General features: G+C 32.1%; 54 protein-coding genes and 2 other annotated features. Of the genes, 34 read left to right on the top strand and 20 right to left on the bottom strand.

The features are described from left to right. Window positions 1–48 precede the first annotated feature (48 nt). Both CLORY_RS07675 and gltS read right to left on the bottom strand, forming a co-directional pair. A complete protein-coding gene (locus tag CLORY_RS07675) occupies window positions 49–882 on the bottom strand; it encodes a methyl-accepting chemotaxis protein (protein ID WP_079422933.1) in 834 nt (277 codons plus the stop codon). Window positions 883–1,228: 346 nt separating this feature from the next. After that, window positions 1,229–2,416 carry a sodium/glutamate symporter gene (gene gltS / locus CLORY_RS07670; protein WP_079422932.1) on the bottom strand — a complete coding sequence of 396 codons (1,188 nt, stop codon included), beginning with the start codon at window positions 2,414–2,416 and terminating at the stop codon, window positions 1,229–1,231. A gap of 190 nt (window positions 2,417–2,606) precedes the next feature. Between gltS and CLORY_RS07665 the strand changes: the two genes are divergently transcribed. From CLORY_RS07665 to CLORY_RS07655, 3 genes are all read left to right on the top strand, one after another. Further along, window positions 2,607–4,706, top strand: a complete 2,100-nt coding sequence (locus tag CLORY_RS07665) for a thioredoxin domain-containing protein (RefSeq protein WP_079422931.1) — start codon at window positions 2,607–2,609, stop codon at window positions 4,704–4,706. 179 nt (window positions 4,707–4,885) lie between these two features. Next, a complete protein-coding gene (gene alr / locus CLORY_RS07660) occupies window positions 4,886–6,058 on the top strand; it encodes an alanine racemase (protein ID WP_079422930.1) in 1,173 nt (390 codons plus the stop codon). 82 nt (window positions 6,059–6,140) lie between these two features. Then, window positions 6,141–6,394, top strand: a binding site (T-box leader). A gap of 74 nt (window positions 6,395–6,468) precedes the next feature. Next, a complete protein-coding gene (locus CLORY_RS07655; RefSeq protein ID WP_079422929.1) occupies window positions 6,469–8,865 on the top strand; it encodes a valine--tRNA ligase in 2,397 nt (798 codons plus the stop codon). A gap of 131 nt (window positions 8,866–8,996) precedes the next feature. Here the strand turns inward: CLORY_RS07655 and CLORY_RS07650 are convergent, their stop codons facing one another. Further along, window positions 8,997–9,653 carry an NAD(P)H-dependent oxidoreductase gene (locus CLORY_RS07650; protein ID WP_169911560.1) on the bottom strand — a complete coding sequence of 219 codons (657 nt, stop codon included), beginning with the start codon at window positions 9,651–9,653 and terminating at the stop codon, window positions 8,997–8,999. A gap of 217 nt (window positions 9,654–9,870) precedes the next feature. Here CLORY_RS07650 and CLORY_RS23220 point away from each other — a divergent pair, with 217 nt between their 5' ends. The 5 genes from CLORY_RS23220 to pheT all read left to right on the top strand — a co-directional run bounded on the left by CLORY_RS23220 (window position 9,871) and on the right by pheT (window position 15,089). Then, window positions 9,871–10,017 (top strand): hypothetical protein, encoded by a 147-nt coding sequence (locus CLORY_RS23220; protein ID WP_169911559.1) that lies wholly within the window; start codon window positions 9,871–9,873, stop codon window positions 10,015–10,017. Window positions 10,018–10,045: 28 nt separating this feature from the next. Further along, entirely contained in the window at window positions 10,046–10,495 is a 450-nt protein-coding gene (locus CLORY_RS07645) for a hypothetical protein (protein WP_079422927.1), read from the top strand. Between the two features lie 126 nt (window positions 10,496–10,621). After that, window positions 10,622–11,296, top strand: coding sequence for a 4Fe-4S binding protein (locus tag CLORY_RS07640; protein ID WP_079422926.1), 675 nt, complete (start codon window positions 10,622–10,624; stop codon window positions 11,294–11,296). A gap of 368 nt (window positions 11,297–11,664) precedes the next feature. Next, window positions 11,665–11,960 (top strand) — a binding site (T-box leader). An 81-nt stretch (window positions 11,961–12,041) separates the two neighbouring features. Beyond that, window positions 12,042–13,049 carry a phenylalanine--tRNA ligase subunit alpha gene (gene pheS / locus CLORY_RS07635; RefSeq protein WP_079422925.1) on the top strand — a complete coding sequence of 336 codons (1,008 nt, stop codon included), beginning with the start codon at window positions 12,042–12,044 and terminating at the stop codon, window positions 13,047–13,049. A gap of 15 nt (window positions 13,050–13,064) precedes the next feature. Then, window positions 13,065–15,089 (top strand): phenylalanine--tRNA ligase subunit beta, encoded by a 2,025-nt coding sequence (gene pheT, locus CLORY_RS07630; RefSeq protein WP_079422924.1) that lies wholly within the window; start codon window positions 13,065–13,067, stop codon window positions 15,087–15,089. 205 nt (window positions 15,090–15,294) lie between these two features. Here the strand turns inward: pheT and CLORY_RS07625 are convergent, their stop codons facing one another. The 4 genes from CLORY_RS07625 to CLORY_RS07610 all read right to left on the bottom strand — a co-directional run bounded on the left by CLORY_RS07625 (window position 15,295) and on the right by CLORY_RS07610 (window position 18,433). Continuing rightward, entirely contained in the window at window positions 15,295–15,945 is a 651-nt protein-coding gene (locus CLORY_RS07625) for a hypothetical protein (RefSeq protein WP_079422923.1), read from the bottom strand. Window positions 15,946–16,003: 58 nt separating this feature from the next. Continuing rightward, window positions 16,004–16,354: a hypothetical protein gene (locus CLORY_RS07620; protein WP_079422922.1), complete on the bottom strand. Its 351-nt coding sequence runs from the start codon at window positions 16,352–16,354 to the stop codon at window positions 16,004–16,006. Between the two features lie 140 nt (window positions 16,355–16,494). After that, entirely contained in the window at window positions 16,495–18,036 is a 1,542-nt protein-coding gene (locus CLORY_RS07615; RefSeq protein ID WP_079422921.1) for a M56 family metallopeptidase, read from the bottom strand. Then, window positions 18,029–18,433, bottom strand: coding sequence for a BlaI/MecI/CopY family transcriptional regulator (locus CLORY_RS07610; RefSeq protein WP_079422920.1), 405 nt, complete (start codon window positions 18,431–18,433; stop codon window positions 18,029–18,031). Before CLORY_RS07610 ends, CLORY_RS07615 begins: the two co-directional genes overlap by 8 nt. A gap of 150 nt (window positions 18,434–18,583) precedes the next feature. On the opposite strand from CLORY_RS07610, the gene CLORY_RS07605 reads away from it, so the two are divergent. The 3 genes from CLORY_RS07605 to CLORY_RS07595 all read left to right on the top strand — a co-directional run bounded on the left by CLORY_RS07605 (window position 18,584) and on the right by CLORY_RS07595 (window position 21,062). Beyond that, window positions 18,584–19,060, top strand: a complete 477-nt coding sequence (locus CLORY_RS07605) for a helix-turn-helix domain-containing protein (RefSeq protein WP_079422919.1) — start codon at window positions 18,584–18,586, stop codon at window positions 19,058–19,060. 347 nt (window positions 19,061–19,407) lie between these two features. Next, on the top strand, window positions 19,408–20,289 hold the full coding sequence (locus CLORY_RS07600; RefSeq protein ID WP_169911558.1) for an alpha/beta fold hydrolase: 882 nt from the start codon (window positions 19,408–19,410) through the stop codon (window positions 20,287–20,289). 110 nt (window positions 20,290–20,399) lie between these two features. Further along, the gene (locus tag CLORY_RS07595; protein WP_079422917.1) at window positions 20,400–21,062 is read left to right on the top strand and encodes a class I SAM-dependent methyltransferase; all 663 of its coding nucleotides are present in this window, start codon (window positions 20,400–20,402) and stop codon (window positions 21,060–21,062) included. Between the two features lie 38 nt (window positions 21,063–21,100). On the opposite strand, the gene CLORY_RS07590 is transcribed toward CLORY_RS07595, so the two are convergent. Next, a complete protein-coding gene (locus CLORY_RS07590; protein WP_079422916.1) occupies window positions 21,101–22,288 on the bottom strand; it encodes an SH3 domain-containing protein in 1,188 nt (395 codons plus the stop codon). Between the two features lie 350 nt (window positions 22,289–22,638). Here CLORY_RS07590 and CLORY_RS07585 point away from each other — a divergent pair, with 350 nt between their 5' ends. Further along, complete coding sequence (locus CLORY_RS07585) at window positions 22,639–23,961, top strand: S41 family peptidase (protein WP_169911557.1); 1,323 nt, start codon at window positions 22,639–22,641, stop codon at window positions 23,959–23,961. 104 nt (window positions 23,962–24,065) lie between these two features. Here CLORY_RS07585 and CLORY_RS07580 read toward each other — a convergent pair whose 3' ends face one another. Beyond that, the gene (locus CLORY_RS07580) at window positions 24,066–25,214 is read right to left on the bottom strand and encodes an SH3 domain-containing protein (RefSeq protein WP_079422914.1); all 1,149 of its coding nucleotides are present in this window, start codon (window positions 25,212–25,214) and stop codon (window positions 24,066–24,068) included. Between the two features lie 14 nt (window positions 25,215–25,228). Next, window positions 25,229–25,465, bottom strand: coding sequence for a DUF2164 domain-containing protein (locus tag CLORY_RS07575; protein ID WP_079422913.1), 237 nt, complete (start codon window positions 25,463–25,465; stop codon window positions 25,229–25,231). Between the two features lie 151 nt (window positions 25,466–25,616). On the opposite strand from CLORY_RS07575, the gene CLORY_RS07570 reads away from it, so the two are divergent. Continuing rightward, the gene (locus CLORY_RS07570) at window positions 25,617–27,020 is read left to right on the top strand and encodes a Na+/H+ antiporter NhaC family protein (protein ID WP_079422912.1); all 1,404 of its coding nucleotides are present in this window, start codon (window positions 25,617–25,619) and stop codon (window positions 27,018–27,020) included. A gap of 99 nt (window positions 27,021–27,119) precedes the next feature. On the opposite strand, the gene CLORY_RS07565 is transcribed toward CLORY_RS07570, so the two are convergent. Together CLORY_RS07565 and CLORY_RS07560 are read right to left on the bottom strand one after the other, a co-directional pair. After that, window positions 27,120–27,584: a MerR family transcriptional regulator gene (locus CLORY_RS07565; protein WP_079422911.1), complete on the bottom strand. Its 465-nt coding sequence runs from the start codon at window positions 27,582–27,584 to the stop codon at window positions 27,120–27,122. Between the two features lie 34 nt (window positions 27,585–27,618). Further along, entirely contained in the window at window positions 27,619–29,334 is a 1,716-nt protein-coding gene (locus CLORY_RS07560) for a MutS-related protein (protein ID WP_079422910.1), read from the bottom strand. 141 nt (window positions 29,335–29,475) lie between these two features. Here CLORY_RS07560 and CLORY_RS07555 point away from each other — a divergent pair, with 141 nt between their 5' ends. The 4 genes from CLORY_RS07555 to CLORY_RS07540 all read left to right on the top strand — a co-directional run bounded on the left by CLORY_RS07555 (window position 29,476) and on the right by CLORY_RS07540 (window position 34,386). Further along, window positions 29,476–29,865 (top strand): GNAT family N-acetyltransferase, encoded by a 390-nt coding sequence (locus CLORY_RS07555; protein WP_079422909.1) that lies wholly within the window; start codon window positions 29,476–29,478, stop codon window positions 29,863–29,865. Between the two features lie 239 nt (window positions 29,866–30,104). After that, complete coding sequence (locus tag CLORY_RS07550; RefSeq protein ID WP_079422908.1) at window positions 30,105–31,931, top strand: DUF6323 family protein; 1,827 nt, start codon at window positions 30,105–30,107, stop codon at window positions 31,929–31,931. Window positions 31,932–32,028: 97 nt separating this feature from the next. Further along, a complete protein-coding gene (locus CLORY_RS07545) occupies window positions 32,029–32,910 on the top strand; it encodes a LysR family transcriptional regulator (RefSeq protein WP_079422907.1) in 882 nt (293 codons plus the stop codon). Between the two features lie 201 nt (window positions 32,911–33,111). Beyond that, on the top strand, window positions 33,112–34,386 hold the full coding sequence (locus tag CLORY_RS07540; protein ID WP_079422906.1) for an adenylosuccinate synthase: 1,275 nt from the start codon (window positions 33,112–33,114) through the stop codon (window positions 34,384–34,386). Window positions 34,387–34,502: 116 nt separating this feature from the next. On the opposite strand, the gene CLORY_RS07535 is transcribed toward CLORY_RS07540, so the two are convergent. Further along, window positions 34,503–35,414: an aminoglycoside phosphotransferase family protein gene (locus tag CLORY_RS07535; protein ID WP_079422905.1), complete on the bottom strand. Its 912-nt coding sequence runs from the start codon at window positions 35,412–35,414 to the stop codon at window positions 34,503–34,505. Between the two features lie 27 nt (window positions 35,415–35,441). Further along, on the bottom strand, window positions 35,442–35,678 hold the full coding sequence (locus CLORY_RS07530) for a DUF6199 family natural product biosynthesis protein (RefSeq protein WP_079422904.1): 237 nt from the start codon (window positions 35,676–35,678) through the stop codon (window positions 35,442–35,444). Between the two features lie 270 nt (window positions 35,679–35,948). Between CLORY_RS07530 and CLORY_RS07525 the strand changes: the two genes are divergently transcribed. Further along, entirely contained in the window at window positions 35,949–36,221 is a 273-nt protein-coding gene (locus tag CLORY_RS07525; protein WP_242954367.1) for a cupin, read from the top strand. A 594-nt stretch (window positions 36,222–36,815) separates the two neighbouring features. On the opposite strand, the gene CLORY_RS07515 is transcribed toward CLORY_RS07525, so the two are convergent. After that, window positions 36,816–37,673 carry an AraC family transcriptional regulator gene (locus CLORY_RS07515; protein WP_079422902.1) on the bottom strand — a complete coding sequence of 286 codons (858 nt, stop codon included), beginning with the start codon at window positions 37,671–37,673 and terminating at the stop codon, window positions 36,816–36,818. Window positions 37,674–37,825: 152 nt separating this feature from the next. Between CLORY_RS07515 and CLORY_RS07510 the strand changes: the two genes are divergently transcribed. The 3 genes from CLORY_RS07510 (at window position 37,826) to CLORY_RS07500 (ending at window position 39,999) form a co-directional block, all read left to right on the top strand. Beyond that, window positions 37,826–38,614 carry a gluconate 5-dehydrogenase gene (locus CLORY_RS07510; RefSeq protein ID WP_079422901.1) on the top strand — a complete coding sequence of 263 codons (789 nt, stop codon included), beginning with the start codon at window positions 37,826–37,828 and terminating at the stop codon, window positions 38,612–38,614. 15 nt (window positions 38,615–38,629) lie between these two features. After that, a complete protein-coding gene (locus tag CLORY_RS07505) occupies window positions 38,630–39,268 on the top strand; it encodes an RpiB/LacA/LacB family sugar-phosphate isomerase (protein ID WP_079422900.1) in 639 nt (212 codons plus the stop codon). Window positions 39,269–39,360: 92 nt separating this feature from the next. Next, window positions 39,361–39,999: a lactate utilization protein gene (locus CLORY_RS07500; RefSeq protein ID WP_079422899.1), complete on the top strand. Its 639-nt coding sequence runs from the start codon at window positions 39,361–39,363 to the stop codon at window positions 39,997–39,999. A 45-nt stretch (window positions 40,000–40,044) separates the two neighbouring features. Here the strand turns inward: CLORY_RS07500 and CLORY_RS23215 are convergent, their stop codons facing one another. Then, window positions 40,045–40,209 (bottom strand): hypothetical protein, encoded by a 165-nt coding sequence (locus CLORY_RS23215; RefSeq protein ID WP_169911556.1) that lies wholly within the window; start codon window positions 40,207–40,209, stop codon window positions 40,045–40,047. Window positions 40,210–40,403: 194 nt separating this feature from the next. On the opposite strand from CLORY_RS23215, the gene CLORY_RS07495 reads away from it, so the two are divergent. Next, window positions 40,404–41,096: an HAD family hydrolase gene (locus CLORY_RS07495; protein WP_079422898.1), complete on the top strand. Its 693-nt coding sequence runs from the start codon at window positions 40,404–40,406 to the stop codon at window positions 41,094–41,096. A 44-nt stretch (window positions 41,097–41,140) separates the two neighbouring features. Then, a complete protein-coding gene (locus tag CLORY_RS23735) occupies window positions 41,141–41,776 on the top strand; it encodes a hypothetical protein (RefSeq protein WP_079422897.1) in 636 nt (211 codons plus the stop codon). 424 nt (window positions 41,777–42,200) lie between these two features. Here the strand turns inward: CLORY_RS23735 and CLORY_RS07485 are convergent, their stop codons facing one another. Beyond that, on the bottom strand, window positions 42,201–43,544 hold the full coding sequence (locus tag CLORY_RS07485; RefSeq protein ID WP_242954369.1) for a glycosyl hydrolase family 18 protein: 1,344 nt from the start codon (window positions 43,542–43,544) through the stop codon (window positions 42,201–42,203). Window positions 43,545–43,673: 129 nt separating this feature from the next. Between CLORY_RS07485 and CLORY_RS07480 the strand changes: the two genes are divergently transcribed. The 3 genes from CLORY_RS07480 (at window position 43,674) to CLORY_RS07470 (ending at window position 46,766) form a co-directional block, all read left to right on the top strand. Then, complete coding sequence (locus tag CLORY_RS07480) at window positions 43,674–44,165, top strand: GNAT family N-acetyltransferase (RefSeq protein ID WP_079422895.1); 492 nt, start codon at window positions 43,674–43,676, stop codon at window positions 44,163–44,165. A gap of 1,063 nt (window positions 44,166–45,228) precedes the next feature. Continuing rightward, window positions 45,229–45,909: a class I SAM-dependent DNA methyltransferase gene (locus CLORY_RS07475; protein ID WP_242954366.1), complete on the top strand. Its 681-nt coding sequence runs from the start codon at window positions 45,229–45,231 to the stop codon at window positions 45,907–45,909. Between the two features lie 125 nt (window positions 45,910–46,034). After that, a complete protein-coding gene (locus CLORY_RS07470) occupies window positions 46,035–46,766 on the top strand; it encodes a sulfite exporter TauE/SafE family protein (RefSeq protein WP_079422894.1) in 732 nt (243 codons plus the stop codon). Window positions 46,767–46,818: 52 nt separating this feature from the next. Here CLORY_RS07470 and CLORY_RS07465 read toward each other — a convergent pair whose 3' ends face one another. Further along, complete coding sequence (locus CLORY_RS07465; RefSeq protein ID WP_079422893.1) at window positions 46,819–47,757, bottom strand: Gfo/Idh/MocA family protein; 939 nt, start codon at window positions 47,755–47,757, stop codon at window positions 46,819–46,821. 188 nt (window positions 47,758–47,945) lie between these two features. Here CLORY_RS07465 and CLORY_RS07460 point away from each other — a divergent pair, with 188 nt between their 5' ends. From CLORY_RS07460 to CLORY_RS07445, 4 genes are all read left to right on the top strand, one after another. After that, complete coding sequence (locus CLORY_RS07460; RefSeq protein ID WP_079422892.1) at window positions 47,946–48,905, top strand: helix-turn-helix transcriptional regulator; 960 nt, start codon at window positions 47,946–47,948, stop codon at window positions 48,903–48,905. A 274-nt stretch (window positions 48,906–49,179) separates the two neighbouring features. Next, the gene (locus tag CLORY_RS07455) at window positions 49,180–49,713 is read left to right on the top strand and encodes a CDP-alcohol phosphatidyltransferase family protein (RefSeq protein WP_079422891.1); all 534 of its coding nucleotides are present in this window, start codon (window positions 49,180–49,182) and stop codon (window positions 49,711–49,713) included. 280 nt (window positions 49,714–49,993) lie between these two features. Next, the gene (locus CLORY_RS07450) at window positions 49,994–50,509 is read left to right on the top strand and encodes a GNAT family N-acetyltransferase (protein ID WP_079422890.1); all 516 of its coding nucleotides are present in this window, start codon (window positions 49,994–49,996) and stop codon (window positions 50,507–50,509) included. 87 nt (window positions 50,510–50,596) lie between these two features. Beyond that, window positions 50,597–51,139 carry a GNAT family N-acetyltransferase gene (locus CLORY_RS07445; protein WP_079422889.1) on the top strand — a complete coding sequence of 181 codons (543 nt, stop codon included), beginning with the start codon at window positions 50,597–50,599 and terminating at the stop codon, window positions 51,137–51,139. Window positions 51,140–51,197: 58 nt separating this feature from the next. Here the strand turns inward: CLORY_RS07445 and pyrE are convergent, their stop codons facing one another. After that, window positions 51,198–51,872: an orotate phosphoribosyltransferase gene (pyrE, locus tag CLORY_RS07440; protein WP_079422888.1), complete on the bottom strand. Its 675-nt coding sequence runs from the start codon at window positions 51,870–51,872 to the stop codon at window positions 51,198–51,200. A 204-nt stretch (window positions 51,873–52,076) separates the two neighbouring features. Here pyrE and CLORY_RS07435 point away from each other — a divergent pair, with 204 nt between their 5' ends. From CLORY_RS07435 to CLORY_RS07425, 3 genes are all read left to right on the top strand, one after another. After that, window positions 52,077–53,084 carry a hypothetical protein gene (locus CLORY_RS07435; protein WP_079422887.1) on the top strand — a complete coding sequence of 336 codons (1,008 nt, stop codon included), beginning with the start codon at window positions 52,077–52,079 and terminating at the stop codon, window positions 53,082–53,084. A 134-nt stretch (window positions 53,085–53,218) separates the two neighbouring features. After that, a complete protein-coding gene (locus CLORY_RS07430) occupies window positions 53,219–54,199 on the top strand; it encodes a tocopherol cyclase family protein (RefSeq protein WP_079422886.1) in 981 nt (326 codons plus the stop codon). 253 nt (window positions 54,200–54,452) lie between these two features. Continuing rightward, window positions 54,453–55,061 carry a class I SAM-dependent methyltransferase gene (locus CLORY_RS07425; RefSeq protein ID WP_079422885.1) on the top strand — a complete coding sequence of 203 codons (609 nt, stop codon included), beginning with the start codon at window positions 54,453–54,455 and terminating at the stop codon, window positions 55,059–55,061. 63 nt (window positions 55,062–55,124) lie between these two features. Here CLORY_RS07425 and CLORY_RS07420 read toward each other — a convergent pair whose 3' ends face one another. Then, entirely contained in the window at window positions 55,125–56,753 is a 1,629-nt protein-coding gene (locus tag CLORY_RS07420) for an NAD-dependent malic enzyme (RefSeq protein WP_079422884.1), read from the bottom strand. A 205-nt stretch (window positions 56,754–56,958) separates the two neighbouring features. Here CLORY_RS07420 and CLORY_RS07415 point away from each other — a divergent pair, with 205 nt between their 5' ends. Further along, entirely contained in the window at window positions 56,959–57,519 is a 561-nt protein-coding gene (locus CLORY_RS07415) for a GNAT family N-acetyltransferase (RefSeq protein ID WP_242954365.1), read from the top strand. Window positions 57,520–57,671 lie beyond the last annotated feature (152 nt).

Genomic DNA, 57,671 nt, shown 5'->3' with positions numbered 1-57,671 from the left:
AAATAATAAAAGAAGAACCACCAATTTATCTAGAAATTTGCCTATAAATTAATCCAACTTCATGTTATTAACTAATATTTGTGAATTTGAAGTAATTTGCTCTACTGTTGCAGATACTTCTTCTAGAGAAGCAGCCTGATTTGTCGCTATTTGACCTGTTTCATTTATTGTATCTATTATTACTTTCATATTATTACTCATTTCGGCAAGTGCAGATAGAATTTTTTTAGAGGACTCATTACTATTTGATGCTAATTTCCTCATTTCATCTGCTACTACTGAGAAGCCTTTTCCATATTCTCCTGCTCTTGAAGATTCTATTGCAGCATTAAGTCCAAGAAGATTAGACTGTTTAGCTATACTTTCGATTAAAGCTACAGCTTCGTTGCTTTCAATTATTAATTTTTCTGTTACTTTAGTATTCTCTATCATATAGTTTAACTTTTCGGATAGCTGTGTTGCGCCATTAGTAATTTCCGATATGGTAGAATTTATTTCTTGAAGGGAACTTTTTAATTCCATTGTAGAGCTTTTAATTTTCGAGAGATTTTCTATATTTGTTGACAAACTTAAAAAACCAACAACTTCACCTTTTTCACTAATAGCTGGAATTAGAACTAACTTAGAATCGATTCCATGCTCACTTTTATTAAGTACAGTTTTAAATGTCTCTTTTTTGTTAAAAATAGTATCATTAGCACCAATTTTTTCAGTAAAGCTACTATCGTACTTGTCCCCAACATTTGCAGATGATTTTGTGCTCTTACTATCTAGAGAGTATATACACTCTTTTTTATCCCAAATTGTGATTATTACATTTTTTTCAAATGCTTCACTTATAATCGGCGCAGCATGAATCAATGATTCAAAAATTTTTTCCATTACAGTTCCTCCTAATATCCGCTATATTTTATTAACAATATAACATAATTTAACATGCCTTTCAATGTATAATAGCTAATAAGATAGGATAAAAGGAGAAGCATATATTGAATTAGGGTACTTAAAAATAACTCTATCAGAAATGCTATTGACATAATCAGGTTGGGAAGTTATAGCGTTTAGGACTTTTATGCTAACTAGATTTTATCAAATATTGTGTTTAATAAAATAAAGAGCATCCAATCCTATGCGGATTGAATGCTTATAAATATTAATCTTAGAGTTAACGTAAATTACGAAATAAATGAGCACAAAACTATAATAGTTTTTTAGAAGAATCACTTAGCTATTTGAATATGTTCATGAAGAAAGTTATTGCAAAAGCATTGAAAAAATCTATAAATAGAGAGCCCACAAGCGGTACTGCAAAAAACGCCCTTGGTGCACTTTTATTATATTTTTCTGTAAGAGTTTCCATATTTGCCATCGCATTTGCTGTTGCTCCAAGTCCAAATCCACAAGTTCCTGAGGCAATAATTGCAGCATCATAATCTTTGCCCATTATTCTAAATACAACAAAGTACGCAAACAATGACATTAATGCTACTTGAGCTAATAATATAACCATCATTGGCAGCGCTAAATCTGCTAATTGCCATAACTTAAGTGACATAAGTGCCATGGATAAAAAGAAAGCTAAGCAAATGTTTCCTAGAGACTCAATTTCTTCAAGGACTAACTCCTTATTAGTAAAATCATAGATGTTTCTAATAATGGCTGCTGCTAGCATACCTCCAATATATGGTGGAAATGTTAAACCTATATCAACAAACCATTTTGAAATTATCGTTCCGATACCCATTGCTACTACAATAATTATAGCTGATTTCAACAATGAGTCTGAATCAAGATTTATCAGTTTATCTATGACAGTTTCATCTTGACAATCTTTTTCATTTTTGCCTGCAAGCTTATTTCTATCAATCAGAGCTTTTCCAATAGGACCACCAGTTAATGATCCCATTACTAGACCAAAGGTAGCTGCTGCCATAGCAATTGTTGCAGCTCCTTTCACACCAGCTTGCTCAAATAAAGGACCAAAAGCACCGGATGTTCCCGGGCCGCCTACAAGTGGAGTTGATCCGGTAGCCAAACCAATGTAAGGATGCAAATTAAATAGCTTAGCTAATCCAATTCCTAGTACATTTTGTACAATAACTAGAACTATACTCACAAGTAAAAAAATGAATGCTTGTATACCGCCTTTTTTCAATAACCTAAGACTTGCAGTGAACCCAATTGTAGTAAAGAATCCTATTAAAAATACATCTTTTAAGGTCTCATCAAATTCAAATGTAAAAGTCTTAGAGGTGTAGCCTAATAATGAAATTAGAGAAAATAGAATGCCTCCAACCACTGGCGCAGGAATGCAAAAGTGATCAAGTAATTTAATTTTTTTTCTCAATAAATCTCCAATAATTAATATAAATACTGCTAATGCAAGTGTTTGAATCAAGTCAAGTTTGAAAACCATTCTTCATACTCCTTTAAGATAGTCAGGTTATATGATAACATGTTTTATTTGCTTTGTATATAAGAAAAACTAGCCAGTACTGTTTCCAATTTTATCATATTATTAAATGCATATTATTAAATAAAAAGTAGTATCCTTTTATTTTTAGGGCATAATAAGAAATATTATTTAATAGAAAGAAGGTGGTTTAATGCCTAGTAATACTATTGCACCCAATAGATTGATAAACGAGAAGTCACCTTATTTACTGCAGCATGCACACAATCCGGTGGACTGGTATCCCTGGTGTGATGAAGCTTTTGAAAAAGCTAAGACTGAGAACAAGCCAATATTTTTAAGCATAGGCTATTCTACCTGTCATTGGTGTCATGTTATGGAAAGAGAAAGCTTTGAAGATGAACAGGTAGCTAAACTAATGAATGATACATTTGTATGTATAAAAGTTGATAGGGAAGAAAGACCTGAAATAGATAATTTATATATGTCTGTATGTCAGGCTGTGACTGGATCAGGAGGGTGGCCGCTTACCATTTTTATGACATATGATAAGAAACCATTTTTTGCAGGGACTTATATACCTAAAGAAAGCAGATACGCTAGTACAGGAATGCTGGAAATTATAGATAAAGTAAATACTTTATGGAGACAGGATCGCAGCAGACTTATTGAATATGGTGATCATATTATGAAAGCCATAGATAATTCACAGATGCATGAAACAGGAGACAGCATTGGCAGTAATGTCCTAGATAGGTGTTATGAACAGCTAAGTTCGATGTTCGATGACAGCTATGGAGGCTTTGGGAGAGCACCTAAGTTTCCAACTCCGCATAATATGCTTTTTCTGCTTAGGTACTATAAAAAAACTGGAGAGAAGCGTGCATTGGATATGGTGTTGAAAACGCTGGATGCCATGTATTCAGGAGGAATATTTGATCAGATTGGCTACGGGTTTCATAGGTATTCTACAGATAGGCGGTGGCTGCTTCCTCATTTTGAAAAAATGCTATATGATCAGGCACTGATAGCATATGTATGTGTTGAAGCATATCAACTTACAGTCTATAAAAAATATAAAGATATGGCAGAAAAGATTTTTGCATATTTAATCAGGGACATGAAATCTGACGAAGGATGCTTCTATTCAGCGGAGGATGCTGATAGTGAAGGGGAAGAGGGAAAATTTTACGTATGGTCTATTGAACAGATAAAAAGTATTTTGGACAAAGATGAAGCAGAAATTGCAATTAAAGTTTTCAATATGAAGCCGGATGGAAATTTTAAGGATGAAGCTATGGGAACATCAATAGGTACGAACATACTTCATTTAAACATTAATGAAAATAATCAAAGTTTAAGTAATAAACTTAATATGCCTGTAGAACAATTTGAACAGAAATTTGAACAAATCACAAAGAAGCTGCAGCAAGAAAGACAGAAAAGAGTGAGACCTTTTAAGGATGATAAAATACTTACTGATTGGAATTCACTTATAATAGCTGCGCTAGCAAAGGCTGGCAGAGTGTTTGGTAATAAGAATTATACTCAGATTGCTTGTATAGCGGCGGACTTTTTGGTGGAGTGCGTTCAGGAAAACGGAAGGCTTATGCACAGATTTAAAGCCGGCGATTGGGACTATAAAGGTAATATAGATGATTATGCTTTCTTTATCCATGCATTATTAGAGCTTTTCGAGACTACGTTTGATACGGAATATTTAAGGCAAGCAGTGACGCTTAATGATCAAATGCTTGAATATTTCTGGGACAAAGAAAATGGAGGTTTTTATTTTACTCCAAATGATGATGATGATATCTTAATGAGGACAAAAGAGGTATATGACGGTGCTGTTCCATCAGGGAATTCGGTAGCCTTGTTAGATTTAATAAAATTGTCTAGGATTACTGGAGATTACACATTAGAACAGTATGCTGATAAACTTCAGAAGGCATTTTCTAATACGGTTAAAGAATCACCAATATCATATACTCAAATGCTTGTAGGAATAGATTATTTAATTGGACCATCTTATGATGTTGTTATATGTGGAGATAAAACTTCCAAAGATACAATAAAAATGCTTTCAGAACTAAATAGTAGATATATTCCTAATATGACGGTGATATTATATCCAATAGATGAAGAAGAACCAGATATATCACATTTAGCTGAACACGTTAAAGATTTAGAATCTATAGAAAGAAAGGCTACGGCTTACATTTGTAGAAATTCAGTTTGTAATGCACCAACAATAGATATACAGCAAATGCTTAAATACCTAAACGCATAGCTTTTAATTTGTAATAAGGTAAGCGGTAAGAGTGATAGTTAAGAAGTAAAAATCTTTCCCTAAAGAAGGTTTCTGAAACTTTTACTTTTTCACTTTTACTTCTTAACTCATCTATAAACTTTAGTTTCATTATAAATCGATATAATAATTATAAATTTTTACGTTAAGAGGATACGAGCATGAAGACAGAAGAGAGAGAATTTATGAAAACTTCAGAGGGTAAATCTTCAAGAACAGTACTTGAGGAGATAAACAGAGCAAATATTAATCTTTCTCAGCTAAGGAGGAACTTAGAGATCATTCGCAGTAAGCTAAAGCCTGGTGTAAAATTTATGGGTGTTGTTAAGGGTGATGCATATGGACATGGTCTAGTAACGATTGCTGAGGAATTACAGTTATGTAATTGTGATGCCATAGGTGTTGTAAGACTTACAGAAGCTGTAGCATTAAGAGAAGCGAATATTAAGATTCCTATTATAATTCTAGCACCTATAATGCCTTCTCAAGTAAATTGCGTTGTGGATCAACATATAACGATAATGGTGGATAATGAAAAAACAATTAGTTCGCTGGATGAGTATGCGGCAAAGCAGAGTAAAATGGCTGAGGTACATGTTAAAGTAAATACTGGTTTGAATAGATATGGAATAGAGCCCAAAGATGTTTTAGGCTTTATAACGATGATACATAATAAATATCCTCGTATAAAAATCAGTGGTATATATACGCATTTTAAAGATCCAGAGACTAATTCACAATTTACTAATGAGCAAATTCATAAGTTTAATAATGTTCTTAACAGTTTGGAAAGAGAAGGCTTGCGCCCCGATATTGCTCATTCTGCTGGTTCAGCTGGTATTTTGATGTATCCTGAATCTCATTTTGATATGGTTAGATGCGGTCTTATACTTTATGGACTTGAACATAAGGAAGGTGACAGCAGTCTGCCTGAAGGTGTAAAATCAATTATGTCACTTGAAAGCAGAATCCTAAAAATAGAAAAAATAAAAGCAGGACATTCAGGAGGTTATGGAAATAGTTTTGTAGCCAAAAGGGATAGCTATGTTGCTGTGGTAGGAATGGGCTACGGTGATGGTATATCAAGAGGCTGGAAGGAAGTTTTGATTGCTGAAAGAAAGGTACCTGTCGTAAATTATTTTATGGATGGAATATTAGTTGATATTACTGATGTTGTCAACATAACAAAGGAATTTGATAAAGTAATTATAGTAGGAACTCAGGGGAATGAAAGTATTTCTTGGGTAGATGCCTGCAGCAGCATTAATACACGTATGGATGAACAGCTTCAAAGAATTACTGAAAGAGTACCGAAGCATTATTTTTACAACTAAATGTAAAACACCAGACATTTAACAATCTAATTGACAATATATAGGAACTATGATAAATTATATTAATATAATAGTACTATATTTAAAAGCTTTGATGAGGAAGAGTAGTCACAATCTTGAAGTATAGAGAGGGATTGGCGGTGGAAATATCCCGGGATGGATATGACGAAGGTAGCCTTGGAGCTTTGAACTGAACGCTTTTGCTAGTAGGTTTTAACGGGAGTTCCCGCTGTTAAAAGGGAAGTAGTATCGGCAGACTTATGCCCGTACTATATTAAAGAGTGTACTTATGTACAAAATTAGGTGGTACCGCGAATATAACCTTTCGTCCTATTGTTAGGATGGAAGGTTTTTTTATTTTCTGTAATTGCGCAGTTACAGAAAATATTAAAAAATTAGGAGGAATCACAATGAATAAAAAATATAATGCAGAAGAAGCAGAAAAGAAATGGCAGAAATATTGGCAGCAAAATAATATATACAAATATGACTTTAACATCAGCAAACAGACTTTTTCTATAGATACTCCACCGCCGACAATAAGCGGAAGTTTGCATATAGGTCATATATTTTCCTATACTCAAGCTGAAATGATAGCTAGATTTCAAAGAATGCAGGGAAAGAATGTATTTTATCCTTTTGGATTTGATGATAATGGTTTACCAACAGAAAGACTTGTAGAGAAGGAAGAAAAGATAAGAGCAGCATCATTGCCAAGAAGCGAATTTATAGAAAAATGTCTTGATACCACCCAAAAATATGAACAGGAATTCAAGGAACTTTGGATGGCTATGGGGTTCAGTGTTGATTGGGACCTGCAATATTCGACGATAAACAGCAGGGTACAAACGATATCTCAAAAGGCATTTTTAGATATGGCAAAGGCAGGTAAAGCATATATAAAGGAATCACCAGTATTATGGTGTACTACCTGTCAAACTTCTATAGCTCAGGCAGAGCTAGAGAGCAAGGATATAGAAACCACCTTCAATTATATACCATTTGTAGTTGAAGGTGAGGAACTGATAGTTGCTACTACAAGACCAGAACTACTTTATGGTTGTGTATGTTTATTTGTAAATCCGGAGGATGAGAGGTATGAAAAGTATGTTGGAAAAGCTGCAAGAGTTCCATTATATAATTATGAAATACCGATATTAACGGATGAAAAAGTAAGCCTTGATAAAGGCACAGGGCTAGTAATGTGTGCAACATTTGGAGACACTACAGATGTGGAATGGTATGAAAAGCACGAGCTTAAATATAAAAAGGTTATCAGGCCTGATGGAAAGCTGTATGATGATGTACCATTTATAGGCGGACTTAAGGTTATAGCTGCAAGAGAAAAAATAATTAAGCTTCTTAACGAAAGAGGACTTCTGAAAAAAAACGAGACCTTAACTCACACTGTTTCTATTCATGAAAGATGCGGCAGACCAATAGAAATTATCAATTCAAAACAGTGGTATATAGACATCTTAAGTGAAAAGGAAAAATATTTAAAGGCAGCTGATGAGATAAATTGGTATCCATCCTATATGAAGAGTAAATATATTAATTGGGTTGAAAATTTAAAATGGGACTGGTGCATATCCAGACAGAGATACTTTGGTATTCCATTTCCTTTATGGTACTGCAGTAAATGCGGAAAACCTATATACGCTGAAGAGGAAGAACTTCCGGTAAATCCGATGGAGTCAAAACCAATTAAAACCTGTACATGCGGCAGCAGCAAATTCGTACCTGAAACGGCAGTACTTGATACTTGGGCTACCTCATCCTTAAGTCCTTTGATAAATTCAAAATGGAACTCAGAAGAAGATATGCACAACAAGCTTATCCCAATGTCCATGAGAACTCAGGCTCATGAAATAATAAGAACATGGGCGTTTTATACAATAGTAAGGAGCCTTTTTCATACCGGAAAGCTTCCGTGGAGGGATATTATGATATGTGGTTTTGTTCTAGCGAAAAAAGGAGAGAAGATAAGCAAATCAAAAAATAATGCAGGATCATCTCCCAAGCAGCTTATAGAAAGACACTCTGCAGATGCATTAAGATACTGGGCAGCAGGGGCTAAGCTTGGAACGGATACGATGTTCTCAGAGGAGGAACTTAAGCTTTCAAGAAGGTTTCTTACGAAGCTTTGGAATGCAGCCAGTTTTTGCATAATCCATCTTCAGGACTATAATGGTAATAAACCCGAGGAACTTTTGCCAATCGATAGATGGATAATTGATAGGATTAAGCAAGTTGAAGAAGCTGCAGCGGAAAGCTTAAAGCACTATGAAATTGGAATTGCTAAGCATACTATAGACGATTTTTTTTGGCAGGATTTTTGTGATGACTATCTGGAAATAGTAAAGGATAGACTCTATAAACCAGAAGTTCATGGAGAGAAGGAAAGATATTCTGCTCAATATGCCCTTTACAACGTACTCTTAGAGCTGCTTAAGCTCTATGCAATCTATGTCCCTCATATAACAGAAGAAATATATCAGTCCTATTTTAAACAGTTTGAGAAGGTAAATTCAATTCACAGTATGATTTGGAATATGAGTCCTAATTATGGCGATGGAAGCATATTGCAATTTGGAGAGCATATTAAGATTATAATAAATGAAGTAAGAAGGTATAAATCGGAAAAGAACCTATCCTTAAAAGATAGAATAGAAACTCTTAAGCTTCAAATACCAGAAAGTGAGGGCCTGTACCTTACTAAAACCATTAAGGATATAAAAGCCTGTACATGGGCTGAAAATATAGAATTTGAATTTAATGATGAATTAAGTGTTAAGCTTTATTAATTTGTCAGAAGATACTAGGCTGCTGATTGCAATAGCTGCCTAGTATTTTTAGAAAATTTACATAAATTCGTGCTACAAGTGCTTAATGAACGGATCAATCTCGGTAGTGTCACAACATTTCTATTAGGCAGTTATTTTAATACGGCATCAAGAACGTTACTTACTAAGGGAGACAATCTCTCTTTTATATCGCTCCAATCATATTCCTGCATAGGAAAGATGGAGGTGTCAATTCTTTTTACGCTCTTAACTGGAAGTATTACACCATTGCTATGTTCATCATCTGTTTCAACAATATTCATTTCAACAGGATAAGATAAGGCATTCCAAATAGAATCTAGAACGGGTTCTTTATAATATTTAATAATTTCTTCAGTTCCACCGCCGTGTGCAACTATTCCAACGGGTTTATTAAACAAAGGAGATCGATAATTTTCATTATTAAACCTTTTTAGAAAGGCTAATTGTTCTATTTTTTCAAGAAGCATAGAAAGTTTCGATGGTATTGGGGCGTAGTGTGCGGAAACAATAAATAATGCGTCAGATTTAACTAATATTTGATAAATTCTATTAAAACTTTCATCATGAACGCAGACATCTTTTTGAAAACATGAGCCGCACCCAATGCAGGACTCAAGTTCATAATTAACCAATGGAATAATTTCAACATCTACATGATCTGAAACTTTCATTTTCAACAAATCTTTTATAATTTTACAGGTTTTTAATGAGGTGCTGTTTTTAACAGCATGTTTTATGTTTGAGGCAGAAATACAAGTAATAACCATATTTAGGCTCCTTTCTAGAATTATTCGTACAATATGGGTGTTTATGGTATAATGATACAATGAGTTAACAGTAAGGTCAAATAACATGAAAAAATAAACTTAAAGTATTAATTGAGCAAGATGAAGAATTTAGAATTAAAAATAGAGGGGTGTGAGCTAGTTAATGCACTTTCATTTTCATAGTCATGGTTATCATCATAGTGTAGGACATTCGATTATGCATAGTATATTACATCATAATCACTATCATCATTATTATCATAGTGGATTTTATGGTCATCCAAGCGGAATGATAATATTGATTGCTATAATATTAGTAATAGTCTATTTATGGATTAAGTATGGTAAGAGATTTAAGAAATAATTATTATAATAGATAAAGAGTCAGAAAAATGAAATTTAAAGAAGAAGATATTAAGAAGTATTTAACAAAATGGCAGGATACGCTAAGGCTTAGGGATTGGGATATAAAATATGAAGCTGTAAATAAGGAATGGAGAAAGACAGGAGATATTAAGATAGATGCTGATGATAAAAAAGCTATTTTATTAATTAATTGTTTCAATCCTAAACAAACTAACCTTGAAGCATTAATTATTCATGAACTATTGCATTTGAAGTTATGGGGTATGGATCAAATGCTTGAAGGCTTAGTGTACTTGGTGTTTGGACAAGATGAGGAAGATCCCAAATTCAATTTTGCGTATTCGCGCTTTATGAATTTATTGGAATCTACTGTTGAAGATTTATCTAAATCCTTTCTTAAATTAGATGGAGAGGATAAGGAAATATCCTTTGGAAGAGTTCAGAAACAAGTAGATGAGGAGCTGAAAATAAAATAAATTTTAAGAATATATTATGCCTACCAGAAATAAAGATATAAGTAAGAAAGACAATAAATATAGTCATTGATTATGCTTATTGTCTTTCTTTTTACGATTTTATGATAAGGTATGGAGGTAGTATGGATGAATATATTTTTAAGGGTATGGAAAAGGTTCTCCTTTATAATCTTAATTGCATTTATAATAGTAGGCTTATTTGACATGAGGTTTGCAGTGATAGCGGCAATTTGCATGATAGGACCGATAATCCTTTCTTTTTTTAAGGGTAGATTTTGGTGCGGAAATATATGCCCTAGAGGAAGTTTTTTTGATAATGTTGTTTGCAAATTTAGTAATGATAAAAAAACTCCGAGGTGTTTAAAATCCTATTTCTTTAGAATTATAGTTCTTACATTAATGATGACAGTATTTATTTCACGATTATGCAAAACTTCTGGAGATATTTATGGTGTGGGCCGGGTGTTTTATAGACTAATCATAGTAACCACAACAATTGGAGTTGCTATGTCTTTATTTTACAATCATAGAACTTGGTGTAATTTCTGCCCCATGGGTACTTTAGCTTCAGCAATATCAGCACTTAGTAAGAGAAAAGTCGTATTATATGTATCTTCTTCATGTGTTTCTTGTAAAATATGCGAGAAAAAATGTCCGTTAGGTTTGAAACCATATATGTATAGGGGGAGCAGATTAAGCCATTCAGATTGCTTACAATGCGGCAGATGTGCAGCAGCTTGCCCACAAAAAGCTATCGGATATCATAAAATTAAACTGCAAATTCATAATATTATACATTGAAAAAAGATAGTGTTCGTAATAATATTAAAACATTTTGGAAGTGTTATCGGACCAGCAAAAATTAATATCCTTATAGAGTAACTACAGGGAGATACTGGAGCAGCATCGTCACTTATGAGCTGCGCTTATACTATGGGTGATTATATTTAGAAAACCATATGTAAATTATCATATAAAAACTAGGGAATACTAATTTTATACGAAATTTTGTTATAACATTCACTTTGCCCCAATTAGGAAATTTGCATAAAATTTGTGTTATAAGTGTTTAGTGAACGGATCAATCTCCGTAGTGCCACAACATTTCATTTTTTATATCGTATTGACATAAAAATAGATTTGTGGTAATATTACATAAAATTTATAAAGATATAACGATGACAGAGGAAAGTAAATGTACTTGAAGCTTACAGAGAGCAGGAGTAGATGAGAACCTGCAGTGAAGAGTGTTTTGAAGTTCCCTCTTGAGTTTGGAGCTGAAGTAGAATTAGGCAAAACGGAGCTTTCGCCGTTAAAAGAAAGAGGATATCGGAACTTGATTCCTGTATCTCTATGAGATATCAATTTTCTTATAGTATCTTTGCAACACTAAAATTTAGCAGATTACTATAATATTATTGATAATTAGGGTGGTACCACGTGAGCTCAGCCTCTCGTCCTTATTAGGATGAGGGGCTTTTTATTTTATCCGGATATATAGAATTTAATGAACATTACTACATTAATCAGGAGGGAGAGTATAGAAATGGAAGATATAATTATACAATTAAAGGATGCTGTGGATAAAGCATTACAGCAGGTAAACACAATAGAAGAAGCTGAACAGGTAAGAATTTCTTTTCTTGGCAAGAAGGGTGAATTGACAAATATATTGAAGTCCTTGAGCAAATATTCAATTGATGAACGAAAGCTTATTGGAGCAAAAGGAAATAAACTTAAAAATTATATTACTGAAAAGGTGGAAGAGCTGAAAGATAAATTTGAAAAAAGCGATTTGAAGAGCAAGTTTGATATAACACTACCAGCTTCGGATTTTGAAGAAGGCACCTATCACCCTATTACGATTGTTCAAAGGGAAATAGAGGAGATTTTTAAGGGCATGGGATTTATGATTGCAGATACCGATGAGGTTGAAACAGACTATTATAACTTCGAAGCGTTAAATATACCTAAGTACCACCCAGCAAGAGATATGCAAGATACCTATTGGTTGGAAAATGGCATGGTACTCAGGTCTCAAACTTCAGCCGGACAGCAGCATATAATGCACGAATATAAGCCGCCAATAAGAGCTATAATTCCTGGAAGGTGTTTCAGAAATGAGGATATCGATGCCTCTCACGAGAATACTTTCTATCAATTGGAAGGAATTGTGATTGATAAGGATATATCTGTAGCTAATCTTATGTACACTATGGAGATTATGCTTAGTGAAGTATTCGGTAGAAAAACGGAAGTAAGACTTAGACCAGGATATTTCCCCTTTGTAGAACCAGGCTTTGAACTAGATATTAAGTGTCAGATTTGTGGAGGAAAAGGATGTCCGACCTGTAAGCATTCTGGATGGCTGGAATTGCTGCCCTGTGGTATGATACACCCAAATGTATTGAAATATGGCGGTATAGATAATGAAAAGTACACCGGTTTTGCTTTCGGGCTAGGTCTAACAAGACTTGCGATGATGAAATATGGTATTCCTGATATCAGGGTATTTAACTCAGGCAATTTAAAAATATTGAAGCAGTTCAAATAAATAGGAGGGGTAAGAATGAAAATGTCACTAAACTGGATTAATGATTATGTGGATTTAGGAGATGTCGATGTTGATTATCTAATAAATAAACTGACTATTACGACAGCTGAAATTGAAGGAGTTGAGAGAATAAATGAAGATGTAATAATCGAAATAGATAACAAATCTCTTACAAATAGACCTGACTTATGGTGTCATTACGGCATGGCAAGAGAGATTGCAGCAATAACAAGAAAAAAACTAAAAGACATTGATTATGTTAACGAAGAGGAACTCAAAAGTAAAGAGCTAAATAAATTAAAGGTTAAAATTGAAGAAAAAGATAAATGTTTAAGGTATTCAGGCATAAAAATAGGTAATATAATCCAAGGAAGGTCACCTGAAATTATTACAACTAGATTAGAAAACTGTGGTATAAGACCTATCAACATTATAGTGGATATTGCAAACTATGTTATGATGGATATAGGTCAGCCAATGCACACCTTTGATGCTGGTACTATTGATACAGTTAATGTATACTCCATAAAGCAGCCAGTTAAGCTTAAAACTTTAGATGATCAAAAGCGGGAAGTTAGGAAAGATACTTTGATGATATATGGTGATGATAAACCGATAGCAATAGCAGGAATAATAGGCGGTGAGGGCTCAGCTGTTTCTGAGAATACAAAAGATGTAGTGTTAGAATCAGCAACCTATGACGGAGTAGCTGTTAGAAAGACGGCAACAGCACTTGGTATAAGGACAGATGCCAGTGCAAGGTATGAAAAGTTCTTAGATACTTCACTTACACCTATTGCAATAGGTAGATATTTAAAACTTTTGAAAGAGTATCAGCCTCAAGTTACGTTGGAAACTTCACTATATGATAACTGCATTAAGGAGACAAAAGCATTAATAATAGATATACAGCATAAATATATTGAAACTTATTTAGGAAACAATATAGAAAAATCTGTTGTAATAGATATATTGACCAGTCTACAATTTGAAGTTCAAGAAGCAGACGGGTTATACAAAGTTAAGGTTCCTACGTTTAGAGCTACTAAGGACATTACCTGTAAAGCTGATATAATAGAGGAAATTCTGAGAGTGTATGGATATAGTAACATTAAGGCAGCTCCAAATAAAATGGTTTCCTCAGTAAGTGTGAAAAACTCTGTAAGAGATATGGAATATCTGATAAAGGATATATTAGTCAGAAAGTTCAGTTTTAGTGAAGTTCAAACGTACTCTTGGTATGATAATAAGTGGTTGAAAAAGCTTGGTTACACCTATAGTAATACGTTGAAAATGGCTAATTCAACTATTAAACAGTTTGATAAGCTGAGGAGTGATCTTTGTCCTAATATCATAAAAATCATTTATGAAAACAGGAAGAGTTATGAACAAATAAAAATCTTCGAGATAGGAAGAATTTTTATCTTGGATGGTGAGAATTTAAATCAGTCTCGGCATATGACAGCAGCATTTTATAGTGATGAGTGTGAAGAGTCTAGCTACAGATATACGAAAGGAATCAGCAGCTATTTGATAAAAGTGATAAAAAATGTTGAACCTAATTATATACCAGAATTCAACGAGTATAAACAGAATTGTCTCTGTATTAGCTATGCAGATATAAATTTGGGATATATATATTCAGTTTCTAATGCAGCACTAAAAGCATTTGATGGTAACCATTCTATAAATGTTTTAGATATCGATTTGGAGGCACTAAACAGTATAAAAAAGAAGGAAATCAAATATAAAGCTATTCCTAAATTCCCTGGAACCTATCTTGATTTCAGCATATTAACTTCAACAAGTATGCCATATGCAGATATAGATAAAAATATAAAGAATTTCAATCACAAACTAGTTACGAGAATCGAATATATCGACACATATTTAGGAGATAATATCCCGGAAAATATGAAGAGTACAACAGTACGGCTTGAAGTATTGAATCCTGATAGAACATTGAAGCTTGAAGAAGTAAATAATGTGAAGGAAAGTTTTGTTAAGCATCTCAATGCAAATAGGCTTATGCTTAGATAACATGGTGTTATAATTAAACAGATAAACAAGATATGTTTAATTTAACTAGCCCAATAGATCTATTAGGAAATATGGAAAACGCAAGAGAGAAACTTGAAAAATATAAATTTGGTTAAATATATTTGCTATATAGAACTTATTATAAAGGGAGCAATCAATGTGGGTGTAGTTTACTGACATTGACTGCTCTTATTTTTGTAGGTAATTATAGTAGGTTATTCTTAAACTTTGATATTATAGCATTTTGATAAAGATAATTATCATAAAGCATCAGATTTTTATCAATAGTTTCTTGTGATGTAGAGTTTAGTCTGCCATTATCAAATGAATATGTATTATATTGTAGCTCTTCAAGTTTTTTCTTAGCCCTTTTTTTCTTTTCTTCATCATCGTCTGATACTTTGTTTTTATTTTGATTTGGCCAATCTGCACACGCCATTACTTCGATTTCACCATCATCTTTAACAAAAACTTTATATTCAAGTAGCTGTGCTCCCTCAAATCCTTGCGGTGTAGCTGCACTTTGTATTTTTGACATCATACTCTTTGCATATACAGGATCCTTCTCCATTTTCTCTAACACTTTAGGGGATACTGTAATCTGATGGCCTAGCTCGTTTGAAGAAATTGGTGCATTCTTCCATGCTTCATAGTACTTTTTAACATCCGATGAGGTCATTGACTTAACTATAACTTCTGTACCTGGCACGCTTCCTTTTATTTTGTTAACATAGTAGGCTGAATCCTTAGCTTCTTTTTTATCTTCAGTTTTTACTGTGCGTGTTTTTTGTGAATTGTCAACTTTTGACTTGTATGGTTGACTTACCTTGACAGTTGCATTAAAATCAATATTCATAGAAATCCTCCTTATTCTATCCTAGTGTAAAGCAATATTATATAGAGTTCTGGCTTTTCTATAGCATACTGGAAGATAAGCCGCCAAGTACACTGTTGTTTAGGCTGTTTGTGTTTAAAGTTGAAAGCATTATGTTGCTCATTAATTGATATGTAAACAAATTAGTTAATTCATTTAATGTATTATTATATGTATTACAATTTTCAGTGTTTTTAGATGCAGAATTTAGATTGCTTATATTAGTATCATTAGAAGTTTTATAATTTAATCTATTATTTAAAGTTGAACTTATTGTATTTGCGTTGGTAATGTTTGATAGAACTTTGCTAAAACTTAAATTTGCAGCTAATGGGTTACTGTATAAGGTGCTATATTCGTTTAATAATGATATCGGATTTATTTGATACATACGATATCTCCTTCCTATTTTAAAATTTATTTGTAGCTTAAAAGACTATAAACATAATCTTTTGAGCTACAAATAATTAGAGTAGTATAGTTATATATCGGTAGAAAAAAGACTAGCTTTATAGTCTTTTTTCTACATTGCTAATTTAATTTTAATTTTTTAAGTTTATGAAGAGTATCTAAATCAAGCAATACCTGCTTACATATCGCTGATGTAAAAGGTTTTGCGGTGGATATCTGATATTGTGCTATAAGATATATTTTACCAATATTAAGCTTTCTTTCTTTAGCTTCTTTTAGAATTGATTTTGTATCAATTTCAACATAGTCTTTTTTAAAAAAAACCGGTAATGGACAGGTTGCCTGAAGAAAAAGTTTATACTTTATTCTATTGTTTAATTTAAATTTGCCTATCAATTTAACATTATTGTCTTCAGTACCTATGCTGACCATTTGAGCTGTCATACTCTGAATAGAATTAATGTTTGTTAAAGTATTAGTATCTTTTATCCAAAATGCATATAAAGTTGGAGGGGTTTTTATGTATTTTAATCTTTCTCTATATAAACTATCATGCGGGAAGAGTATAAAGAGAAAAAATAAAGCAATGCATATGGCTGAGATGTAGGTTAACGGCTTATAATAATTATTATTATAATTCACAATATTTTTAATCCTAAATTTTAATTGGGAATTCTTTCTAAATAAACTAGGGCAGAAACTATTAATTGAGCGTCTATTCATATTAAATTCAGCTTGTTTTATGAGAAGCATGCCATATTGTTTATATTGAGAAGATTCTAACATACTAAGTACCTTTAAATCACATTTAAATTCACAATCATCTTCAATTTTATTAATAGCTATATGTATTAATGGATTAAACCAGTTAATGGCAGATAATATATTTATAAGCCAGAATAATAACAGATCTTTTTTCTTATAATGAATAAGTTCATGCAGCAAAATATATCTTAATTCACTGGTGGTGAATAACGCAGTAGTATCATACGGAAGAAGAATAGCAGGTTTAAAAATCCCGTGAATAACAGGCATAGAAATACCAGATTTAATCAATTTTATGTCCTTTTTAATCTTAAGATCATTTTTACATTGCAAGAATGTATCTATTACATTTTTATCATCATGATAAATAGATTTAACAAATGCCTTTTTAAAATTCATATCTTTATAAACCATTGAGCACAAATAAATGATGCAGCCAATAAACCATGTAAATGATAATATATTGAGTACTAGTTTTGTGTTATTAGAGTGTTTGAAAGCGTGTACTGTATTTTTATCTGTTATAAGAAGTATTTGTTTTGAACGTGTACCATTTGTATATACAGGTAATTGTTTTTTAATTTGCTTGTAATTTCCTAACCCAGAAGCTTTTTGAATTTCAGATATACTATTTGCGGTTATATTAATAGCATTATTATACAAATTTCCATAGATGTAGGGCTCTGTGAAATTTTCTATATTTGTAAAATTTAAAACTGTGAAAGGCAGTACTAGTTTGAGTATGAATACAATCCATATACAACTGATGAATCTTGCGTTTAGTACTTTCTTTGTAAACTTTCTTATCAGAAAAATTATGATTACTATCATAGAAGCGGATATAGAATTTTCTAAAACTTTAAAAAACAGAAGTTGAATTCCAATAAAATCATTCATTTTTACTCTTTTCTCCACCAAGGCAGTTGTTTAAAATTCTCTTTAAATCCTGTAATTCATATTTTGATAGCTTCGTGTCTTTTAGAAAGCCTGCGACAACGGCACCGACATTACCGTCATAGTATAAATCTGTAAAGTTTTCTCTTTCCTGTCTTAAGTAATCCTCCTCACTTATAAGAGGAAAATAATGATAAATTCTACTGTCATGCTCGTCTATGTCATAACCAACAACTTCTTTTTTTACAAGATTTCTAAGTAGTGTTTTTATTGTTCTAAAATGCCAATCAGAGTTTTTAGACACTTCAGCGATAATTTTAGCAGCGGTACATCTTTCTTTTTTCCAAATAACTTTCATTACGATTATTTCTGAATCTGTTATATTTTCTGTTTTATTCATGTGAATCTTCTCCATCGTATAAAAATTTATTAAACATTAATCAACTATAATTATAGTCTATTTGTTTCTACATGGAAATACAAAATTTTTATACAAATTAATATTAGGATATATATATAAGAAAATGCGATGTCGTAATATAGCTTAATTATGAATAATATTAACATAATTCAAAACAGTTTAGATTTTATTGAGAAAAACATCAGAACGGATATATCTGTTTCGGAGCTGGCTAACAGCGCGGGTTTTTCCATATTTCATTATTATAGAATATTTAACAAGATTGTTGGAATGCCTGTTATGCAGTATGTAACGATGCGAAAACTTATAAATGCTATTTATGAAATACGTCTGGGTAAAAAAATGGTAGAGGCTGCACTGACTTATGGGTTTGATACCCATGCTGGCTTTTTTAAAGCCTTTAAACGGGAATATGATTGCTCTCTAACTGAATATTTAAAAAATCACAAAGTAATGAAACCATATAGAATAAATTTGAAACAGGAGCAAGTTATGATAACAGACAAGAAAATAAAAGTGTCTGCAAACTTTCAGAAGAAGAAAGGCTATACCCTATGTTATTTACTCAACACAAATCATAAGTACAGCATATTTCAGCAGATTTGATAAATATGAAGAACTGGCTAAAATTAATCAAAAAATGCTTAAGTGGCTATATGATAATAGAGCTTTATTATATATTTTTTAAGCAGATAATGATAGTGCATTCAGGAGGATACTGAACTTCTTGCTGCAGAATATTATGCTCCTATATATTTTACCTTTCAAAGATATTTTAGCAATGGAGAAATAACAGAAGAAAAAGTTAAAAGAGCTAAAAAAGACGTGATTAAGTATATAAAAGCATTTTATGAAAGATATATTAAGATTTGAACACAAAGCGCCAGCAAGAAAATACACAATTTTTCATTATTATTTGTGTTGACTGCGGCATCGGCGAAATGGAGATTATTATGAAAATTTATAAAAATGAAAAAGCAAAAAGAAAGATATTAGAAACTTATAATAAGCTGTTGACCATGTGGGGAGTTGATGTAGAGGAAAAAAATATCGATACAAAGTATGGGACTACGCATGTAATTACATGCGGTGATGAAGATAATCCGCCTTTAGTATTGTTTCATGGAGTTGGCGATGATTCTGCATTAATGTGGATTTACAATGCTAAAGAACTTTCAAAGCATTTTCGTATCTATGCCGTAGATACTATGGGTGGACCTGGAAAAAGCTGCCCAAATGAAAACTACAATAAAAGCTTCGATGAAATTTTATGGATAGATGAAGTTTTTATCAAACTTAATATAGAAAAAGCATATGTTGCAGGGGTATCAAATGGCAGCTACATGACTCATCATTATGGTATTATGAGACCGAAAAAAGTAATTCGAATGGTTTGCATGGCAGGATCTGTATCTACTGTAGGCAGCCCTCATCCTATTAAAAGAATGATGAAGGTTTTTTTACCAGAAGCATTATTCCCGACGCAAAAGAACATGATTAGATTGATAAAAAAACTTTCAGGTGAGCATAGTGAAGTGTTTACTGATAATGATGATATTATGGAACATTATCTAAACCTTCTTAAAGGTTTTAATAATATGGCAATGAGTAAACATAGGATAGATTCCTTTAATGACGATCAAATAAGCAGACTATCTGGAAAGTGCTTATTTCTAATTGGTGAAGCAGACCCTTTAGGGGATTTGGAAAAGGTAAGAGAAAAACTTGAAAAACATAAATTAGAATATCAGTTTTTTAAAGGCGTTGGACATGGTATAAATCACGAAATATCGGAGACAATTAATAAAAGAATTATAGAATACTTTGTCCAATAAGTATATATTGGGTTTGATTGCCAGCTATATATGGTATATACTTAAATGGAAAATTGTTGAAGATCCATTTGATTCATTATATTGATGTGAATTTGAAAGAGGGGTTTTAGATGGTAGATTCAAAAGGATGGGAATGGGAGAAAGCTAATCAGTCGCCTTGGCTAAAACCGTGTGAAGATAGTTACTATATAGCTAATAAGTGGTTGCAATTAAGGTTTAAAAATGTGTTGGACTTAGGGTCAGGACTAGGAAGGCATTCAATACTTTTTGCAAAATACGGCTTTAATGTTTCTGCTATAGATTTATCAGATTATGGTGTGAATAATTTAAAACAGTGGGCTGATAAAGAAAACCTTGATATTCATATAAAGGTTGGAGATATGACTGATTTACCATATGATGATAATTCGTTTGACGGTGTATTTGCATATCATGTTATTTCTCATACAGACACGGCTGGAGCAAAGAGGGTTATTAATGAAATAGAACGTGTATTAAAGCCAGGAGGAGAAATCTATACGTCAATGTGCTCAAAGGAATCCTGGGATTTCAAAAAGTCTGGATATCCTAAGCTAGATGAAAACACAGTAATAAATAAAGAAGAGGGGCCAGAAAAAGATGTACCGCATTTCTATGCTGATCTTGATGATATTTTAGACTTATTTGCTAATTTTGAAGTTGAGAAAGTACGTCACGTAGACTATTGCTACATAGATTCACAGAAGCAGGATTGTAAATATTATTATATAAATGCAAGGTACCTATATTTATAGGTACCTAGAGGCCTAAAAACTTGCAAACGGATTCCTATTTATTGTAAAATGGTTAAATACTTCTTCGATGCCCATCCTTCAATTCCATTAATTCTGATTTTGTACCAGTAACCATCAGTTGACACACCTAACTTTTCTGGATATTGACCCTGTGAAAGTGTCTTAATTATCTGATAAGTTGTAGAAGGACCTTTTCTTACACTTAATTGATATGCGCCGGTAAGAGTTACATATTTTCCTGAGGGTAGTGATGCTAAAGTATTCTGCCACACCCATCCAGTTTTTCCGCTATAGCTAATTTTATACCAACCGTTTGAATAGCTGATTAGATTTAAAATGGCGTTCTTAGGAATAGTTCCCACAACTGAATAATTTGTTCCGGCGTTTTCTCTAAAATTAGCATAACTAGTTACATTAGCGACCTGAGCATAACCGCCGATTGTGAATTTTGGAGCTATGGTTTCTGCCGTCTGCGTAGTTTGTGTAGTTTGGGTGACGGTATCCTCAAGTATATTTATATATCTTGCAGGTATATATCCTTTGTTCAATATTGAATTCATGCTTAGAAAATATCTTTTTGTGCCTTGAATTCCCCCATAGGTTTGATCTGGAGTGGCTTCATATGTGAAGGCACCATTTACTCCGTTTAATATTCCCCATTTATCAAAAATTACTACATGATTACCAGGCCTGTCTAAGATGTCCATATGTTTAATATCACTCAATGGAATTTGTTTAAAATAATTATTGAGCAAAGTTGTAGTAGATTGTTTATAATCTACTATATTAAATGCAGCTTGTACAAATCCTGAGCAATCCATTCCTGCAGTTCCTTGGATATATCCAGTTCCGAGACTAGTGTTAACGTTACCCGCAAAGGCTCCTTTATCAATAGCATCTAGGAAGTTTGTCCAGGGAGCGCTGTAGGATCGTGTATCAAATCCATCAATTCCGCCCCAATCGTAAGGTATTCCTTTGTATTGCGCTGTAGTCACACCTTGAAATTGTTTTGGAAGAGTTACACCGGAAGCGTATTTTGGATCAATATTACTATTTTTACTTGCATTATAGGTCCAGGTTAAATCAATAAGTTTTACAGCCCTTTGCTCAACCTGACTTCTAGATATAGCAGTTTGTATTGTAGCTTTTGCTTTATAAGTTGGTATAGCAATTAATGATGACAGAGTAACTATTGAAACCAAAAAGCTTGTCCAAGTTTTTTTCATTTTTCCACCCCTTAATTATCGTTTTTGCAGATAACGAATTTCAGATGCAATGATTTTATTACATCTGCCAAGAAAACGTTTTTATAATATAATTATATTTGAGGTATGCAATACCATCAACAATCAAAACATGGACAAGCAGCAATCGATAGTTATCAATGTAATATAGTGGTAATTATATTTCTTAACGGCATGCATAAGAATTTATATAGCTGCACATGTCTTTATTTTTATATTAGTACATAAATGCTTATTTATCTTATATGTAAATCAATTGAATATATGGTATTATATATTTAATTAATTTGCACATTAATGAATATCGAGCTATGGAATGGAGGAGATTCAAAATGCGTATATTCACAAAACGGAAAATGGAGTTTATGTTAGCTGCTATTATTCTATTAATTGTAATTTCAGGCTGTAACATTAGTAATAAACAAAATTCACTTAGTAGTAGAGATAAAAAGTGGATAGAGGATATAGAATATTTAAATCGAGCGCTACTTAAAGATCATGCGAATTTGTATCATCACATAAAGAAAAAAGATTTTGACAAGGAAGTATTCAATTTAGAGAATGATGTACCCAAACTGAAAAACTATCAAATCAAATATAGAATTGCACATATGGTAGCGTCTATTGGAGATGCTCATACACATTTAGTCATGGATACTAAAATTAAGAGGTATCCCATAGGATTAAGTTGGTTTGGCAATGAATTAAGGGTAGTTAAAATTAATAAAAAATATAAAAGTATTTTGGGTAAAAAGCTTATTGCTATTAATGGTATCAAAATTAATAAAGTTATAAAAAAAGTTAATACGCTAATATCGCATGAGAACTCACAATGGCTAAAAGTTAATAATGTAGAATATGTTACATATTATGATGTTTTAAAATATTTGAATATAACTTCTAATGGAACCACCGATTTTTCGTTTGATGGTAATAAAATCACTACAATTACAATTAAACCATCATATTCGGAAGATAATATGGTGCAAGTTGAAAACTTTATGACTCATGTCCCTGTAGAATATCAATATAAAGTTAAAAAATTAAAGCCTAATCCGTTCTGGTATGAATATATACCGACCGATAAAATACTCTATTTTCAGTATAATCAATGTATGGATAGAAAGATAGCACAAAAGATAGTTAAGCTTATCGGCATCAGAGATTCATATAAAGATTACAAATCATATCCTGATTTCGATAAATTTACAGATAAGGTTATGAGAACAATAGAGAAGAAGAAAATTGATAAACTGATCATAGATTTAAGGTACAATGGGGGAGGAAGTTCACTCCTCATGACTAAATTTGCAAATGAATTAAGAAAAAAATTGCATAAAAGCATACAAGTATTTGTTATAATAGGAAAACAAACATTTTCATCTGGTGTGTTTGCCGCAATAGATTTAAAACGCTATACTAATGCTATTATTTTGGGTGAACCAACAGGCGGAAATGTAAATGGGTATGGGGAAGTCCTAATCATTAGTTTGCCCAATTCAAAACTATCAATATCATATTCAACAAAGTATTTTGATTTGACGGATAGATATAAGTCTAATTTTATACCGGACATATCAATTAAACAATCTTATAATGATTATAAAAGTGGTATAGATGATGCCTATGAAGCAGTAAAAGAATATAAAAATTAGCGATTATAGAGCAACGGCAAAATAATATATTTAAATGCATAATAGAGTAGGAAGTGGTTGGAGGAGGCATTTTCCAGCCAACAAAAACCACTTCCTATCATATTTTACTGCAGATAGGTTAGATATTTAGCATAGCACCAGCCAGTAATCCCATTAACACGCACCTTGTACCAGTTACCGTCTTTTGACTGAGTAATTTTTTCAGCATATTGATTCTCTGATAAGATTCCAACTATTTCAGATTTTGTAGTAGTATTTTTTCTTATATTTAGTCCAGACGCTCCGGTCACTGTAACATATTTATTTTTAGGAACTTTAACCAATACGTTTTCTTTAATCCAACCTATATTATTATTGTAGGAAACTTTATAATAACCATTTGAGTAACTTACTAAATATAGTGCCGTACTTTTTGGAATAGTAGTTAATACTTTATAATTTTTGTTAAAAGTCGATCTTAAATCTGCTGAGATATTTGCGCTCGAGACAATAGCATATCCACCTGTTTTAAATTTTCCTTCAGTATTTTGATCTTCGGTAATATTTATGTATCTTCCAGGTATGTAACCTTTCTTAGTAATTGTATTCAAGCTCATAAAATATTTTTTTGTACCTTGAATACCACCGTAGGTCTGATCAGGTGTTGATTCATATGTAAAAGCACCATATACTCCATTTTGAGTGCCCCACTTATCAAATATAACTACGTGAGTGCCAGGCTTGTCCAAAATATCCATATGTTTTATGTCGTCTAAATTAATTTTCTCAAAATATGTATTTAATAGCGTACTCGAGGATTGTCTAGAGCCTGTAATATCAAAAACAGATTGCACAAAACCAGAACAATCCATTCCTGCTGTTCCAGATATATATCCAAGTCTCGAATCGGTATCTATATTACCTGTGAAGGCACCCTTGGTAACTGCATCTATAAAGTTTGTCCAAGGAGCATTATAGGAATGGGTATCAACACCATCCATGCCGCCCCAATTGTATGGTATACCTTTTGCTTCTGTTTTTTTTACACCTTGGAACTGTTTTGGAAGCATAACATTTTTAGCATATTTAGAATTGATTTTGCTATTTTTTGCTGCAGTATAGTTCCATGATAAATTGATAATTTTCAATGCTCTCTTTTCTGCTTTATCCCTTGATATTGAAGGTAGCGTCACAGCATTAACATTTAAAGTTGATATAGATAAAGTTGAAGTTAATATAGTCAGAACAGATAACACCGCTTTCCATTTTACCATAGGTAGCCTCCTTATCAATATTTTTGGATTGATAATAAATCCTCTATCCTTTCGTTCATATATTTATAGGAATCAAACACACCCTGATTATAAAATTCTGGTGCCAATTCATCTATTATAAAATTTAATATCATTCCAGCAGCTAAATCGCCTATTTCCTCGTCACGATCATCAAGAAAGTATTCCTTAATAGAAGAAATCATTTCTTTCTTTTTTTCGTCCGTTATTACTATCTTGTTTTTAGGTTTCATAAAATCCTCCAAACTAACTTAAATATTTCATGTATACACCATATTATAGCATAAAATCATGTTTAATTAAAAAGAAATATGGAAAAATAGGTTTTGTTGATGCAGCATATTATATTCTATATTGCTTAAACTAATATTGAGGTGAGAATATATGAGATGGTTATCTTTAGTCCCTGCAATTATTACTATAATACTTACATTCAAGACTAAGAAACTCATACCTTCATTATTCGTTGGAGTTTTATCTGGAACATTCATAAATAGCGGAATAATAGGAGGGATTGCAGAGGTAGGCAAATATATGGTAGAAGCTGTGACTAATAAAGAAAGCTGCTATACCTTATTTTTTCTGATTGCTTTTGGGTCACTGGCTGAACTTATTGAAATGTCAGGGGGAATTTCTGGTTTTAGTGAGAAAGTAGGTAAATGGGTAAAGACTGAAAGAGGAATCTTAGGATGGGCATGGGCATTAACATTAATAACTTTTTTTGACTGCTCTTTTCATACGATTGCAGTAGGCTCGGTAATGTCTCCCATACTTGAAAAAGTGAAAGGCTCTAAAGAAAGGTTTGCATTCATTTTATCAATTACTAGCCGTCAGATAATATTGTTAGTACCAATAGCCACAGCTTATCTGGGATATATGGTAACACTGGTTGCAAATAATATAAAAGATAGAGGCATTACAGAAAATGCGTATACTTTAGTTATAAAAAGTTTTCTATGGAACTTTTTTGCATGGATCATGATATTTATTGCTGCAGGGATAACTATATTTGGCTTGGGCTTTGGAAGGTTTAGAATAGGGAAGGCGGAAGATGAAAATAAAGAATTTACTAAAATACATATTGAAAATGAAAAATTATTGAATAGATATACTGAGGAATATCCCAAAAACAGCAGAAATCTGATTATACCAGTCTTGATTTTACTAATTAGTACAATATTCTTTTTTTGGTGGACAGGAAAATCTAAATCATCAGATGGTTTTATTGGAGCAATAAGCTCTGCTAATTTCAGTGTATCAATTCTTTCAGGGGTTATATTTACTATATTTATTACATCCATATATTTTTTGATTCAGAAGATTAGCCTTGCAGAGATAGAAGCTCATATAGTTAAAGGTGGGGAAAATATTTTATCTCTTGTTATAATATTAGTACTAAGTTGGGCACTTACGTCAGTTACACAAGATTTAGGATTTAACAGACTAATAGATGAGAACTTAGTGAAAAGCATTCCTAAAATGCTTATACCCGCTATGATTTTTTTACTAACAGGTACGATTTCCTATGTTATTGGATCTTCATGGGCTACTTGGGCGTTAATTATGCCTGTTGCAATTAACTTTTCCATAAATTCTGGCATAAATATCTCTATGATAATAGGTACAGTTTGGGCTGGAGGAGCAGTATCTGAAGTCATATCACCATTATCTGCAAGAATGGCGAATATTTCATATGGTGATCATCTTGTTACGTCATTTCCATATCTTCTAGCTGGAGCTGCGATGACTACGATAGCTTATCTTTTAGCGGGGCTTTTTACACTTTAGAAAATAATACTTTGTAAATGCATAGAGTTAGCATAGGAGGGTAGGAAGTAGTTGGAGGAGGCATTTTCAAGCCGACGGAAATCACTTCCTACCCATTTTTTAAAGCCATATCGCTTCCTCTATTGCATGTCTTTCGGCAGAGTCAGCACTATCCAAAGAGATAAGTCTCTCGAGTTTTTCGTCGTAAATCTCTTTTTCTGCTACAAGATAGTTATTGAGTTTATCATGCTGCTGGATTTTTTCTGTGATTGTATTGATATTTTCAATTTTTAACTCTTCAAATTTTATATTGTCTTCACATTGTTTTCGCCTCTTTGAAAGCAAGTCCAATAAAAGCAATTTATCAAAACTATTTTTCATTACTCGCACAATATCATGTAATGATAACCCTATCATTTTTAAATCTATTATCATATTTAATTTATTGATTTGTGTTTCATCATAATACCGATAGTTAGTTGAAGGGTCGATATACATAGGCTTAAAAAGACCAATCCTATCATAATACCTCAGTGTTTTAATCGATATATTAGAAAAGTTTGATATTTGTCCTATTCTTAACATTTATTAACACCTTCTAAAAAATCTAATATAAATATTATATCATCAACCGCTGATGAAGAGTTTTTTTTATTTGCGCATAACTAATGCCAAAACTTTCAGCAATATCTTTTGCATAGCTTAGGCCTTCGGGAGGAGCTTTAATGACTTTGTAGGTACGCTGAAAGCAATCGGCGTTGGTCAAAGAATGTTTCCTTTCAGCACCTGCAACTAAACTGCAAACAGCTCCTTTGCCTTCACAAGTAGTATTAATTTCGTCAATAGTTGAAGCGAGTTCGTGCAGATGGGTAGCAAATATTGCTCTTACATTTAAAAGTTTGAGGCCATATACAATATCCTTGCTCATTATCAGACATTCACTAGGACTGGTGCTTGCTAATGATTCATTTAATACTATAAAACTATAGTTTGTAGCATGCTTAAATATATAATCTAGGCGATGAGCTTCTTCTCCTAAACGTCCATAATCTGTGTCTTTTTTTTCTTCTGAAGAAAAATGGGTATATATATTGTCCACTGGACTTAAACTTGCTTCTTGTGCTGGTATATACATTCCTGCTTGAAATAAAACCTGAATAAGTGATAGCGCGTTAATATAAGTGGTTTTACCTCCGCTGTTTGGACCAGTTAATATAAATATATTACTATTTTCAGAAAAGGCTATATCGTTTTGCACTATTGTAATTGGTTTACTTTGTTCAGATCTGAAAGCAAGGTTTATATTGTACAGTTTTTTTATATTACATACCTTCATGTCCTTTGGATAAGCTTTTGGTCTTACCATTTTCATTCCAATACAGTTAATTTTTTTGATAATCCTTACCGCACCTAAGAAGAATAAAAGCTCATATTTTAAATCAACAAAAAATTGAGAGTAGGTATTTATATATCTGTGAATAATTGTTCTCAATGCATTTATAGTATTCTTCATCATTCTATCAAGATCTGAAATCAGGCTTAATTGTAAAGCAGAACTATCTATTCGTACAACGGACTCACTGGCTTCTTCTAAACCTTTTATTATAGTATTTTTTATCCCACTTTCACCATTTGGATGAAAATTATAATTAGTATGAAAATCATTGCTACCGTCAATTAGCCGATTCAGAAAAGGAGCTTTCGTATATTTGTAATTATTTACTGATAAAATTGCGGCTTCCATTGGTCTTAGATTTGTATCTAAATTTATTCCCAGTGTTATACTTGCAGGCTTAATGAATTCATCTTCTTGTTCCGCTACACAAATATTATCGTCATATTCAAATTTTTCGGAAAGATACATTACTATATCTCTCAATTTACATAATCCTTGAGCTTTTAACTTTTTTGATACTTTTAATATAGAAGCTTTACATCTGCAAAGGCAGTTTCCATAGAGATCTGTTTCTCTAAAACTTTTTACTAATTTTTGAACGTAGGGACTATCAGCACTCTCGGGAACCGAAATTCTTTCAACTTCACAGGCTATGGAAAATATGTTTGTTAGGCATAGTTCAATTTCTGGATTATTTATAATATCATCAATAATGTCCAAACGATAATTAATAACATTTGTGTCCTCACACATGTTAGTAAATACTGATTTAATGAAAGCTCTGTAAGCTCCTGTCACTCCAAATTCATCAATTAATTTATCAAGTCCGATATCGGTACAACTATCATCGCTTAGAGATATTATTTTCTTACTCTTTTTTCTAGTTTCTTCATCAGGCCATAAAAGACTTACTCTGTTAACAAGGACAGATTGTGACATTTAAACTTCACCTCTCTTTATAGAAGATAAAATATACTTTCTATATTAATTATAAAGTGTACAGTGAGGGGAGAGTCAATAACTATATTATAGAGAAATATTATATGAGAAATTACTTTTGCTATAAAATGGACAGCATAGTTGGATGAAGAACTTAATAAACGTTATGGAAAATTGCAAAAGCAGTATGATAAATTTAATAAATTAGATTACATAAAAGACGTAGTTGTTATTTATAAAGATAACATTGCAGCAGGCTGTGGAGCATTTAAAAAATATAATGACAGAACAATTGAGATTAAAAGAATATTTGTAAAGGAAGCTTATCGCGGACAGGGGCTATCAAAACTATTATTAGCTAAATTAGAACAGTTTGGAATTGAAAAGGGATTTAAATATGCTGTTTTAGAGACAGGAGTAAAACAAAATGAGGCTATTGGTTTGTATGAAAGTAGTGGATATACAGTAATAGATAATTTTGGACAATATGAAGGAAATTCGAATAGTATATGTTTCAAAAAAGCACTATAAAAAGGAGTGCATCCTGTATGTGCGTTTTCTAAAACGTAAAAAACTGCTGCCAATCAGACACCAGTGCTATATTCTATCATTTGATTTTTAAACGTGTTTAGCAAATAAATATTAAAAAATATTGACATATGTATATTGTTAGATATAATTATTATAACTATACATCTTATATCATACCACATAATTAGATAAAAGTCAAGAAATATTTTTGCTACCATAATACAATTGGGAGGGTTTTTATGAATCTGCCAAATCTTTTTAACGCCAGGCAAGGTTTGCTAAAGAACACGTATGTTGAAGAATTGATAGAAGCTAGTAAAGAAAGCGGCTTATTATTAACTATTGAAGACGCAAAGAAAATAATTAACGAAAGAAGCAACGCATTAAAAAACTATGGAAGAGTTGATTTGAATTTTGAAGTTACAAAGAAGATAATTGGAACTTTTGATATATCTTCTTTCGCAAACGTAGAAAATTATGTGCAAATATTAATTGAACTTCAGGATTTATTTTATTATCTGAGAAATGAAACAGAGGATAGAATTTCAGATCAAAAAATACTTGAACTAATGAAAGATTTTTTTGAAAATAGTTGCGAAGGTTCAATACAACTGTTAGTTAGTAGAATAGAGGAATTCTCTAGAGAGTTTAGAAGCAGATTATCATCAACAGATAAAATAAGAATTGATTTAAGTACATTAGGTAATAGACAATATACCATATCACTTCTTAGAAAAAGTGTAAAGTTAGGAATTTTGAAAGGCGAAGCTGCGATTAAAATTCAGCGCAGCATAATGGATCTATTGAAGGAACAGATCATCAGATATACAGGAGGAGAAAACTCTTCGGTGAGTGAAGCGACAGCAGAAGGTTTACTAAATTCAATCCTTTATACTATAGATTTTTATTTGATCAGCATAGGTAATGCTGAAAGAGCATTGTTAGAACTTAAGAGCAACAGTATCAGCGAAATTTTCAAAAGTGGAATCGAATTATTAAATTGCTGTTTAAGGGAAACCAAGAGACTATATGAAAAAGTAAAAAAACACAGACTTAATGTAGATATAGAAGCATACAATTCAACTATAGATGAAGGAATACCAATCTTTTTTGAAAAATATAATGTAATCTTTGGAGCACAAAACACAATAGTGAGTGTAGATTATCCACTTATATTCGATGATATGCAGGTTAAAGGTATTGCGTATATAAAAAACTATCTTAAAAATTTAGAGCTTGAGAATGAGTTTTGCAGAAATTATCAGGATGAAGAGATAAATAAACTTTTAATGAATTATGGAAAAATGTGCAAACTAAATCACAGAATAGAATTTATTAATATATTCGAGGTTGTAATAAACAATGCGATATTTTCTAATATTTGCAGTAATAAGATGGGAATCCTCTCGATTTCAGAACAGCAGTACACTAAATTATACATACAACTTAAAGGAATGGAAACAAGCCTGATAAAGGAGCTTATTATTAGTTCATTAGAGGACTTAATAAATAATTTAAATATTCACAACACTAATCTTATTAGATATTTGAATAACTATTTGCTTTTTTTAGAATGTAGAATTTTTAATGCATTAGAACATAATTGTTTAGATAGCGTCATCGTAGTCGATCACCATAAGGATAAACAATATGGAGTTGTTTTTGATGAAGGAAAGCGGATGAATACAAAAGAGTTTAAAATAATGCTTGATAGAATTTTAAATTGTTCAAATGGAGCAGAAAAGGCTGAAATTATTTATTCATCAGTTTTTTCACTTCAGGATTATATAGATTTATTGAATGGAGATTGTCTGTTTGAAGATGATTATACTTATCTATTTTCTAAGCTAGGAGAAATTGAATTAACTATTTTGGTTAAAATAGTTTTTTTCGAGGAGCTTAGGGATGGTGATAGAAATATATCGCTTCTTATTAATAAAAAAAGTGATAAGGATATACAATGGGAAAAGTATTTCTGCGAATTTCTTCAAATGCTTGATAACAATAGAATAATACGAATTGAAAAACTTATAGATGAAGTGGATTATGAAGAATTAATCTTTTAATATTCATCATTTCTGAAATGTCAAGTGCCTGGCACTTGACATTTACATATAATTATGTTTTATATTATTTATTGATGAAATAAGGTGTGATTATAACATGATTAATTTTGAATATTATAAAGTATTTTATTACGTAGCTAAATATAGCAGTATCACCAGAGCAGCTGAGGAACTCTTTATATCACAGCCGGCAGTAAGCCAGATAATAAAACAGTTGGAAAATTCTTTGGAGGGCAATTTGTTTTACAGAACTTCAAAGGGAGTACACCTTACAGCAGAAGGCAAAGTGCTATTTACTTATATATCTCAAGGTTTTGAATATATGGCTTTAGGAGAACGTAAATTCAAGGAATTTATTAACTTTGAAACAGGGGAGATACGAATAGGAGCTAGTGATATGACGTTGAAATATTATCTGCTGCCATATCTAGAGGAGTTCCATAAACTGTATCCTAAAGTGAAAGTTAAAGTAACAAATGTACCAACACCTCAGACGGTGGAGTATCTTTATGCAGGTAAAATTGATTTTGGGATAGTTAGTCAGCCTGTAAATGATCATAAGGGAATTGATGTAATACCAGTAACAGCTATAGCAGACATTTTTGTTGCAAATAACAGATTTGTAGAACTTAAGGATAGGACTATATCACTGGAAGAACTTGATAAATATCCTATCATATGCTTAGAGAATGGAACTAGTACAAGAAAATATGTAGATGAATTTTTAAAAAACAATGAAATAGTTTTAAATCCAGAATTTGAGCTTGCTACCAGTGACCTCATTGTTCAATTTGCTGAAAGAGGCTTGGGTATTGGCTGCGTTGTTAAGAATTTTGCTGAAGAACTGATAGAAAATGGACAGCTGTTTCAGTTGAATTTAAATAAATCAATCCCTAAAAGAAATATCTGCATAATCACTCAGGATAAGTTGCCCATATCTCCATCAGGCAAAAAACTTTTAGAACTACTAATGCCATAAGTAAAACTTATGGCAAGTATAAGTAATATCAATTTCATTTATATTTAAATGTATGTTAGCATTATACTGTAAAAAGATTGATTAATTGATTAGACAAGCAAGTTGAGTCTTAAATTTGATGTTAACATAACAAGTTATTCCTTGTAACTTGCTGATTAAGCAAAAACAAAGTTTGTCTTTATATTTCAGGAGGGTTAGATTATGGTTAAAGCAGTAGTTGGTGCTAACTGGGGAGACGAAGGAAAAGGAAAGGTCACTGATATGTTAGCTGAGGAGTCTGATATTGTTGTTAGATTTCAAGGCGGAGCTAATGCGGGACACACGATAATAAATAATTATGGAAGATTTGCGCTGCATATATTGCCATCAGGAGTATTCAGACAGCAGGTTACAAATGTAATTGCTCAAGGGGTAGCTTTTAACATGGAAAGATTCTTTAGTGAACTTGATAGTCTTCTTGAAAGAGGAGTTCCTATGCCTGATATAAAGATATCTGACAGAGCACAAATAGTTATGCCTTATCATATACTTTTCGATAAATTGGAGGAGGAGAGACTTGGCTCTCACAGTTTTGGTTCTACAAAATCGGGTATAGCTCCGTTTTATTCAGATAAGTATCTTAAGACAGGAATACAGGTATGTGAGCTTTTTGATGATGAATTGCTTAAGGAAAATATAAAGAAGAATTGCGATAAAAAAGATGTCCTTTTGGAGAGCTTATACAACGCTCCAAAACTAGATAAAGAAGCTATATATAATGAACTTATAAGCTATAGGGAAAGATTGAAACCTATGGTATGCGATGTTGCGGTATTATTAAATAATGCTATAAAGCAGGGGAAAAAGATTTTGCTTGAGGGCCAGCTAGGTTCTCTAAAAGATCCAGACAATGGAATATATCCATTTACTACATCTTCTTCACCGCTGGCTGGTTTTGCTTCAGTAGGAGCTGGAATCCCACCTTATGAGATAAAAGATATTGTGACAGTGGTTAAAGCGTACTCCTCAAGTGTTGGAGCGGGTGCCTTTGTTAGTGAAATCTTTGGTGAAGAGGCAGATGAGCTTAGAAAACTAGGAGGAGACTCAGGCGAATTTGGTGCAACCACTGGCAGACCACGTAGAATGGGGTGGTTTGACGCTGTGGCTACTAAATATGGCTGCATGCTTCAGGGGACTACGGAAATAGCATTTACAGTTGTTGATACTTTGGGATATTTAGACAAGATACCTGTATGCGTAGCTTATGAGATAGACGGCGAAACGGTAACCGATTTTCCTGTAACTCCACTTTTAAATAAGGCAAAGCCTGTTTACACATACTTAGATGGCTGGAAATGTGATATACGAGGGATAAAAAAATATGCTGATCTTCCTGAAAATGCTAGAAAGTATATTGAATTTATTGAGCAGCAGGTAGGCTATCCGATTAAATATATATCTAACGGACCGAAGAGAGAAGAAATAATAGTAAGATAAATAGAATATGTATTTTTATAGGATTCGGTTGCAAAGCTTTATTTTTGCAGCTGAGTCCTATTATATTCTATATACATAAAGGATAAAGCACAGATAAATATAAAAAATATTAGCTGTTAAATTTGCTTGTACCAGCGAGGCATATAGGTATTAAAATAGTCGTAGTATTCAAGCATCTTAGTTATATTTCTAAGCATAACATCCACTTCTTTTCTGCCGAATTTTATTGCCCAAGGCACTGAAGAGAGTGAGTTAGAAGCTTGATATAAAGCTAGCAGCCTAAAAAAAACTTCTGGCACATCATTAGAAAAGTATCCATGAATTTGACCTATAACAAAAGGTTCACTAATACTGAGCGAAAATGCCGTGCGTTTATACTCCTCCCAGGGGTCTCCATAATCATATCGGTTAAAATCTATTACTCCTATGTGCAAACTTTCATTAATAACTAAATTACCAACATGAAAGTCACCATGTTGCATTGTCTGTTTTCTGTTTTCTAATAAATATCTATTGTCATTTATGTATTTAATAAGTTTGTCAGCGTGAGACACTCTTATGTCGCAATTTATATAGTTGTTTATATTCCTATCTATTTTTTTATTAAATCTATCGCTCCATTTTTGCTGATTTTTAGGTGCAGGTATAGTATGAATGGCTTTTAGAATCTGCCCTGCTTCTATGCCAAGTTTATACTGCTCTGTTTCATTTAATTCTGGTAAAACGGATTCGGCATCGTTTCCAGCTACCCAAGTTAAAAGCGAGTATACTTTTGCGTTGTTTGCATATGTTCCAAAACTGATTGGCATACTCATATTAATATTACATTCGGAAATTTTACTTAGAATTTCATATTCTCTTTTTTTATTTTCAAGAGTTGCTATATCGGAAGTCCTAAGTAAAAATTCTTTTCCGCAATCGTCTTTGATATAATATTTATCATCGTCTGACCAGCCTTTATTTATTTTATCGATTATTCTCCAGGTTGAATAGAAATCGATGCCTTTTAGCTCCTCATAGGTTTTCAATTTATCACTTCCTCACATGAAAAGTTTCTAATAATAGCTACTGGTTATTAGAAGTAATATAAATAATACAAACACAATAAGTCCTATTATTGCCTTTTTCTTTGTATATTTTATTGCATCTTCACTAGGTTCAAGATTCTGATTCTTATACTTCCATTTTTCGCCAAATAGTAGGCTATCTCTTGGAAATGCAGCTGTGTATAGAAATACAAAAATAATTGGAAGACTGAACACTATGGTAAGAAATATTTCACCAGCACTCATGAAACACCTCCTGATTATATAATAGGAATATTATACCATAATGATGTTATATATTTAAATATAGATAGCAATGTGAGAAAAAATTGCTATCTAACTTTTGAAATTCGACATACAAGTACAGTTAATATTGAGCGGTTCAGATATATTTCTCAAATGCAATTTGCCCACTATGCCATAATAATATATGTAAAATATGTTATAATTACACTGTGGTACACGTGTAATCGTAAATTACGAGAACATTATTTATTTAATGCGGAGGTAGTAGCAGTGAAAGATTTTCCAGAGTTTATGAAAAGTGAGAAGAACCATATTAGTAACAATCAGCAAAATACAAAGGATATTGATGGATATTTTTTTGAAGGGGAAGATGGTAGTCAGATGGCTTTTTGGACATGTTATTCTGATAGAACATCTAAAGAACATGAACATGAGTTTGATGAATATATGGTATGTGTTTGTGGGCAATATACTGTTACTATGAATGACCAAGAATTTGTCTTGAATGGTCACTTAAATCGAAACTTCTGTTGGAGAATTTGAAGATACTGTACAAGCTCTAAACTATTTCAAAGATACTTATATTACATATTTAGCTGAATTGGAGCGAAGATGTATATTTATTGAAAACGAAGATAGAATAAAAGTTGCAACAATTACTTGTTGGTGGAATTATAGTGAAACAAGGCAGGACCCTTGGATACATTGGAAGGCTGTTCACCCAGGATTTAAAATTACTTCAGAAAGTGGCCTTGGAGGATATAATAATGACAACTATTTAGAGGCTATGAAATTGCTTGAGAAATATATTACACCAACAAATAGGAAATTAAAGAGGTGATATGCATCTGCCATTTATGGTGAAGAAAAATTAAGAAGTTATATTGTATACATCTAAAAAATTTAAATTCATATTCTCCCTCCGATATTTTAGGAGAGCTATCCTGTTATACCTCTCCTTCTATATTTATCCCAATTCTTCAGCATCGATTTCATATTAATCATCCTTTCCATATACTTAATAAAAAACTTTGAGGCACTGAAATAGAAGTACCCAAAGTTCATATGCGCAATATTATACATTAGAAGCTTTGAAATTTCAATTATGCCTAAACATGTAAGAGATAGGTAATTGTCTTAGTCCATACTAAAGGTTGAATATTTTTTTGGAGAAACTCCAACGGCTTTTTTAAAGGATTTTAAGAAATTACTATAGTCGTTAAAACCACATTGAAGATAGACATCACTTATGGCCGTACCGTTTGAAAGTTTTGATTTTGCTATAGATATTCTTCTAGCTGTTATATATTTGTTTATAGTGGTGCCAGTAGTCTGTTTGAATATTCTGCATATGTAGGACTCACTCAGAAAAAAGTGTTCTGCTAGATGCTTAACCGTGATGTCTTTTAAGACATTATCATTTATATAAGAGATGATTTCCTGAGCTTGGTTGTTATATTTATAATATGATAGAGTTGAATTTTTATTATCAACAAACATTTTAGTTAAATAGGTAACAAGTTCAATAAAACAGGAATACTCAATTCTATCTGAGCCAAAACCTTCTGCGCTCAGAATTTTGCTTATAAAATAAATAAATCTATTTTGCTGTCCTTTATCTAACTCTATTTTGTGACTGAAATTTTCTACATTCCGGTGTGTAAAACAATACTCTAGGTCAGTTTTACTGCTGGAGACGGATTTCAGAAAATCAGGATGAATAGAAATAACTATTCGTTCATGAACCTGTTTATTTATTTGGGAAACATAGTGACTTTCAAACTGATTTATTACAAATAAGTCACCAGGTTTAATATCATATAGTTTATTAGCAATGAGGAATTGTTGACCTCCGGAAATAGAATAATAAATTTCGTAGCAATCATGTATATGAATAGACATAGTTTCTTCTTCTGTATGTAAATGTGCAATTGAGAAATATTTATTTTTTATGCAATCGCTAACTGCTTCCTTACAGGATTTATATTCTTTCATAGAAATTCACCGCCATAAATCATCATTAATTTAATTATACTTGTTACTTCAAGATTTGCAATATTTCTAAAAAAATAGCACAAGAAATAGTTAAAGTATAATAGTATAATTAAGTTATCAAATAAATATGATCAATTGGGGAGGAATATCTAATGAATATTACGGAGAAATTTTCATTAAAGGGAAAAATAGCATTAGTAACAGGAGCATCTTACGGAATAGGATTTGCTATTGCAACAGCATACGCTCAAGCTGGAGCAACAATAGTATTCAATGATATTAATCAGGAATTAGTTGACAAAGGTTTGAAATCCTACGAAGAAGTAGGAATTAATGCTCATGGATATGTGTGTGATGTTACAGATGAACAGAAGGTAAATGAGTTTGTTAGCAATGTAGAAAAAGAAATAGGAGTAATTGATATTTTGGTCAATAATGCAGGAATAATTAAGCGTATACCAATGCTTGAAATGAAGGCCGAGGATTTTAGAAAAGTTATCGATGTGGATTTGAATGCTCCATTTATAGTATCAAAGGCAGTAATACCAGGAATGATAAAAAAAGGCCATGGGAAAATCATTAACATATGTTCAATGATGAGTGAATTAGGAAGAGAAACAGTTTCGGCTTATGCAGCAGCCAAAGGTGGACTTAAAATGCTGACTAGAAACATTGCTTCCGAATATGGTGAATATAATATTCAATGTAACGGAATTGGACCAGGTTATATAGAAACACCTCAAACAGCTCCTCTTAGAACACCAGAGCATCCATTTAACAAATTTATAATTTCAAAAACTCCAGCAGCTCGTTGGGGTACCACTGAAGATTTAATGGGACCGGCTATATTTTTAGCTTCTGATGCTTCAGACTTTGTAAATGGTCACATTCTATATGTTGACGGTGGAATTTTAGCTTATATTGGCAAGCAGCCACAATAGCAGGAGGAAATGAAAATGAAGATTGCATTAATTAATGAGAATAGTCAAGCAGCAAAAAATCAGTTAATATATGAAACTTTAAAAAAAGTTGTTGAACCGATGGGACATGAAGTATTTAACTATGGAATGTATGGTGCTGATGATAAAGCACAGCTTACTTATGTTCAAAACGGTATTCTTACAGCTATATTAATCAATTCCGGTGCAGCAGATTATGTAGTAACCGGATGTGGTACAGGAGAAGGCGCAATGCTGGCATGCAATTCCTTTCCAGGAGTATTATGTGGTCATATTGTAGATCCATCAGATGCATATATGTTTTCACAGATCAACGCAGGAAATGCAATAGCACTTCCTTTTGCAAAGGGTTTTGGATGGGGAGCAGAATTAAACCTTGAATATATCTTCGAAAAATTATTCCAAGGTGAAATTGGCCAAGGATATCCAAAAGAGAGAGCGATACCAGAACAAAGAAACAAAAAGATTCTGGATCAAATTAAAAAGGTTACATATAAAGATATGGTAACTATTTTAAAAGAGATAGATCAGGAGCTCTTAAAAGGTGCTGTAAGCGGCGAAAGATTTAAAGAATATTTCTTTGATAACTGCAAGTGCGAGGAAATTGGAGACTATATCAGAAGCATATTAGAGTAAATAATTCAGCAAATTAAGATATTAGGAACTAGAGAAGATTAAAATCTAGTTCCTTTGTACTAAGCACAGAAAATAAATAGGAGATTATGATCATGGATAAGTATAGAAAAATTAAATGTCAGCTGATAGCTAAAGAAATGGCGGAAATTTTAGAACAAAAAGGATATACAAGCTATTATGCAGAAGATAAGGATGAGGCTAAAAAGTTAATTTCAGACCTAATACCAGAAGGCTCAAGCATATCAGTAGGTGGCTCTGAAACGCTTGGAGCTATGGATATCATTGAAGATTTCAGAAGTGAAAAATATAAATTTTTCGATAGATACAAAACGAAATCCTATGAAGAGACCTATGAAATTTACAGACAATCCCTATTATCGGATTATTTTGTGAGCAGTGCTAATGCCATAACAAGAAACGGACAAATTGTAAGTACTGATTCCTCAGGAAACCGGGTTGCAGCAATGATTATTGGGCCTAAGAAAGTAATCATAGTTATGGGAGCTAATAAAGTCGTTGATAATCTAGATGATGCTTTCAAACGAATCAGAGAGATAGCACCACTGAATGCCATAAGAGTGGGGCACAAAGCTCCCTGCGTTCAAACAGGAAAATGTATGAATTGTGAAGTTCAACAATCTGTATGCAATTATACTGGAATTATTGAAAATGGCCGTAAGGAATCAGGGAGAATTACAGTTATTATGGTAGCAGAAGAATTAGGTTTTTAAATTATACGTATAGCCGCTCAATGTTGAAAGATGAGCGGCTATTTATTATTGTTGAGATAAATTTTTGTTAATAAGAGCAAACGACCTTACTGCTTCATTTCTGATGTTTAACAATTCCAGCAATTCACTTTTACTGAAATCAACATAGTGAGCTACATCTTCATCGGTTACATATCCTCGACTTTTAAGCTGTTCATTTGAACTTTTCATATGTCCTCCAAAATGAATCATAAGAATTTTTCAAATAATTTGTGTAAAATTGCAATGAGTTTTATCGTATATGTTTTATTATAGAATATAACTTAATATCCTTCAATATTATGTGTTTCAAAACAATGGTATGGTAGAATGTATTTAGAAACTATATTTTAAGAAGTAAGCTTAGGAAGGGGGGACGTAAAAAAATGTTAGATACAATATTTTTCGATTTGTTTCATACGTTAGTAACACTGGATGGTAATAATTCTAGGAATGAATATGATGTGCTAAACATATCAAAAGATGAATGGGAAAAGTATGCTGAAGATAAGGAGTTATATTTTCTTAGGGCAACTGGAAAGGAAAAAGATCCTAGAAAAATAATAGAGAGTATAATTGATAAAATGGGTTTGGAAGTTAAAGATGATGAAATTGATGAGATTTTAGAACTTAGAAAACGGAAATTTGAACGATCCCTACTGAATATAGACACTGCAATTCTAGATGTTCTTAAAGATATAAAGAAAAAAGGGATAAAACTGTGTTTAATAAGCAATGCCGATACGATTGATGTAATGTACTGGAAGCAGTCGCCTCTAAGTAATCTATTTGATGAAGCTATTTTTTCATACGAAGTAGGATATCTTAAACCGCAGGCTGAAATATACAATTTAGCACTTAAAAGTATGAATACAATACCCGAAAGATCCATATTTGTAGGAGATGGGGGTTCTGATGAATTAAAGGGCGCAAAGGAACTCGGCATAAAAACTATATTCACAAGATATTTAATAGAAAAAGAGGAAGAAGAATATAGAAAAATCAAACAGTTTGCTGATTATTACGTACAAGATTTTAATGAGATCCTTAGTGCTATAGATATACAGGCGGCGGTTTAGTTTAGCTGATTATAAAGAAAAATAATAATTAGGGGGACGATGGTATGAAAAAGTCAAGAGTAATATTAGGAATATTAATATCATGTGTTTTTACTATTATGTTATTAGGTTGTGGTGGATTCGAAGAAAGAACAGAAAAACCAGCCATATACCTATATCCGACTGAAAACCAGGATGTGACTGTAAAACTAGATTACAAAGGAAAACTTACTACAACTTATCCAGATTACAAGGATGGATGGAAAGTCACTGCTGAGCCAAGCGGGAAAATAATTAACAAACAAGATGGAAAAGAATATAACTATTTGTTTTGGGAAGGTGTTCCATCAAAAACTGAATGGGATTTATCTAAAGGATATGTTGTTAAAGGAAAAGATACAGAAAAATTTCTTCAGAATAAACTTTCAAAGTTAGGTCTTAATTCGAAGGAATATAATGAATTTATAGTATACTGGCTGCCACGTATGCAAAGTAACAAGTATAATTTAATAACCTTTCAAAATAAACAATATACTGATTTAGCTAAACTTAATATTAATCCCCAGCCTGATTCTTTGCTAAGGGTTTTTATGGTGTTCAAGCCATTAACAAAGCAGATTGCTGTAAAAAAGCCAAAGATAAAGCCATTTGAGAGAAAAGGATTTACTGTTGTTGAATGGGGAGGAACAGAAATAAAATAATGTTAAGATAGGCCACTAAAGAGTAAAGAGAAGGAAGAAATCGCGTCCTTAAGGAGTCAATTTCATTATATGATATCGTATATTTTATTTAGTTTACGTTTTTGGGAGTTAAGCTGTTTGTCCAAAAGATGTAATTATATAATATGCGAAGTGATATGAAGATAACTTTTAAGAAAATACTAAAAAATAAATAAACAAGAAAAATAATTTGGAAGAAGTAATTTAGAAAATATAGGGTTTCTATACGTAAACTTAACTTATACATGGCGAATTATCGAACGCTTTAACGATCATTCGCCATGTATAAGTTAATAGTTGAAGTAGAAACCCTTATAATACTTTGTAAATGCATAGAGCTGGCATAGGGGAGGAAGTGGTTGGAGGAGGCATTTTCCAGCCGACGGAAATCACTTTCTCCCTTATCCTATCTTCCGAACTTGGTTTTAATGCTTGTCCAATAATCAGCATTCTCAAGTCCAAGTCTCCATATTCCAATACCAGATAGATTATATGAATTTACTAAATTCAACTTATAATTTAAGCTTTGAGCATTCTCAAACCATACTGTATGACTTATTCCAGATGAATCTGAATAATTAAAATAAGGAGATTGTGAAGTTGAATCCCACTTTATTGCAGCTCCATGAGTAGATGCTAAGTTATAAATGGAGGAAATACCATAGGCTTTAGTTCCGCTTGAGGACCAATCATATCCATAGCCAGCAGTTCCTAAAAGCAGTTTTTCTTTTGGAATAACAGTTGATGCATATTTAATTACATTTTCAACCCAACCTATGGAAGCAATAGCACCTGGTGAACCTCCAGGATAGTGCTCGTCGTATGTCATTAATACGATTTTATCAGAGTAAGCAGCTAAGGCTGCATAGTCAAATGCTCCGTTCCAGGATGCTGTGGGACTGTCACTGATTTTGGCTGGAACAGACATGGTTACAGAGAAACCTTGTGGCTTCAGCGTATTATTAAGCTCCTTCATAAAGGTTGTAAGATAAGTTCTGTCGTAATAGTATACGCCTTCAAAGTCAATATTTACCCCTTTGTAACCATTGCTTTTTAACGAGGTTAGGATATTATTTATCAAAGCTTGTCTATTTGTTGAACTCTCTAATAATGTTTTAGCTATATTTCCGTCAAAGTTGTTTGATACCATAGCCATTGCTTTAATACCATTAGAATTTGCATAGCTTATCTGGTTTGCTGGTACAAGACCAGAAATATTTCCAGTGCTATCGGTTATATAAGTATGGGTGGCAATTTCATCGATAGTTGATGTATTTGCAGTCATAGAGTTATAGGAGGAACTATCCCCTGAATAGTAATAAGTTGAAAATCCTAGTACAAGTTTTTTAGCACTTGTAGTCGTTGATGACTGTAAGGTTGTAAGACTTATATGGGGTGAGTCTACAGATGTACCATAGGAATTATACGCTCTTACAAAATACCAGTACTTTGTGTTGGAAGTAAGTGATATGCTTTTATAGCTGGTTGCAGAGACAGTAGCAATTAATGCATAGTTTGAATCAATAGTAGTGGCTCTGTACACCTTATAACCTGAGGCGTTTGATACAGATGCCCAACTTAAGGTTACTTCGTTAGCAGTAAGTCCCGAGTATATTAATGAAGTCGGGGAAGATGGTGCAGTACCTTTTTTTACAGCAGTTTTTGCCAATACCAGACTGTTGCTTAGTATTAAGATAAAGGTTAGAGTGAAGATAGACAGTAGTTTTTTATAAGATTTCAAGTATAGCACCCCTTTCTTGTATATTTCATTTATCGGCTGATTCACGACAATACTCGACAAGCAATTTGTGGCTAAGTTTCCTAATTTATGTGATATTATATATATAGAGAATTCATATAAATAAAGGGGAAATACAAAATGATTATTAGACCTGCTCAAATAGATGATGAAAGAAAAATAGCAATATTAATAGCTGAGTTTAGAGTTGAGTTAAGAAAGTTAAAAGGTATTGAGACTACAGCAAATGAAAACGAGGCTGTAGAAGAATTCAGAGGATATTTAAACAGCAGATATAAGACCTTTATTGCTCAAGATGATAACGAAGAACTTATTGGATACATGGTTCTTAAAATTGAAGATATAGTCGTATGGGTTGAATCTTTATTTGTATGCAGTAATGCAAGAAGAAACGGTATAGCTTCAAAATTATATGATAAAGCGGAAGAAATTGCTGAAAGTCTTGGAGGGGACACGTTATATAATTGGGTTCACCCAAATAATCATAGAATAATTCCTTTTTTAGCTAAGAGGGGGTACGATGTTTTAAATTTAGTAGAAGTAAGAAAGAAAAGAAGAGGCGAGACTGCAAAAGAAGTGGTAAATGTAGGAGAATATAAATTTAAATATTAATTATGAAAAAAGTAAAAAGTAATGTGCCTAAAGGTTAATCTACCAGGTACATTATTTTTTACTTTTAGGAATTTATGTATTTTTCCAATTGTGGATAACTTTTAATTAGTATCAAGATACACCACTAAATAGTAGAAAAAGTGGTTGCTAAATAAAAAAACGGTACAGCGTGTTTACGAAGAAGTTAAAAAGAGACAGTAATATATTTTGAAGTTAGTGAATTAAGATAGAAAGGTAATAGAAGCAGTATAATAAGAGTATTCTGTGAATATTAAGAGTCAGGGCATAGGAAATGTTTACAGTCGGGGTTATCTAAGCACGCTCATTATCATTCGCAGATAACCCGTTAAAGGCCATTTAGGCCTTTAACCAACGGAGATATAGAGTGAATTTAGCAATTGTCAGCAAATTTTATGCAAATTTTCGTTAAGATTTGGGTAGTGTTTGAGGCGTAGCCGAGTTTGCCCAAATTAGAAAATTTACATAAAATTTGTGTTACAAGTGCTTAATGAACGGATCAATCTCCGTAGTGCCACAACATTTCTTTTTTTACTCTCTAGGAATTTATGCTTTTTACCAATTATGGATAACTTTTGGCTAATGCTAAGACACTTTTATATAAAACAAAAAAGATGATCACTAAATAATGAAATGTTATGTTATGGTTACGAAGCAATAAAAAGAAACGGTACTATATTTTGAAGTTAATGAATTAGGAGAACAAGGCAACAAAAGCAATATAATAAAAGCATTTTGTGAACATTAAGAGTTAGGGCATTAAAAATGGTTACACTCAACGGAGGCATTTGGAGTGAGTTTAGCAATTATCCGTGTCTTTTAGTCAATTTCCGTTAAGATGGCGAATTGTTTGAGGCGCAGCCGAGTTATGAACCATTAGGAAATTTGACTAAAAGATGCGGTGAAATTGCTTAACGAGCGGAACTAGCCGACATAGGGTGTAACCATTTTTTACTAATTTGTTTCATAAAAGAATTAGAGAAACTCAATAATGGAAAATTATGATACTATACATAAAGAGGGATTAAATTAAGGAGGAATAGAAATGGATTCAATTGAAAATAAACGAATCGAATTAGAAGAAATGGCTAGTTTCTTTGACAAGAGAGTAGATACCTATGATGAACATATGAAAAACGAAGTGGATGGTTCAGATCAGTATTATATTGAAACAGCAAAATATATACCGCATTGTAGCAATTTGAAACTTTTAGACTTAGGTTGTGGTACAGGGCTTGAATTAAAGGAGATATTTAAAATAAATCCAACTGTTAATGTAACTGGAATCGATCTTTCAAAGAAGATGTTAGCAAAATTGAAAGAAAAGTATGAAGAAAAACAGGAGCAGATAAGTTTAATTAACGAATCGTATGTTGATATAGAATATGGAAAAGAAGCTTACGGCGCAGTTGTTTCGGTAGAGACTTTACATCACTTTGCACATCAGGAGAAACTCAAAATATATAAAAAGATATACGACAGTCTTATAGATGGAGGCGTATATGTAGAAACAGATTATGTTGCTAAAGATCAGGAGTATGAAGATTATTTCTTTAATGAATTAAAAAGGATAAAAGAAGAAAATAAGATAACAGAAGGGTTCTATCATTATGATACACCATGTACAGTAGAGAATATAATCATTCTGATGGAAAAGGCTGGGTTTAAAGAGGCTGAACTGAAATGGAGAGAAGAAGGAACAGCCATCATTGTAGCAAAAAAGTAGATTTCTTAATAAATTAATATGTTTTATAATATGTTTTTATTGTACTAAATATGGTTTATGCACTATAATGCTATTGATGTTGATTAGTTAATCTCGTCAATAGCACTTATTTTTGGAGGCTTAAAATGAAAGATTTATTTCTTCTTATGGCTACATTTATAGCTTACTTTGTAAAAGGAATAACTGGTTTTGGAAATACTCTAGTTATGAGTCCGCTATTCTCTTTTGTAGTATCAAACAGGGTAACTACACCGGTAGACCTTATATTTAGTATACCTACAAATACATATATAGCCTGGAAGGAAAGAAAGAACATATCCTTAAAAATCGTTCTGCCTTTGTCCATTATGCTTTTTGTAGGTATTATTCCTGGGACTTTCTTATTAAAAACGGGAAACGACAAAATGCTGAAAGCGATTTTGGGAGTAGTAGTAATTGGAATGGCAATAGAGATGATTACTAGAAAATATTCTAAAAGAAAAATAAATAGGACTAATCCATTAATATTAATCATTATCGGAGTACTTTCGGGTATTTTGGCAGGCCTTTATGGCATCGGAGCGCTTCTGGTTGCATATATAAACAGAACAACAGATAACAAGAGTGCCTTTCGTGCAAATATCTGCTGCGTTTTTCTCACGGATAATATAATTAGATTATTTATATACAGCTATACTGGAATATTGAATATGCATGTAATAATCCTTTCACTGCTTCTTTCACCTGCAGTGATAATTGGAATGATGGCAGGAATGAAAGTTTATTCAATGATGAAAGAAGATACAGTAAAAAACTCTGTGATAGCTCTGCTTATAATAAGTGGTGCTGTGCTTATAATAAAAAGCAATTTAATATAATAACTCCAAATTAGCAAGCCAGTCAAACTTATCTGACTTGCCAATTGACATGCTAAAATGTAATCATTTTATCCTTAACTTCTAAGGCTAACCTCAAGGATTTGATTGCATCATCTAACCAAAGTATTCCGTAAATGTTACTTTTGCTGCACTCTAATACATGTTTAAAGGCTTCTTCATAACAATTTTTACTCTCGAGGTCTACATTTTCTTCTTTTTTATCAGTGAATAGTTTTAGAGAACTTTCTGTTCTATCAGCATATCCATTTTCAAAATATTCTATAGTTCCATACTCAAAATCAGCCTCATAGCCAACGGTAAAAGCATGGTATTTTGGAATCAGTGATGAAGCTTGGATGTTGACAATTGTATTACTATTATAAGTTAGAATAGCTTCTACATGAGCTTCGCCATCTTTAGGTTCAATTCCATATGAAGAAATGTTTTCGGGATTGCCAAGCAGCCAACTTATAAAATCAAATTCATGTATCATAAGATTTGTAACTATCTTGTCTAGGCCTAATTTGCCCCATATTGGAGGTGTCTTTCGTTTAATATGCAAAACTTTTAATTTGCCAAGTTTATTATATTTTACAAGATTATAAAGATACCTGTAGGGTGGTTCGAATTTAATGAAGTTATCAACGTAAACCTTCTTTCCATACCTATTTGAGGCTTTTTTCATAGCCAATGCGTCTTCTAAATTTAGAGCGACTGGAGTTTCACAAAATACATCTTTTCCATTTTTCAAAGCGCCAATAACATATTCTCTATGTATGATACTTGGCATACATACATCAATTAGATCAATACTTTTGTCTGAAATTATACTTTCCAGATCATTAGTTGCTTCTATTCCCGTTTCAATACTTATTTTTTCAAGTTTTTCCTTATCCCTTCCATAGATGATGATTGAATCAACGCTTGATATGTTCTTATAAAGCCTTGCATGATAAGCGCCAAAGCCTGTACCTAAAATTCCTATTTTCATAAATATTCCTCACTTTCAATTTATAGAAAAACAATACTAAAACTTTTCCTGCAAACACCGAAAGTTTATTAATCTTTGCATGTTTGCAAGTTTATAGTTGAAGTTGTTTATCTACATTTGGTAAAATAAGTATAGCAATCAATTGTTGACAATAGTGTGTCATAAATATTTATGAAGAAGGAATTTTAATGAGATTACATAGAATGATTTCAATATTACTGCTAGTTGAAGCGAAAGGGAAAGTCAAGGCTAAAGAACTGGCTGCAGAGCTTGAAATTTCAGTGAGAACTGTCTATAGAGACATTGATTCCCTCTGTGAAGCTGGCGTGCCGCTTACCACAGACACAGGTCCAAATGGGGGGATACATTTTGTAGAAGGATATAGAGTAGGGATAAAGAATATGCAACCCGATGAGATTATAAATCTGTATTTAGGTGGAATGGGAGTTAAGGCAGATAAAAAGAGTGATATGGCTATGAAGGTTAACACAGCATTATTAAAGCTGCAGAAAAATTTATCTCCTGGAATAAATGAAAATCTAAATAAAATTAAGAAGAGATTTTATGTAGATGATACACCCTGGTGGGGCGAAAAACGTTCGTTAGGCAATATAGATATACTTCTTCAGTCACTTTGGCAGAATACAAAACTGTCAATAACTTATACAAAACATAATGGTGAAGTTTCTAACAGAAATATAATGCCCTATGGAATTGTAGTAAAACAGGCGGATTGGTATTTAGTTGCATATTGTGAGATGAATAAGGATATAAGAACGTTTAAATGTGAAAGGATAACAGCATGTAAAACCTTGGATGATGATTTTATTTTTCCTACAAACTTTTCTGTAGAAGAATTCTGGAAAAGAAATCATAAACAATTTGTTAATGAATGTAAAGAAAAAGAGCAGTATCCTGTTACCATACGTTTAGGTAAATGTTTTGAAGATAAACTGGATAATTTTCAAGTTTATAAAGTTGAGAAAAAGGATGAATGTATTGAAGCTATAGTAAATATGCATAAGTATGAATTTGCAATTGGAGAGGTACTGGACATTATAGGTTGTGCTGAAATATTAGCACCTGTTGAATTAAGAGACTTTGTTAAGAAGAGACTTCAAATTATGCTTAAAAAATATGATTTTTGATTTACTATATAAGTTGTGAAAGTTCTAATACATTCTGACTTCTAAAAGATCCTAGGGTCGAACCGATTCAGCAGTGATATTTTAGAAACCATAATGTAAGAACTTTATTGCAACTTATATAGTTTATGATAAATTTGAAATTATACCATGATATGATACAATAGCATATATCTAACGACGGGAAATTATAACTATTGCATATTTATGCGATATCAATATAGCTGTGAGGAGACAGGTAATAATAAATGATAATTATATTTTGCGGGGGAGTGTAATGAAAAATATACCAAACATAATATCTATATTAAGAATTTTGTTATCTGCAACTCTATTTGTTTTGAAACCACTAACCTTACTGTTCCTGCTTATATATTCTATTTGCGGATTTAGTGATATTATTGATGGATATATTGCAAGAAAAACTAATTCTGCAAGTAGATTTGGTTCGATACTAGATAGCATTGCTGATATTATTTTTATGAGCTCTGTAATTATTGCTTTATTACCAATATTGTTGATTCCAATTAAAATATTAATATGGATAATGCTGATTACTTTTGCTAGAATTGTCTCATTGCTCATAGTGTACTTTAAATATCATACTTTTGCTATTCTTCATACATATGCAAATAAGGCTACTGGGCTCTTTTTGTTCTGCTGCCCATATTTATTTAGGTTTGTTGATATAACTATTTTAGGGTATGTGGTATGTGCTATTGCAAGTTTATCTGCAATTGAAGAATTGGTGATAAATATAACATCAAAAGAATTATTAAGGAATAATACAAGCATATTTATGAAACAGTGACAATTGAATTTATTTCTAACATGATTTTTATAAATATGTTATAATTTAGTTTAACATTTAAAAATCTAAGGAAATAATTCTAAAACTGAGTTTATACATATTGAGAATTTAATTAGGATATTTAAGAGTGCAAGGAATAATGAGAGTATCTGTAAAGCATATAATGTCACGAATCCTGAGAATATTACCTGGGAAATTATGTTAAAATATTATGAGAAAGTAGTAAAAAAGCAAGCTGTATCGGATGAAAGAATGCTAAAAGTAGTGGAGGAGATGGGCAATGTTTAAATTAGTTGAACCAAATGATCTTATGAAAGATGAGTATATTTCCTATATATCTGAATGGGAAAATGCCGAGGAAGAGATAGTACCTGCAGCTTCAAGGAGAGACGGCAAGAATTATGAAGAACTAATTATAAAATGGAGAGAACAAAAAACGAATAAAGCATACTCTAATGGGTTTGTACCGGCATCGTTATATTTTATGGTAGATGAGAACGGAAAAATCTATGGATCTATACATATCCGGCATGAACTAAATGATTATTTACTAAAAATCGGCGGGCATATCGGATATGGTATTAGACCTTCAGAAAGACAAAAAGGGTATGCGGCTAAGATGCTTTCATTAGCATTACAAACGGCAAAAGAATTTGGCATAAACAAAGCACTTGTAACCTGTGATAAAAGTAATTTAGGTTCTGCCAGAACAATAATTAAAAATGGTGGGGTTTTAGAAAATGAAATTATTGAGGACGGAGAATTAGTACAGAGATACTGGATAGAAATAACATAGGGACAAATTTAGATGAAAAAGCTTGGCTGGGATAAACGTTCAGATTTATTTATATATTCGAAAAATTTTAGTTAAAAGAGGTAAGCCATGAATTTTAAAGGTAAAAATATTTTTATAAGATTTCTTGAAAAAGGAGATGCTGAAGCTTTACTTAATCTACATTTGAGAAACAGGGATTTTTTTCAGAAGTATTCACCTGCTTATAGTGAGGAATTTTATACACTGGAGTGGAAGATACAATCAATAGAAACTTCTATAGAAATGCGAAAAAACGATAAAATGTATTCTTGGGGAATATTTGATAACGAGTATAAAAAACTCGTTGGTACAGTTGACCTGTTCCAAGTCTTTCGAGGCGCGCTTCAAAGCTGTCTTTTAGGCTATTCGCTTGATAAAGAATATAATGGCAGAGGATATATGACTGAGGCAGTTTCACTGGTGGTTAGATTCGCGTTTGATGAATTAAAACTTCACCGTATAGAAGCTGGGGTTAGGCAGGATAATATAGGCTCCATGAGAGTATTGGAAAAGGCAGGGTTTCATAAAGAAGGGATAGCTATAAAGAATGTTAAAATAAATGGCAAATGGGAAGATCATCAAATGTTTGCGATAATTTCAGACAGAGAATGAATTAAAGGGATGAGTGACCGGAGGAGGCATTTTTCAGCCGACAGAGGTCACTGATCCCTTATTTTACCCCGTATGTAGCATAATACTCATCAATTCTATTTTTGATTTCATCACTAATAACCACTTTACCGTTAATTTCACGATTATATAAATATGATACGATTTCTTCCATAGTGACAATGGAGCAGGTTTTAAAATTAAATTCTTCTTTAAGCTCTACTAAGGCAGATTTAGCGCCTTTACCTCTCTCCATTCTATCAACGGAAATGATTAGGCCAACTACATCAACGTCGCCTTGGGCTTTTATTATTGGCATTGTTTCATATATAGAAGTGCCAGCAGTTGTTACATCCTCAATAATTAATACTTTTTGCCTATCTTTGATTTTGCTTCCCAAAAGTATCCCTTTGTCACCATGATCTTTGATTTCTTTTCTGTTTGAACAGTAGGAAACATCTGCACCATATAGATTGTTAAGAGCAATACAAGCTGATACGCTTAGAGGTATCCCCTTATAGGCTGGTCCAAATAGTATATCAAAATCTGTTCCAAAATTTTCTTTTATTGCTTTAGCGTAGAACTCGCCCAATTTTTTTAGCTGTTCACCTGTTCTAAAGTTTCCAGCATTAATAAAAAATGGAGTTTTTCTTCCGCTTTTTGTAACGAAATCTCCAAAGGTAAGCACTCCACTTTCAAGTATAAATTCGATAAATTGTTTTTTATATTCCAGCATCTTTTACCTCCATAATGTAGACTTAACTTTTATTTATTATACACTATTTATTATTTATTTAATAGAGAAGTATTAATTAAATAAGAAAAATGTGGATATATTTCGCAATACAAAATGCTTATAAAATGAATTGTGATATAATACTATTAGTTAAAGGTACTAATAAAAATAGTAAATCGTTACCAAGACTGGGAGGCAAAATTGATGGCGTTAGAAAGTTATACTAAGTTATACAAGAAAAGATACTTATTTAATATGGCAGCAGTGATTATTTGTATGGTATTATGCTTAAGTGCATTTCTTATAGAATTCCATATATCTTCAACAAATGCTCACAATCCTAAAACAATAAATGGCAGTAGTGATTTAAAAAAAGCAAGTAGTAATAATATTTATGCAAAGCTTAAAACAAAGCATATATATAATCTATCTTTCGAGATGGACAATTATAAGATATATGGTATATTGTTCGATGGGAAAATTGTAACTTTGGTAGTTACCCAGGTGAGTGATGCAAAAGTTATTAAGAGCACGGATGGTATATACTCAGTTTCTGGAGAGATACAAACATATAGTGATGAAGAATATAAAAATTTAAAAAGAGGTTTGAAAGCTAAAGGTTTTAGTGAAACTCAACTAAATAGCCTGCTATCTAAGAACTATTTAAAATTTGTTTCACCGTACCATAATTTATATACTAGACTGCCAATTGAAATCATTGTTTTACTTATTTTATTTTTTAGATCAATGAAATATTTATGGACTAATAGAAGAGTATGCTTAAGTACTCAGATATATTCAAAAGGTAAAATAAAAGCTTTTTATTCAAATGTAGATGAAGAATTGACGAGACCAGATGTATTGACAAAAGGAATTTTTACAATAACACAAAAATATATCATAGTAAACTCAAACAAAATAGTGTTTGCCTTTCCTATAAAAGAAGTAGTTTGGATTTTTAAAAAAAATAAGAGCAGATTTTTATGGAATAAGCAGGATATAGTATTTATTTTTTCAACTGGTGAACAATATAAAGTTCCTATATATAAAAAATATGCAGATTTTACAGACGAGGTTATTAAATTAGTTTCTTCCGTATCCCCAACAACATTTACTGGAACATCAGAAGAACATTATATATTGTATAAAAAGCATCGAAGAGAATTTATGAAATATTGGGTAAGAAGGACCCAAGAAGAAAAAGCGAAATAATGAAATAATATAAATTAATTGAAGGTGGCTGTCACATTAGCAATTTTTAATTGCTTAGTGCTACAGCCACCTTTTTATAAAATTATCAAAAGGAGGAAATAATACATATATCATTATGTAAAAGGAGAATTAAAATGCTAAAATCTACAATAAATCCGAATATTTATCATGGAAATAATCATAAATCTAATTTTTTTGAAGGTTGGTATTTTAAGATAGAACATCCTACCCGAAATCTTACATACTGCTTTATTCCAGGAATATTTATGGAAGGAAATAAAGTGCAGCACCATAGTTTTATTCAAATTATAAATGGGCATGATATAAATTTTAAGTATATAAAGTTTCATAAGGAAGATTTTATAGCTTGTAAGGATAGATTTGAAATAAGTATAGGTGAGAATATGTTTAGTTTAAATAGGATTTCATTGAATATAAATAGGGACGGAGAAAAGATAAAAGGTAAATTAAACTTTAGTCATATAATCGAATGGCCAGATACTATTTTAAACCCCGGGAGTATGGGCTTTTATAATTATTTGACCTTTATGCAGTGTTACACTCAGGTATGTGCAATGGACGGAATGGTTGAAGGAAGTCTTAATATCAACGGTGAAAATGTAGATTTTACCGGTGGTAAAGTGTATATAGAAAAAAATTGGGGCAGCGCATTTCCCTATTCATATATATGGGCTCAGGGAAATTGCTTTACAGGTAGAGAGGTGTCAATTACCTGCTCCATAGGTCATATTCCTTTTTTTGTAACAAGCTTCACAGGTTTTCTTATAGGAATCTATGTGAAAGGAACCTTTTATAAGTTCACTACAATAAACAGAAGCAAACTTTCTATTGGTTATGAAAAAGATAAGTTGATTTTACAGTCGCACAATAGGGAATACTCAATTGAGATTGATGCATCCTATAATAAAGGAGATTTTGTTAATTTATTTGCACCAAGAGACGAGAGGATGATACCAATTGCTGCTGAAACGCTGCAAGGGAAAATCAATTTAACTATATATGATGAAAGGAAAAAACAGATAATTTTTGAAGATAGCTGTATAAATGCAGGAGTAGAGTTTTGCGGTAAATATAGAATTTTAGCTGAACTATGATTATTATTCTGTATATTAATTTCAAAACTGTCTAAAAAATGTTCGTGTAATATATACTTGCAGTTATAAATAAAAAAATATAAATCCTAGGAAAACATTCGAAAAAGGATTTACTAATGTAAAAAAATTGATCATATAAAATTGTAACAGTTCTAAGTTAAATTTATAGACGAAGTTATATCGATTTACTGAACTTAAGATAAGTGGTAATATGATATCATATGCATCAATTTATATTTGGGCGGTGAAGATAATGAAAATAGTATTTAGACAAGTTCAACTATATAAGTTTTTACAGTATTGCAACGAAACTAATATGGATAAGATTGTTTTAGATTGTGGAGCAGGAGGCAATTGTCCGCCATTAGCTTTGTTTGCGGATCATGGCTATAAAACCTATGGAATCGAACTATCTGATTCTCAGTTAGAAAAAGCTAAAGAATTTGAAAAAGAAAATGGTCTAAAACTTAACATAATTAAAGGAGATATGAGAAAGTTATCTTTTGGAGATGATTCTATGAGTTATGTGTATTCCTGGGGATCAATTTTTCATATGAGTAAGAATGATATAGCAAGATCAATTAATGAAATTAAGAGAGTATTAAAACCAGGAGGACTATGTTTTGTTAACTTTCTTTCAAAAGATGATTTTAGATATGAACAGGGAGAAAAGATTGGATACGGAGAGTATATTCAGGATGAAGATGGTTCAGATGTTATACATTCCTACTTTGATGATGAAGAAGCAGAGAAATATCTTAGAGATATGAACATAATATACAAAGAAAAACGAGTTTTTCACAGGATATATGAAGGAAAACAAATTAGACAAGGATATATTGATTACATATTTAAAAAGTGATAGAAATTTAAAGGAAGCTTCATATGCAATGCAGCTTCCTTTAATATATTAACAAATAGTTCTTTAATAACTAGGTTCCCAGATTTGAGATTGAACAGCTTCAGAGGCATCTGATATAGCTGCTCGATTTATATGTTCATTAACAGCTTGTTGAACTACGGCTGTTGCAACAAGTTTTGAGGCTTCCCTAAGCTTTGATACTGGAGGAAGGATTGGAGCACCAACCTGTGAAAGGTCTTGAAGTGAACCAATAGCGTGAGCAGCTGCAGACAACATTCCATCAGATACAACCTTAGATTTTGCAACGATAATACCAAGACCCAAACCAGGGTAAAGTAAGGCATTATTTGCTTGACCTATCATATATTTTACACCTTTATATTCTACAGGAGCTGAAGGACTGCCAGTGACTACCAAAGCTCGTCCATCAGACCATTTTATAACATCTTCAGCTTTAGCTTCGCAAAGTTTTGTTGGATTTGAAATTGGCATTATTGCAGGTCTTTCATTGAGCTTTGCCATGTTTTTAATTACAGCTTCCGTAAATGCACCATGCACACCTGAAGTCCCAATGAGAACGGTTGGCTTAACTGCATTAACTATTTCAGCTAGATCCGTAAGAGTTTTTTGAAATTCACCTTTTTTTCTTGCATACCTTTTCTGTCCTTCTGTTAAATCATCCATATCCTCCGTTAATAGACCTTGACGGTCAACTATATAAAAATGTTTCAAAGCTTCTTCTTCTGAAAGTCCACTATGTATTTTTTCTAATAAAATCTGATCTGATACTCCTATTCCAGCAGTACCGCCTCCAAAGACAAGTATTCTATGCTCACTTACGGGAATGTTTGTAACTCGCGCTATAGCGTTCATAGCTGATACCATCATTACACCAGTACCCTGAATATCATCGTTGAATGTGCATATTTTATCCCTGTATTTTTGAAGGATGTTTCTTGCATTACCTCGACCGAAATCTTCCCAATGCATAAGAACTTCAGGAAAAAGTTCAGTAGAAACATTAACGAATTTATCTATAAAATCATAATATTTTTCACCGGTTATTCTTTTATGTCTTGCACCTAAGTAGCATGGATCATTAAGTAAGCTTTCATTATTTGTTCCAGCATCGATTACTACAGGAAGTACATTTTTGGGGTTAACTCCAGCTGCAACGGTGTATACTGCTAACTTTCCTATGGATATTGCTACACCCTGCACTCCCCAGTCGCCAATACCTAGTACTCCTTCTCCGTCTGTTACAACAATAAGCTTTATCTTATCTAGATCCGAGATTGCTGCTTGCATTGAAGGTTTTATTCCGGCGGCATCGTCAACAGATAGAAAGACAGCATCTTTAGGTGTATCGAATATTTTTGAATAATTTATTACTGCATCACCAATTGTAGGCGTATATATTATAGGTAATAGTTCCACTATATGCTTTTTTACAACATAATAAAAAAGAGTACGATTTGTATCATAAAGGTTCATTAAAAAACGATGTTTATCTAAATTATCACTAATGGAACATATTTTTTTATATACACTTTGCTCCTGTTCATCAATAGTCAATACATAACTTGGAAGCAAACCAGTAAGATTATACTTTTTTCTTTCATCCAGTGTAAAAGCAGTTCCTTTATTAAGAAACGGATTTCTCAATAATTCATGAGGTTTAAATTGAAACATATATAACACTCCTTGCAATTAATGTTTTAATAGCTGAGATATTTATTATCTATAGACATATTATAACAGAATATTAGAAATTAGAATATGCTTTAAGCTAGTAACTCTCAAGTTACATATTAAAAATTATATATCAAATATATAATAATTTAAAATTGTGGTAAAATTATTTGTATTAATTATTACGAGACCAGGGGAGCAAATAATGAGGAATATAGGAACACGAAAAATAGAAACTAAAAGATTAATTTTAAGAAAGTTTAAAGAAGTGGATAAATTTGATATGTATAATAATTGGGCTTCAGATCCAGAAGTGACAAAGATGTTGACTTGGCCAACGCATGCTGCTATTGAAGTTACCGAAATAGTAATTAAAAGATGGATAAATAATTATAGTGAAAACAATTATTATCATTGGGCCATACAATCGAAAGAACCACAAAGCGTTATTGGAAGTATAAGTTTAAATAATGTCGATTATAGCAATGATAGTTGTGAAATTGGATATTGTATAGGAAAGAGATTTTGGAATAAGGGGATAGCAACAGAGGCTCTGAGGGCTGTGCTTTCATTTGCATTTAAGCAAATGAAAGTAAATAGAATTACAGGAAGACATCATATTGATAATGCCGCTTCTGGCAGAGTTATGGAAAAATGCGGATTTAGATATGAGGGAACGTTAAGGCAAATAATTAAGGATGGCAGAGGAAATTTGGTGGATTGTAAATACTATTCCATATTAAAAAACGAATTTATAGATATATAAATAGTATTTTAAAATGCATAATATTAGGAGGATATAAGCGATTGATTTATAATATTATAAATCAATTTATTTTTTGCTAAATATATTGACAATTGGTAGATAATATATGATAATAAATTTGTAGATAAGAATAAAATATTTGACATAAATAT

Origin of the sequence: Clostridium oryzae, from assembly GCF_002029235.1 — a bacterium.
GTDB lineage: Bacteria > Bacillota > Clostridia > Clostridiales > Clostridiaceae > Clostridium_AE > Clostridium_AE oryzae.
This window is presented reverse-complemented; position numbering and strand designations above follow the sequence as displayed.

Bases quoted from the DNA above. Each gene is read 5' to 3' on its own strand.
- CLORY_RS07675 (WP_079422933.1), bottom strand. From the start codon at position 882: ATGGAAAAAATTTTTGAATCATTGATTCATGCTGCGCCGATTATAAGT.
- gltS (WP_079422932.1), bottom strand. From the start codon at position 2,416: ATGGTTTTCAAACTTGACTTGATTCAAACACTTGCATTAGCAGTATTT.
- CLORY_RS07665 (WP_079422931.1), top strand. From the start codon at position 2,607: ATGCCTAGTAATACTATTGCACCCAATAGATTGATAAACGAGAAGTCA.
- alr (WP_079422930.1), top strand. From the start codon at position 4,886: ATGAAGACAGAAGAGAGAGAATTTATGAAAACTTCAGAGGGTAAATCT.
- CLORY_RS07655 (WP_079422929.1), top strand. From the start codon at position 6,469: ATGAATAAAAAATATAATGCAGAAGAAGCAGAAAAGAAATGGCAGAAA.
- CLORY_RS07650 (WP_169911560.1), bottom strand. From the start codon at position 9,653: ATGGTTATTACTTGTATTTCTGCCTCAAACATAAAACATGCTGTTAAA.
- CLORY_RS23220 (WP_169911559.1), top strand. From the start codon at position 9,871: ATGCATAGTATATTACATCATAATCACTATCATCATTATTATCATAGT.
- CLORY_RS07645 (WP_079422927.1), top strand. From the start codon at position 10,046: ATGAAATTTAAAGAAGAAGATATTAAGAAGTATTTAACAAAATGGCAG.
- CLORY_RS07640 (WP_079422926.1), top strand. From the start codon at position 10,622: ATGAATATATTTTTAAGGGTATGGAAAAGGTTCTCCTTTATAATCTTA.
- pheS (WP_079422925.1), top strand. From the start codon at position 12,042: ATGGAAGATATAATTATACAATTAAAGGATGCTGTGGATAAAGCATTA.
- pheT (WP_079422924.1), top strand. From the start codon at position 13,065: ATGAAAATGTCACTAAACTGGATTAATGATTATGTGGATTTAGGAGAT.
- CLORY_RS07625 (WP_079422923.1), bottom strand. From the start codon at position 15,945: ATGAATATTGATTTTAATGCAACTGTCAAGGTAAGTCAACCATACAAG.
- CLORY_RS07620 (WP_079422922.1), bottom strand. From the start codon at position 16,354: ATGTATCAAATAAATCCGATATCATTATTAAACGAATATAGCACCTTA.
- CLORY_RS07615 (WP_079422921.1), bottom strand. From the start codon at position 18,036: ATGAATGATTTTATTGGAATTCAACTTCTGTTTTTTAAAGTTTTAGAA.
- CLORY_RS07610 (WP_079422920.1), bottom strand. From the start codon at position 18,433: ATGAATAAAACAGAAAATATAACAGATTCAGAAATAATCGTAATGAAA.
- CLORY_RS07605 (WP_079422919.1), top strand. From the start codon at position 18,584: ATGAATAATATTAACATAATTCAAAACAGTTTAGATTTTATTGAGAAA.
- CLORY_RS07600 (WP_169911558.1), top strand. From the start codon at position 19,408: ATGAAAATTTATAAAAATGAAAAAGCAAAAAGAAAGATATTAGAAACT.
- CLORY_RS07595 (WP_079422917.1), top strand. From the start codon at position 20,400: ATGGTAGATTCAAAAGGATGGGAATGGGAGAAAGCTAATCAGTCGCCT.
- CLORY_RS07590 (WP_079422916.1), bottom strand. From the start codon at position 22,288: ATGAAAAAAACTTGGACAAGCTTTTTGGTTTCAATAGTTACTCTGTCA.
- CLORY_RS07585 (WP_169911557.1), top strand. From the start codon at position 22,639: ATGCGTATATTCACAAAACGGAAAATGGAGTTTATGTTAGCTGCTATT.
- CLORY_RS07580 (WP_079422914.1), bottom strand. From the start codon at position 25,214: ATGGTAAAATGGAAAGCGGTGTTATCTGTTCTGACTATATTAACTTCA.
- CLORY_RS07575 (WP_079422913.1), bottom strand. From the start codon at position 25,465: ATGAAACCTAAAAACAAGATAGTAATAACGGACGAAAAAAAGAAAGAA.
- CLORY_RS07570 (WP_079422912.1), top strand. From the start codon at position 25,617: ATGAGATGGTTATCTTTAGTCCCTGCAATTATTACTATAATACTTACA.
- CLORY_RS07565 (WP_079422911.1), bottom strand. From the start codon at position 27,584: ATGTTAAGAATAGGACAAATATCAAACTTTTCTAATATATCGATTAAA.
- CLORY_RS07560 (WP_079422910.1), bottom strand. From the start codon at position 29,334: ATGTCACAATCTGTCCTTGTTAACAGAGTAAGTCTTTTATGGCCTGAT.
- CLORY_RS07550 (WP_079422908.1), top strand. From the start codon at position 30,105: ATGAATCTGCCAAATCTTTTTAACGCCAGGCAAGGTTTGCTAAAGAAC.
- CLORY_RS07545 (WP_079422907.1), top strand. From the start codon at position 32,029: ATGATTAATTTTGAATATTATAAAGTATTTTATTACGTAGCTAAATAT.
- CLORY_RS07540 (WP_079422906.1), top strand. From the start codon at position 33,112: ATGGTTAAAGCAGTAGTTGGTGCTAACTGGGGAGACGAAGGAAAAGGA.
- CLORY_RS07530 (WP_079422904.1), bottom strand. From the start codon at position 35,678: ATGAGTGCTGGTGAAATATTTCTTACCATAGTGTTCAGTCTTCCAATT.
- CLORY_RS07515 (WP_079422902.1), bottom strand. From the start codon at position 37,673: ATGAAAGAATATAAATCCTGTAAGGAAGCAGTTAGCGATTGCATAAAA.
- CLORY_RS07510 (WP_079422901.1), top strand. From the start codon at position 37,826: ATGAATATTACGGAGAAATTTTCATTAAAGGGAAAAATAGCATTAGTA.
- CLORY_RS07505 (WP_079422900.1), top strand. From the start codon at position 38,630: ATGAAGATTGCATTAATTAATGAGAATAGTCAAGCAGCAAAAAATCAG.
- CLORY_RS07500 (WP_079422899.1), top strand. From the start codon at position 39,361: ATGGATAAGTATAGAAAAATTAAATGTCAGCTGATAGCTAAAGAAATG.
- CLORY_RS23215 (WP_169911556.1), bottom strand. From the start codon at position 40,209: ATGAAAAGTTCAAATGAACAGCTTAAAAGTCGAGGATATGTAACCGAT.
- CLORY_RS07495 (WP_079422898.1), top strand. From the start codon at position 40,404: ATGTTAGATACAATATTTTTCGATTTGTTTCATACGTTAGTAACACTG.
- CLORY_RS23735 (WP_079422897.1), top strand. From the start codon at position 41,141: ATGAAAAAGTCAAGAGTAATATTAGGAATATTAATATCATGTGTTTTT.
- CLORY_RS07480 (WP_079422895.1), top strand. From the start codon at position 43,674: ATGATTATTAGACCTGCTCAAATAGATGATGAAAGAAAAATAGCAATA.
- CLORY_RS07475 (WP_242954366.1), top strand. From the start codon at position 45,229: ATGGATTCAATTGAAAATAAACGAATCGAATTAGAAGAAATGGCTAGT.
- CLORY_RS07470 (WP_079422894.1), top strand. From the start codon at position 46,035: ATGAAAGATTTATTTCTTCTTATGGCTACATTTATAGCTTACTTTGTA.
- CLORY_RS07465 (WP_079422893.1), bottom strand. From the start codon at position 47,757: ATGAAAATAGGAATTTTAGGTACAGGCTTTGGCGCTTATCATGCAAGG.
- CLORY_RS07460 (WP_079422892.1), top strand. From the start codon at position 47,946: ATGAGATTACATAGAATGATTTCAATATTACTGCTAGTTGAAGCGAAA.
- CLORY_RS07455 (WP_079422891.1), top strand. From the start codon at position 49,180: ATGAAAAATATACCAAACATAATATCTATATTAAGAATTTTGTTATCT.
- CLORY_RS07450 (WP_079422890.1), top strand. From the start codon at position 49,994: ATGTTTAAATTAGTTGAACCAAATGATCTTATGAAAGATGAGTATATT.
- CLORY_RS07445 (WP_079422889.1), top strand. From the start codon at position 50,597: ATGAATTTTAAAGGTAAAAATATTTTTATAAGATTTCTTGAAAAAGGA.
- pyrE (WP_079422888.1), bottom strand. From the start codon at position 51,872: ATGCTGGAATATAAAAAACAATTTATCGAATTTATACTTGAAAGTGGA.
- CLORY_RS07435 (WP_079422887.1), top strand. From the start codon at position 52,077: ATGGCGTTAGAAAGTTATACTAAGTTATACAAGAAAAGATACTTATTT.
- CLORY_RS07430 (WP_079422886.1), top strand. From the start codon at position 53,219: ATGCTAAAATCTACAATAAATCCGAATATTTATCATGGAAATAATCAT.
- CLORY_RS07425 (WP_079422885.1), top strand. From the start codon at position 54,453: ATGAAAATAGTATTTAGACAAGTTCAACTATATAAGTTTTTACAGTAT.
- CLORY_RS07420 (WP_079422884.1), bottom strand. From the start codon at position 56,753: ATGTTTCAATTTAAACCTCATGAATTATTGAGAAATCCGTTTCTTAAT.
- CLORY_RS07415 (WP_242954365.1), top strand. From the start codon at position 56,959: ATGAGGAATATAGGAACACGAAAAATAGAAACTAAAAGATTAATTTTA.